Source organism: Streptomyces sp. HUAS MS02 (genome assembly GCF_055702265.1).
Genome location: NZ_CM146747.1, coordinates 1,132,706 through 1,188,977 on the forward strand (window position 1 = coordinate 1,132,706; position 56,272 = coordinate 1,188,977).

Sequence of the window (56,272 nt, forward strand, 5' to 3'; positions counted from 1 at the left end):
TCCGACATCATCGCAGGTCGCCGACGGCGCTCGACGGCGCCTGTGGACAACCGCCGTGACGTCGGCGCAGCGGCCTGTGGACAGCTGCTCGGGGCTCCCGCGCCCGGCTGTGGACAACTCATTGGCGTACGCACCCGTGTCGTATCGTCGAGTGCGCGCCTCGATGCCGAGTGCGCGGCCGTCGGCGCACCGCGCGGACGGCCGGATGGGAGGGAGCCCCAGTGACGCAGCAGATCCCGTCGACCGAGCCCGAGCTGACCGGAGTGCGTAATTTCCGCGACGTGGGTGGCCTGCCGACCGTGGACGGCCGTCGGGTGCGTCACGGGGTGCTGTTCCGCAGCGGCCACCTGGCGCACGCGACCGACGAGGACGCCGCGTTCCTGGCCTCCCTGGGCCTGCACACGATCTTCGACTTCCGCAACGCGGCCGACCAGAAGCTGGAGGGCCCGGACGTCGAGCTGCCCGGCGTCCTCAATGTGAACCTGCCGCTGAGCGACCCGGCGGACGGCGCCGAGTTCTGGAGGATGGTCCGCGACGGCGACCTCGACCAGCTGCGGGAGCTGCTGGACGACGGCAAGGCGGCCGGCCGGATGATCGCCTCCTACCGGCGGATCATCAAGGACCGCACGGCCGAGCACTCCCGGGTGCTGCACGCGCTGGCCGAGGACAGCGTGCCCGCGCTGATGCACTGCGCGGCGGGCAAGGACCGCGCGGGCCTCTCCGTCGCCATCACGCTGCTCGCCCTCGGTGTGGAACGCGAGGCCATCGTCGCCGACTACCTGGAGTCGAACGCCAAGCACCGCCGCTACAAGGTGCACCGCAGCAGCAGCGCGGCGAGCGCCTACTCCCCGGAGGTCATGGAGCTGCTGAGCCCGCTCTTCGACGCCCGCGCCGAGTATCTCCAGGAGGCCTTCGACACCGTCGAGGAGACCTGGGGGGACGTGGACACGTATCTGGAGCAGGGCCTGAAGGTCACCCCGAAAACCCGGGAGCGCCTGCGCGAGCGCCTGCTCGACTAGGGCCTGTTGCGAAAGGGGCGTCGCTCGCACCAGGACCGCCCGACCGGGACCTGTCGCTACTGGTTGGCGCCCACCTCGAACAGCAGATAGATGAAGGCCGCGAAGACATGGCCGACCGCGATGTAGATGATGAGCCGCACCCACAGGGCGCGGGGGAACTTCTCTTCCAGGTCGCTCATGGCGTCTCTCCGATGGTCGGCCCGAGGCACAGCGCGGCGGTCGGGCTCTGCAGAAGGGTGTGGACGAACAGGAGGTCGGCGCCGTCGTGGTCGGCGGCGGCGATGCGGTGCGGGGTCAACGAGTCGAAGTGCGCGCTGTCCCCCGGCTCCAGCAGATGCGCGGTGTCCCCGAGGCGCAGCCGCAGCCGCCCCTTGAGGACGTACAGCCACTCCTCGCCGGGATGCACCCGCACGATGTCGCCCTGCGAGCCGTGCGGCACATGGACGCGCAGCGCCTGCATCCCGCGCCCGGACGCGCCCGCCTGCCAGTACGTCCAGCCACCGGCCCGGGTGGGCTCCATGTCGGACGCCCGCACCACGGCGTCCCGTTCGGCGACGGTCTCGCCGAGCAGTTCGGAGACGGTCGTACCGTAGACGCGGGCCAGCGCGAGCAGCATCGGCAGCGAGGGCTGGCGCTGTCCGGTCTCCAGCCGGGAGAGGTGGGCGGGTGACAGCCCGGCGGCGCGGGCGGCGGCCTCCAGGGTGAGGGCGGCCCGGCGGCGCAGGCCCCGCAGCTGCGGGGCGACGGCGGGCAGTTCCGTGTCGACCGGGGGCTCGGGAGGGTGCGTACCCTCGGAGGGGCTCATGCCCTCCATTCAGCCGCAGCTTTGCCTCAGCGGCAAATTTATTGCCTCAGAGGCAAACCCTGCGGGACCGCACCCCCGACCGCCCCAGCGGTTCAGCGATTCACCGGTTCAGCGGTTGGCGACCGCCTGCTTCACCAGTGTCCTGCCGAAGTCCCACATCAGTCCGCCCCCGTTGTGCGCGTCGTCCATCACCTCCGTGAAGGCCGCGACGAACCGGTCCACCTCCCGTTCCCCGATGATCAGCGGTGGGATCAGCTTGATCACCTCCAGGTGGTCGCCCGAGACCTGGGTGAGAATGCGGTGCCGTCGCAGCAGCGGCACGACGACCATCTGGGCGAAGAGACCCTTGCGGGCCGCCTGGAGCATGGTCCAGCGGCCGCGCAGCTTGAGCGAGCTGGGCCTGCCGAACTCGATGCCGATCATCAGACCGCGACCGCGTACGTCGCTGAGCAGTTCGTACTTGTCGACCAGGGCCGTGAGCCTGCTCTTCAGCAGTTCCCCGGTGGCCCGGGCGTGGGCCACGATCCGCTCGTTCTCCATGACCGAGAGGACGGCGAGCCCGGCGGCCATGGCCTGGGCGTTGGAGCCGAAGCTCGCGGAGTGGACGAGGACCCGGTCCATCGACGAGTAGACCTTCTTGAAGATCCAGTCCTTGCCGAGGGTCGCGCCGACGGGGACATAGCCGCCGGAGAGCGCCTTGGCCACACAGACCAGGTCCGGTTCGACGCCGTCCTCGTGCTGATAGGCGTAGAAGTCCCCGGTGCGGCCGAGCCCGGTCTGCACCTCGTCGACGATCAGCAGCGCCTTGTGCCGGTGCAGCAGTTCCTGGGCGGCGCGCAGATAGCCGGGCGGCGCCTCGTACACACCCTTGCCCTGGATGGGCTCGACGACGAGGGCGGCGACGTCGCCCTTGCGCACCTCCCTCTCCAGCGCGTCGAGATCACCGAGCGGTACGGCCGTGTCGGGGAGCAGCGGTGCGAAGCCGTCCCGGAAGCCGTCCTCGCCGTTGACGGAGAGCGAGCCGGTGGTGAGTCCGTGGAAGGCGTGCTCGCAGTAGAGGACGCGGGGTCTGCCGGTGGCGTACCGGGCGAACTTCAGCGCGGTCTCGACGGCCTCCGTGCCGCTGTTGCCGAAGAACACCCGGTCCAGGTGCGGGCTGTGGGTGAGCAGTCTCTCGGCGAGCAGTCCGGGCAGCGGCTGGCAGTCGAAGCGGGTCAGGTCGGCGAGCCCCGCGTCGAGCACGTCGTGCAGGGCCTTGCGGACCACGGGGTGGTGGCGGCCGAGCCCCATCACCCCGAACCCGGCGAGCATGTCGAGGTGGTCGGCCCCGTCCGTGTCCCAGAAGTACGCGCCCTCGGCCCGCTCGTAGACCTTGTCGAAGCCGATGGTGTGCAGCATGCGCGGGAGTTGGTGGTTGAGGTACCGGGCGTGGAGTTCGTAGCGTTCGGCTCCGCGCTCGGCGAGGAGTGCGCCGAGGTCGAACTGCTCGGTGCCCGGCGCGGGTTCCAGGGTGGTCATCGTGGTTTCTCCTCGGCGGGTTCGGCCTTCGACGGGGCGTGCTCGGCGAAGTCGTCCCGGGCGGCCAGCGACGCGCTGATCCGTCCGGCGATCTCGACCGGCGTCAGCCCTATGTCCGCCAGCACCTCCGCCCGTTTGGCGTGCGCGAGGAACTGCTCCGGGATGCCGAACCGCCGTACGGGTACGTCGACCTCGGCGTCCCCCAGGGCGAGGGCGACGGCCGAACCGACGCCGGCGGCCCGGCTGTTGTCCTCCACGACCGCCACCAGCCGGTGCTCGTCGGCGAGCCAGGGCAGCGCCGGATCCACCGGCTTGACCCAGCGCGGGTCGACGACGGTGCAGCCGATGCCCCGTGTCCGGAGCAGTTCGGCGGTCTGGAGACACACCGACGCCATCACGCCGACGGCGACGAGCAGCACCTGCGGGCGCTCCGAGGGCTCGGCGGTCCCTTCGGACGGCGAGCGGGGCGTCCCGGACGGGGAGCGGTACAGCACGTCCATGCCGCCCACCCGCTCCAGGGACGGGATCTCCGGCCCCACCGACTCCTTGGGGAACCGGATCAGGGTGGGGGCGTCGTCCACGGCCACCGCTTCCCGCAGCTGTGCGCGCAGTTGCTCGGCGTCGCGGGGCGCGGCGATCCGCAGCCCCGGGACGACCTGGAGGACGGACATGTCCCACATGCCGTTGTGCGACGCGCCGTCCACGCCGGTCACCCCGGCCCGGTCCAGGACGAAGGTGACCCCGCACCGGTGCAGGGCCACGTCCATCAGCAGTTGGTCGAAGGCCCGGTTGAGGAAGGTCGCGTAGATCGCCACGACCGGATGCAGCCCGCCCGTCGCCAGTCCGGCCGCCGAGACCGCGGCGTGCTGCTCGGCGATGCCGACGTCCCACACCCGGTCGGGGAACTTCTCCGCGAACCTGCCGAGGCCCACCGGGTGCAGCATGGCGGCCGTGATCGCCACGACGTCCTCGCGCTCGTCCCCGATCCGCACGATCTCGTCGCCGAAGACCGACGTCCAGGACGGTCCCCCCGCGGGGGTGAGCGGTTCGCAGGTCAGCGGGTCCATCACGCCGACGGTGTGGAAGTGGTCCTCCTCGTTCGCGAGGGCGGGCTCGTAGCCGCGGCCCTTCTGCGTCAGGCAGTGCACCAGGACGGGCCCGTGGAAGCGTTTGGCGCGGCGCAGCGCGGACTCGACCGCCCTGGTGTCGTGTCCGTCGATCGGTCCGACGTACTTCAGGCCCAGGTCCTCGAACATGCCCTGCGGCGCGAAGGCGTCCTTGAAGCCCTTCTTCGCCCCGTGCAGCGCCTCGTAGACCTCCCTGCCGACGACCGGGGTGCGCAGCAGGACGTCCTTGCCCCAGGCGAGGAACTGCTCGTAGCCGTCGGTGGTGCGCAGGGTCGCGAGGTGGTTGGCGAGGCCGCCGATGGTGGGTGAGTAGGAGCGTTCGTTGTCGTTGACGACGATGATGAGCGGCCGGTCCTTGGCGGCGGCGATGTTGTTGAGGGCCTCCCAGGCCATACCGCCGGTCAGGGCGCCGTCGCCGATGACCGCGACGACATGGCCCTTCTCCCCCCGCACCTGGCGGGCCTTGGCGAGACCGTCGGCCCAGCCGAGGGCGGTGGAGGCGTGGCTGTTCTCGACGATGTCGTGCTCGGACTCCTCGCGCGAGGGGTAGCCGGACAGGCCGCCCTTGCCGCGCAGCTTCGAGAAGTCCTGACGTCCTGTCAGGAGCTTGTGCACATAGCTCTGGTGACCGGTGTCCCAGACGATCCGGTCCACGGGTGACTCGAAGACCCGGTGGAGCGCGACGGACAGCTCCACCACCCCCAGGTTGGGCCCCAGGTGACCCCCGGTCCTGGCGACCGCGTGCACCAGGAACTCCCGGATCTCTTCGGCCAGTTCCCCGAGTTCCGCCTCGGTCAGCGCCTTCAGGTCGCGCGGTTGCCGGATGCTCTCCAGAATCGTCACGTCGGGCCCCCTCTCGATCCGTGCTCTTCAGCCCGTGTCGTCAACTCACGGTGACCGCCGGTTCCCCCGACGCGACGCCGTCCTTCTCCATCTGCTCGGCGATCTTCATCGCCTCGTCGATGAGGGTCTCCACGATCTTCGACTCGGGCACGGTCTTGATGACCTCGCCCTTGACGAAGATCTGCCCCTTGCCGTTGCCGGAGGCGACCCCCAGGTCCGCCTCCCGCGCCTCCCCGGGTCCGTTGACGACGCAGCCCATGACCGCGACCCGCAACGGGACCTCCATGCCTTCCAGACCGGCGGTCACCTCGTCCGCCAGCCGGTACACATCGACCTGCGCCCGTCCGCACGAGGGGCACGAGACGATCTCCAGCCGTCGCTGCCGCAGGTTCAGCGCCTCCAGGATCTGGATGCCGACCTTGATCTCCTCGACCGGCGGGGCGCTCAGCGAGACCCGGATCGTGTCGCCGATCCCCTCGCTGAGCAGCGCCCCGAAGGCGACGGCGGACTTGACGGTCCCCTGGAAGGCGGGACCGGCCTCGGTGACGCCCAGGTGCAGGGGATAGTCGCACCGGGCGGCCAGCTGCCGGTACGCCTCGATCATCACGACGGGGTCGTTGTGCTTGACCGAGATCTTGATGTCCCGGAAGTCGTGCTCCTCGAAGAGCGACGCCTCCCACAGCGCGGACTCCACCAGCGCCTCGGGGGTGGCCCTGCCGTACTTCTGGAGCAGCCGCCGGTCGAGCGAGCCGGCGTTGACCCCGATCCGGATCGGGGTGTCGTGGTCCTTCGCCGCCCGCGCGATCTCCTTGACCTTGTCGTCGAACTGCTTGATGTTGCCGGGGTTCACCCGTACCGCCGCGCAGCCGGCCTCGATCGCCGCGAAGACGTACTTGGGCTGGAAGTGGATGTCCGCGATCACGGGGATCTGCGACTTGCGGGCGATGGTGGCGAGGGCGTCCGCGTCGTCCTGTGTGGGGCAGGCGACCCGGACGATCTGGCAGCCGGACGCGGTGAGTTCCGCGATCTGCTGCAGGGTGGCGCCGACGTCCGACGTACGGGTCGTCGTCATCGACTGCACCGACACCGGGGCCCCGCCCCCCACCGCCACCGGGCCGACCTGGATGCGCCGCGAGGTGCGGCGCTCAGCGATCGGTCGGACGGGCAGCTCGGGGACGCCCAGCGACACGGCGGTCATCACATCACCCCTGGTTCCCGTGGTTCGAGGAGACGGTCTCGCGCAGGGCGCGCAGGGATTCCTTCAGCGATCCCATGGTCGCGAGGACGGCGGTCGGTTCGTATCCGCAGTGCGCCATGCAGTTGGCACAGCGCGGGTCCTTGCCCCGGCCGTACGCGTCCCAGTCGGTGTCCTCGATCAGCTCCCGGTACGTCGTGACGTACCCGTCGCTCATCAGGTAGCAGGGTCGCTGCCAGCCGAAGAGCGAGTAGTTGGGGATGGCCCACGCCGTGCACGGGAAGTCGACCCTGCCCTCCAGGAAGTCGAGGAACAGGGGTGAGTGGTTGAGCCGCCAGCGCCGCCGGTTGCCGCCGGAGAAGGCCTTCTTGAACAGTTCGCGGGTCTGCTCGACGCCGAGGAAGTGCTCCTGGTCGGGGGCCTTCTCGTAGGCGTAGGCGGGCGAGATCATCATCTCGTCGACCTTGAGGTCGTCGTTGAGGAAGTTCAGCACCTCGATGACGGTCTGCGGGGTGTCGGTGTTGAAGAAGGTGGAGTTGGTGGTCACCCGGAAGCCGCGCCGCTTGGCCTCCTTGATGGCCGCCACGGCCTCGTCGAACACCCCTTCCTTCGCCACGGACTCGTCGTGCCGCTCCCGCAGCCCGTCGATGTGCACCGCGAACGCGAAGTACGGCGAGGGCTTGAACTTGTCCATCTTCTTGCGCAGCAGCAGGGCGTTGGTGCAGAGGAAGACGTACTTCCTGCGGGCCACCAACTGCCGCACGATCTCGTCGATCTTCGGGTGCATCAGGGGCTCGCCGCCGGCGATCGACACCATCGGCGCTCCGGACTCCAGGACGGCTCCCACGGCCTGCGCCACCGGCATGCGCTGCTTCAGCACGCCCGCCGGATGCTGGATCTTGCCGCAGCCCTCACACTTCAGATTGCAGGCGTAGAGCGGTTCCAGCTCGACGATCAGCGGGAACTTGTCCCGCTTGCGGAGCTTCTGTTCGGCGAGATACGTCGCCACCTTGATGGACTGGCGGAGCGGCATGGCCATCTGGCTCACCTCCTGGGGAGCAGCAAGGAACGGTGCCATTCGTAGTAAGCGGGAAGGACGGCACGAAGGACGCGGAAGGCTGATATTCCACCGCGTACCGTGCCGATCCGGACCAGTTCATGTTCTGGAGCGTCCACGACCACCCGGACGGCCGCAACCGGGCGTGCGCCCGAGCGCACGGCGCAGTGGAGCGTGACCGCGGATTCCATGTCGACCGCGATCGCGCCGGTCGCGCACAGGTCCGACCGCTCCTGACCCCGTACGACGTGGTCCGATCCGGTGAGCGGGCCGGTGTGGATCGTGCGCCCCGGTACGGCCCTCGCCAGCTCCTCGACCAGCAGTTCGGTGCCCACACAGGGGGTGACGGCGCCGTCGGGGCCCCGGGTCTCCTCGGCGACGACCAGGTCGCCGGGGTGCATGCCCGGGGCGAGTCCGGCGCAGAACCCGGTGGCCAGAACCGCCGCGTCGCGCAGCTCCGGGCCGGCGAGCAGCCGGGCGACGGACCGCTCGGCGGCCCTGGGCCCCATGCCGGTGCGCAGGACGGTGACCGGGCCCCCGGCGCCGCCCCGGTCGCCGCTGCGCAGGGCGAGATGCTCGATGCCGAGCGCACAGGCGATCAGCAGTGGGACCGGGGCGGCGGGCGTGTCCATCAGCGGCCCTGGGCTGTGAGGACGGCCGGTTCGCCGTGGACGTACCGGCCGAGCGCGGTGAGCGGGAAGACCTGGCGGTAGAGGTGGTAGTTGATCGAGAAGTCCCAGGGGAAGCCGGTGCCGGTGAAGTACGGCTCGTCCCAGGAACCGTCCTCCCTCTGGGTCTGGGCCAGCCACTCGACGCCGCGTTCGGTGGACTTGGCGTCCCGCTCCCCCGCCGCCAGCAGCGCGAGCAGCGCCCACGCGGTCTGTGAGGCGGTGGAGGCGCCCTTGCCGCCCCACTCGGCCGGGTCGGGGTAGGACCGCAGGTCCTCGCCCCAGCCGCCGTCGTCGTTCTGCACGGTCTCCAGCCAGGCCACGGCCCGGCGGATCGCCGGGTGCGCGGCGGGCAGCCCGGCGGTCACCAGCGCGGGGACCACCGAGCCCGTGCCGTAGACGTAGTTGACGCCCCAGCGCCCGAACCACGCGCCGCTCGGCTCCTGTTCGGCGAGCAGCCACTCGATGGCGCGCCGGGTGCGCGGGTCGTGGGACAGGCCCTCGACCGCGAGCATCTCCACCACGTGCGCCGTGACGTCGGCGGACGGCGGGTCGATGACCTCGCCGAAGTCGCAGAACGGCAGCCGGTTGGGGAACGGGCTGGTGTTGTCGACGTCGAAGGCACCCCAGGCCCCGTTGCGCGACTGCATGCCGGCGGTCCAGCGCACCCCCCGCCGGACGGCCTTCTCCACGCGCTCCGGGTCGGGGTGGGCCACCCGGCGCAGCGCGAGGACGACCTCGGCGGTGTCGTCGATGTCGGGGTAGTTGTCGTTGTGGAACTCGAAGGCCCAGCCGCCCGGCGGGAGTTGGGGACGCTTCACCGCCCAGTCACCGGGGCGGACGATCTCCTCCCCGAGCATCCAGTCGGCGGCTTTGACGAGTTGGGGGTGGTCGGCGGGCAGGCCCGCGTCGGCGAGCGCGATGGTGGCAAGGCAGGTGTCCCACACCGGCGACTGGCAGGCCTCGATCATCCGGGCCCCGTCCTCACGCCACACGGCGAACCGGTCGAGCGACTCCAGCCCGGCGCGCATCACGGGGTGGTGGAGGTCGTAGCCGAGCAGGTGCAGCGCGATCAGCGAGTACACGGCCGGGGGCTGGATGCCGCCCCAGCAGCCGTCGTTCTCCTGCCGTTCGACGATCCAGCGGGCCGCGCTGTTCATCGCGGCCTTGCGCAGCCGCTTCAGCGCCACCTTGTGATAGCCGTGCAGCAGCTTGTCGAGCCGCTGGAACGCTCCTTCCCAACTGCCCAGTGGATCAAGGGGCCTGGGCGGGTTCGGACGCCCCGGGTCGGTGTGCAGCTCGTCCAGCGGGAACGGCGCGGGCCGCACCGGACGCTTCGCCGAGACCACCGTCAGAGGCACGATCGTCTGCCTCGCCCAGCAGCCGAAGTCGTAGATGTTGAGCGGCATCCACTTCGGGAACCAGATGATCTCCGGCGGCATCTCCGGCAGGTCGTCCCACTTCCACCAGCCGAACAGCGCCAGCCAGATACGGGTGAAGACCCGGGCGGCGGCGATCCCGCCCCGCTCGCGGATCCACGCGGAGGCCCGCGCCATGTGCGGCGCGCCGGGGTCGTCCCCGGCCAGCCGCAGCGCGACGTACGCCTCGACGGTGGCGGAGAGGTCGGGCGGTCCGCCGTGGAAGGTGGCCCAGGTTCCGTCCGGGCGCTGCTCGCCTCTGATGAACAGGGCGGCCGCGCGGGTGGTCTTCTCGTCGCGGATGCCGAGGAACTGACGGAGCAGCAGGTCCTCGGCGTCCATGGTGACGTTGGTCTCCAGGTCGCCCTTCCACCAGCCCTGTGCGTCCTGCCGGGAGAGGAGGAAGTCGGTGGCGCGTCGTACGGCGAGCGCGGCGGCGTCCCGGACCCCTGCCGCCGGCGGGGTGTCGTGGTCGGTGTCGCTGGCCGAGGGGGCTCGGGGCGGCAGTGCCCCGGTGCTTCCGTCGGTCGTCGCTGTCATGGCTTCCCCTTCGTGCAGTGGACGGATCTCTCTGCGGTGGGTCAGCCGTCGGCCGGTGCGTGCCCGGTGACGGGGCACCGGCCGGCGACTACGCGAGGGCTATGCGACCGATGCCGGTCGGCTCCTGGGGGATGGCGATCATCTCTTCCGTACGACGACGAAGTCCGCGAGGGCCGCGAACTCCTCCCGGACCCGCTCGGGCATCCGGATCGAGTCCAGCGCCTCGATGGCGATGCTGTGCTGGCGGCGTGCCTCCTCGACGGCCCACTCGCGGCCGCCCGCCTCCTCGATGAGGGCGGCGCGGGCGGCGAACTCCGCCTCGGAGAAGTTCTCGAAGTCGCTCGCCTTGGCGTCGGCTGCGAGGAGTTCGCCCAGCTGCTCGGAGGCCGGGCCGCCGGCCGCGAGCGCGGCCACGACGGGCAGGGACTTCTTGCGCTGGCGCAGGTCGCTCCAGGTCTGCTTGCCCGTGGACACCGGGTCGCCCCAGATGCCCAGCAGATCGTCCACGGCCTGGAAGGCGAGGCCGAGGTGGTAGCCGTACCTCTCCAGCGTGTCGGCGGTGCGGTCGTCCGCACCGCCGAGGACCGCGCCGATGGAGCAGGCGCAGGCGAGCAGGGCGCCGGTCTTGTTGCCCTCCATCTCCAGGCACTCCTCGACGGTGACCCGCTCGCGGTGCTCGTAGGAGATGTCCTGGGCCTGTCCGTCGATGAGCGCGCGGGTCGCCGTGGTGACGCGGCGGGTGGCGCGGGCCGCCTCGGCGGTGCCCAGTTCGAGGAGGATCTCGTTGGCCAGGACCATCAGGGCGTCACCGACGAGGATGGCCTGCGCGGGGCCGTGCACCTTCCACACGGTGTCGCGGTGGCGGCGCTGCTCGTCGCCGTCCATCAGGTCGTCGTGCAGCAGCGAGAAGTTGTGCACCAGCTCCACGGCCACCGCGCCGGGGATGCCGACCTCGGGCGCGGCGCCGGTGACCTCGGCGGACATGACGGCGAGCGCGGGGCGTACGGCCTTGCCGCCGTCGCCGTCCGCCGGGTTGCCGTGGGCGTCGATCCAGCCGAAGTGGTAGGCGGCGACGGTGTCCATGGGGGGCGCCAGCCGGTCGACGGCCGCCCGCAGCACGGGGGTGGCCAGGGTCCGCCCGCGCTCCAGGAGCGCGGTCACGTCCACCGCGGTCCTCGCGGCGGCCGTCACGGCCGGGGGCACAGTGGGCACAGTCTCTCCAGAGGTCGATGTGTTCGCGGTACCGAGAGTGCGGTCACCGGTCCGGCGCGCCGCGAGCGTCATGCCGCCTCCTCGTGGTCGAGGAGGCGGTTCCGGGGCCGGCCCGGAGCGGCGAGGGCGGCCTCCGCCGCCGCGATGCCGCTGCGAACCGCACTCTCCATGGTCGCGGGCCACCCGGTGGCGGTCCACGCTCCGGCCAGGTACAGGCCGGGGGCCTTGGTGCGGGCGCCGGGCCTGAGCCGTCCGACGCCAGGGGTGGGAGCGAAGGTCGCGGTGCGCTCCCGGGTCACGAAGAAGTCCTTCACCGCGGCGCCGCGCGTGCCGGGCAGCAGCCGTTCCAGCTCGGGCAGATACCGCTCGCGCAGGACGGCGACCGGTGCGTCGATCTCGTTCTGCGCGGCCGACTGCGACAGCGCCAGGTACTGGCCCTCGCGCAGTCCCGAGGCCTCGGTCCGGTCGAAGACCCACTGGACGGGGGAGCCGAGCGCCGCGAAGAACGGCCTGCGGAGCACCGTGCGGTCGTACACCACATGGACGTTGAGGATCGGGGCGGTGCCGATCTCCAGCAGCCGTGCGGGCTCGTCGAGGGCTCCCTCGGGCAGCAGGTCGTACGTCTCGCGCTGGGGCACGGCGAGCACGACGGCGTCCGCGTCGAGCGTCTCGCCGGGCACCTCGACCCGCCAGTTCCCGTTCTCCGTACGGGAGACGGAGGTGGCGCGGGCGCGCAGCACGGTGCGCACGCCCGCCGAGTCGAGCGCCTTGCGGGCCTTCCGGTCGTGCAGCTCGCCGAGCGGCACTCGGGCCCAGCCGATGTCGGCGGCGCCCGGCTCGGACAGCAGGCCCGTCTTGAACACCATCGCGGCGAGCGCGAGGGAGGCGTCACCGGCCACCGCGTTGAGGGTGGCGACCCCGACGAGGTCCCACAGCGCCTCGACGGCCCGCGCCGACTGCCCGTGTGCGGTGAGCCAGCCGCCGAAGTCCTGTTCGTCCAGGGCCGGATCGGCGAGGTCGAGCGCCTTCAGCGCCAGCGCGGCCCGCCCCACCCCGGCGCGCTCGGCGAGCGAGAGATGGGTGTACGTGGCGAGGCTGCGCCCCAGGTGCAGCGGTACGGGCAGCGCGTCGCGGCGCAGTCTGCCGAGCCGCCTGCCCGGCCGTCCCTCGGCGTCGAGAACGGGCACGTCGAGACGATCCTGCACGGGCGCGAGCGCGGCGGCGTCGACGCGGTCGAGGAACCAGCGGTAGGCGGTGCAGCACCGCAGGTACACATGCTGTCCGTTGTCGACGGTCAGGTCGCCGCGCTGGAAGGAGAAGGCGAGTCCACCGAGACGGGGCCGTCCTTCCAGGAGCGTGACCCGCACACCGGCGTCGGCGAGCGAGAGCGCGGCGGTGACGCCCGCGAGCCCGCCGCCGATCACCACGGCCGTGCTCCGGGGCCGGCCCTCACGGTCCGTTCCCCTCGGTTGCCGGGACTGTGTGCCATCGGTCATCGTGCACCCTCCCCTGCGGGTACGCCGGGGTGCCGGAGCGGTTCCCGGCGGACCGTCGCAGTCTGGGACGCCCCACCGGTGCGGAGGGTTGCGTACCACTTTTCGCCGATGGGTTCTCCTTGGACCGGATTGTCCATCAGACGCGCCTCCTGACGGTACGGCGTGACACTTGGCGGGCGTCCAGACCCGAGAGCCCGCGCACGGCGACGTACGCCTTCTCCCGGCCGGGCAGCGAGACTCGCCCGCGCAGCACCGCCTCCGGCTCGCGCTCGATGCGGTCGAGCAGTCGGCGGTAGATGCCGGCCATGGCGGCGACACAGGCGCCGCTGCGGCGGTCGAGCATCGGCAGCAGCCGGTACCCCTCGGCGAACAGGGCGCGGGCCCGGCGCACCTCGAAGTGCACCAGACCCGCGAAGTCGGAGTCCGCGGGTGGCAGCGGCCCGGCGAACCCGGCCGAGCAGCCGAACTTCGCGAGGTCGTCGGAGGGCAGATAGGTTCGTCCGCCCTGCGCGTCCTCACGAACGTCCCTGAGGATGTTGGTCAGTTGGAGGGCGAGGCCGAGGGTGTCGGCGTACTCCGGCGCGCGTTCCGCGCCGCGCGCCCCGGGTTCGGTGCCGAAGACGCCGAGCGAGAGCCTGCCGATGGCTCCCGCGACGCAGCGGCAGTAGACCTTGAGGTCCTCCCAGGTCTCGTAGTGCTCTCCGTGCACGTCCATGAGGACGCCGTCGATGAGTTCGTCGAGGGCGTCGAGCGGGATCGGGAAGGCGGCCGCCGCGTGGGCGAGGGCGACCGCGACGGGGTCCGTGTCGTCCTCGTCGACGGAGCCGCCCCTGACCCGGGTCAGCAGCGCCCTGGTCTCCTCCAGCCTGTCCGCCTTGACCTCGATCGCGAGGGCGCCGTCACCGATGTCGTCGACGCGCCGGGAGAACGCGTACAGCGCGGACATCGCGCGGCGCTTGGGCGTCGGCAGCAGCCTGATGCCGTAGGCGAAGTTGCGGGCCTGCTGTCCGGTGACGGCCTCGCAGTAGCTGTAGGCGGCGAGTACCGGCGCGGACGCGTGTGGTTCCGACTCCACGGTCCGGATCACCCCTCTCCTCGCAGTGTCGCGCCCACCTCGCGCAGCAGCCTGAGCTTGCCGGGCTTGGGCGGGCCGGGAAGTACGTCGAATGCGGCGGCGGCGATCGCGTGGACGGCCGCCCTGCCCCCCGCCACGAACCCCGCGAGGAGCAGCCTCAGCCGGCCGTGGACGCTGCCCACCAGGGGGGCGCCCTCGTCGAGGAGAAGGCGGGCGCGTTCCGCCTCGTACGCGATCAACGCGCGCACCGAGGCGCCCGCGGTGGGCGCGGCGAGGTCCTTCTCCTGGACGTGGAAGCGCTTCATGTCCGCGGCGGGCAGATAGACCCGGTCACGGCCCAGGTCCTCGGCGACGTCCTGGAGGTGTTCGACGATCTGCAGCGCGGTGCAGATCGCGTCCGAGTGCCGGACCCGCTCAGGGGTGCTCGCGCCGGTGACGGCGAGGACCAGGTGGCCGACGGGGTTGGCGGACAGGGCGCAGTAGGCGAGCAGGTCGTCGTAGGTCTCGTACCGCTTGACCAGCTGGTCCTGGCGGTTGGCGGCGATCAGCGCGAGGAACGGTTCGGGGGTGAGACGGTGACGGCGGACGGTGCGCCGCAGCCCGCGCAGCAGGGGGTGGTGGGGGGTGCCGTCGAAGACCTTGCCGAGGTCGGCCTCGAAGGCGTCCAGGAGGAGCAGCCGGTCGTCGGCGTCCTGCGGGGCGAGGCCGAGGAGGCGGGCGTCGGCGCCGCCGGGGGCGAGATCGCCGTCGCCGATGTCGTCGACGAGGCGGGCGAAGCCGTAGACGGCCATGAGGTCGTCGCGCCAGGACCGGGGCAGGAAGAACGGGGCGACGGGAAAGTTCTCGGCCCCGGCCTTGTCGAGGGTGTCGCGCTCCGGGTTCCCGGCGCGCGCCGTCCCGGTTTCGGTCACCGCTCGTCACCCGGCGCGGGAACGGCAGAAGCGTGGTTGCGCTGGGGAGTCTCCGTAGCCATGGCCGTCACATCTCCCGTTCTACACTGCCGACCCAATACGCACTATTTCGGACACGCCGCCCAGTGGGCGGCGTCTGCGGCGGATGCCGGGTGTCGCGCATTATGGACCCACTTGCCGCGATTCGGCACCGGTACAGCTTACGTTGTACAACGCACCATGCTTCGTGGGGGTGTCCTGCACATCACAAGAACGCACCGATTGCCCCCAAGATTCGCATGGGCGGCCGGAGTTGACACTTCCTTGCCGAAGTTGGCGTTTCCTTTGCGAATGCCGCCCCCGGTCTGCCGGACGAGCGCCCCGCCCCGGTCTCCTTTGCAGACGCCGGGCCCCGCCGGAGCAGTTCCGGCGGGGCCCGGGTCGTGCGGGACTACTTGCCCGTGAACTTCTCGTACTCCTTGAGCACCTCGTCGGTCGGGCCGTCCATGCGGAGTTCGCCGCGCTCCAGCCAGAGGACGCGGTCGCAGGTGTCGCGGATGGACTTGTTGTTGTGGCTGACCAGGAAGACCGTGCCGGCCTCCTTGCGCAGCTCGCGGATGCGGGCCTCGGAGCGCTTCTGGAAGGCGCGGTCACCGGTGGCGAGGGCCTCGTCGATCATCAGCACGTCGTGGTCCTTCGCGGCCGCGATGGAGAAGCGCAGGCGGGCCGCCATGCCGGAGGAGTACGTGCGCATCGGCAGGGTGATGAAGTCGCCCTTCTCGTTGATGCCGGAGAAGTCGACGATCCCCTGGTAGCGCTCCTTGATCTGGTCGCGGGACATGCCCATCGCCAGGCCGCCCAATATGACGTTGCGCTCGCCCGTGAGGTCGTTCATCAGGGCTGCGTTCACGCCGAGCAGCGAGGGCTGGCCGTCGGTGTAGACCTTGCCCTTCTCCGCGGGGAGCAGACCGGCGATGGCCCGCAGCAGGGTGGACTTGCCGGAGCCGTTGGAGCCGATCAGGCCGATGGCCTCGCCCCGGTAGGCGACGAAGGAGACGCCCTTCACCGCGTGCACCTTGCGCACGCCGCGTTCCTCGCCGCGCTTGAGGATGCGGCTGAGGGCGGCGGTCGCGCTGCCCTTGCCGGTCTTGGCGCCGTTGACGCGGTAGACGATGTGCAGCTCGTCCGCGATGACGGTGGGGATGAGTGACTCAGCCACGGCCGTACCTCTCCTCCGCCTTCCAGAAGTACACGAAGCCGCCGAGCGCGATCAGCACGGCCCAGCCGAGTGCGACCGCCCACACGTGCGGGGGCAGATTCTCGCGGCCGTAGCCGTCGATCAGCGCGAAGCGCATCAGGTCCATGTAGATCGCCGCCGGGTTCCACTGGAGGACGTCCGCGATCCACTTGGGGTGGCCCTCCAGCATCACCGGGATGGAGAACATGACGCCGGAGGCGTACATCCAGGTCCGCATCACGAACGGCATCAGCTGCGCGAGGTCCGGGGTCTTGGCGCCCATCCGGGCCATGATCAGCGCGAGCCCGGTGTTGAAGAGGAACTGCAGCACCAGCACGGGGAGGATCAGCAGCCAGGACAGGCGCGGGTAACTGCCGAAGCCGACCGCGACGCAGAACAGCACGATCATCGAGAACATCAGCTGCTGGAGCTGCTGGAGCGCGAAGGAGATGGGCAGCGAGGCGCGCGGGAAGTGCAGGGCGCGCACCAGGCCCAGGTTTCCGGAGATCGCGCGGACGCCGGCCATCACCGAACTCTGGGTGAAGGTGAAGACGAACACACCCGTGACCAGGAACGGGATGTACACCTCGCGGGGCATGCCGCGATCGGCACCCAGGATGAGGCCGAAGATCAGGAAGTACACCAGCGCGTTGAGCAGCGGGGTGGCCACCTGCCACAGCTGGCCGAGCTTGGCCTGGCTGTACTGCGCGGTGAGCTTCGCCTGGGAGAAGGCGAGGATGAAGTGGCGCCGCCCCCACATCTGGCGGACGTACTCCACGAGTCCGGGCCGGGCGCCGCTCACGGCGAGCCCGTACTTGGCGGCCAGTTCCGTCGCGGAGAGCCCGTCGTCGGGCGACGGACGGTCGCTCACCACAACCCTGCCGTCATGCGTTGTCTCACTCACAAATGGAAACTTTCGTCCTCAAAGTGCGCAGCCTGGTCGGGCCGAGGCGGAAACCTGGACCGGGTACGGCCGCATGCTCTCAGATTTCGAGCTTGTCAGATGACGGGAGGTCGTCCCAGCCGGGTCAGCCGCCACACCGTACGCCACTTCATGGGCCGACGGGGACCACAGGGGCTCGTCCAGCCCTCCTTGAAGCCGCCGAACCAGGCCTTCAGGGCAGGTCCGGAGGGCTTGCGGAGCAGGGTCAGCAGCAGCCAGACGCCCAGGTAGACCGGGACGAGCGGCGCGGGGAGGTTACGGCGCGCGAGCCAGACGCGGTTGCGCGCGACCATGCGGTGGTAGACCGCGTGCCGGGAGGGCGCGGTCGTGGGGTGGTACAGCACCATGTCGGACCGGTAGTCGATCATCCAGCCCGCGTCGAGGGCCCGCCATGCCAGGTCGGTTTCCTCGTGCGCGTAGAAGAATTCGTCCGGGAGGCCGCCGACTTCGGCGAAGACCTGGGTGCGTACGGCGTTGGCGCCGCCGAGGAAGGTGGTGACCCGGGAGGAACGCATCGGGTCGGCGGCCCGCAGCCGGGGGACATGGCGCCGCTGGGTGCTACCGGTGTCGGGGTCGGCGATGCGGAAGCTGACGATGCCGAGCCTCGGGTCGTCCTCGAATGCCTTGCGGCAGAGTTCGGCGGTGTCGTGGTGCGCGAGCAGACCGTCGTCGTCGAGGAAGAGCAGCACGTCGACGTCCCGGCCGCTGGGGCCGAACGCCTCTATGCCTACGTTGCGGCCGCCGGGGATGCCGAGGTTCTCGGGCAGCTCGACCGTCCGGACGCCCTCGGGGACGTCCGGGACGGGCGAGCCGTTGCCGACGACGACCGCCTCGACCCGGTCGCCCTCCTGCTTGGCGACCGAGTCGAGGAGGGCGCGGAGTTCGTCGGGGCGGTTGCCCATGGTGATGATCACCGCACCGACCTTCATGCCGCCGCTCACTTCAGCCTGCTGGAGACGAGGATCGACACCAGGTGCAGCAGGGTCTGGAGCAGGGCGATGCCGGCCAGGACGGCGACGCCCACCCGGGAGAAGAAGAGGTCGCCCCGGATCTGGTCCACGACCGCGAGCGCGAGGATCAGCAGGGATGCCTCGACGCCGAGGATCAGCCGGTGGAACTTCAGGGCGGCGGCGGCCCTGCGGGCCAGCGCCATGCCGGAGGAGCGCGGCTCGGCGGCCGACTCCTGGACCGGCGGCTTGCCCTGCTGGTGCCGGGCGACCCCCACGAGGTCCGTCTCGGCCTTGATCAGGATGGCGCCGAGCGCGGCCAGGGTGCCGAGGAAGGCCCACAGCCAGTCGATCCGGCCGGTGCCCCACAGGTCGGCCGCGCGCAGCCCGAAGCCGACGAGGACGGCGGCGTCGCACAGGTAGGCGCCGACCCGGTCGACGTAGACGCCGGTCATCGAGTACTGCTTGCGCCAGCGGGCGATCTCGCCGTCGACGCAGTCGAACAGCAGGTACAGCTGGACCATCAGCACACCGAGGACGGCGCCCGGGATGCCCGGCACCAGCAGGGCCGGGGCGGCGAGGACGCCGAAGACGGTCATCAGATAGGTCAGCTGGTTGGGCGTGACCCGGGTGTTCACCAGGTGCCGGTCTATCCGCAGCGAGATCTCGCGCATGTAGAGCCGGCCGGCCCAGTGCTCACCGCTGCGCCGGTCCTTCACACCCGGGGGGTGAACGACCGGGCGCAGCTCAGCTACTGATGGCTTTGGCATAGTCGGCGTAGGCGTCCTTGATCTGGTCGGTGCTCAGTTCGAGGTGTTCCAGGATGGTGTAGCGGCCCGGCCGGGTCTGCGGGGCGAACTCCACGACCTGGACGAACTCGTCGACCGTGAAGCCGATCTCGTCCGGGAGGACGGGCAGTCCGTGGTGGCGCAGCACCTCGGTCATCTGGCCCGCGATCTCGTGGTGGCCGCGCAGGAAGGTGGCGAACGCTCCGCCGAGACCGCACTGTTCGCCGTGCAGGGCGTTCCGCTTGGGGAACGTGAGGTCGAACGCGTGGCTGATCTCGTGGCAGGCGCCCGAGGCGGGGCGGCTGTCGCCGGCCACCGACATGGAGATCCCGCACAGGACGAGGGACTCGGAGAGCGTGGTCAGGAAGTCGTCGTCGCCGACCCCGCCGGGGTGACGCAGCACGGCCTCGGCGGCCTGGCGGGCCATGGCGGCGGCCAGTCCGTCGACCTTCTCGCCGGTCTCCCGGCTGGACAGCTCCCAGTCGGCCACGGCGGAGATCTTGCAGATCACGTCGCCGATGCCGGCCCGCACGAAGCGCACCGGGGCCTCCCGGATGACGTCCAGGTCGATGACGATGCCGATCGGGTTCGGCACACCGTAGGAGCCGCGGCCCGCGTCGTTGTCGAGGGTGGCCACCGGGGAGCACAGTCCGTCGTTGGCGAGGTTGGTGGCGACGGCGACCAGCGGCAGGCCCACCCGGGCGGCCGCGTACTTGGCGCAGTCGATGACCTTGCCGCCGCCGAGCCCGACCACGGCGTCGTAGTGACCGCCCTTCTTGATCGAGTCGGCGAGCCGTACCGCTCCGTCGATGGTGCCGTCGGCGTCGCAGAACCAGTCCGCCTCCGGGAACGCCGGGGCGAACCGGTCGCGCAGCGCCGCGCCGGAGCCGGCGCTGATCGCGAAGGCCAGCCGGCCCGACGGCGCGATGCGCTGGTCCGACAGGATCGTCGCCAGATCATCGAGCGCGCCGGGACGGATGTCCACGACGACCGGCGAGGGGATGAGCCTCGTCAGTACTGGCACGCGATCTCACGTCCCTTGGCGAGGTCGTCGTGGTTGTCGATCTCGACCCACTTGACGTCACCGATGGGCGCGACGTCGATACGGAAGCCGCGGTTCACGAGCTCCTGGTAGCCGTGCTCGTAGAACTGCTGCGGGTCCGTCTCGAAGACCGTCTTCAGGGCGTCGGCCAGCTCGTCGGCGGCCTCGCCCTCGATGAGGGTGACGCCGATGTACTCACCGGTCGCCTCGGCCGGGTCCATCAGCTTGGTGATCTTGGTCATGCCGCCCTCGGGGCCGACGACGACCTTCATCTCCTCGTCGGCGAGGGACTTCACCGTGTCGAGGGCGAGGATGATCTTCTTGCCGTCACCGCGGGCGGCGAGCAGGGTCTTCTCGACGGAGACCGGGTGCACGGTGTCGCCGTTGGCGAGGATCACCGAGTGCTTGATGGCGTCACGGCCGCACCACAGGGAGTAGGCGTTGTTCCACTCCTCGGCCTTGTCGTTGTCGATCAGGGTGATCTTGAGCCCGTACTTGGCCTCCAGCGCCTCGCGGCGCTCGTAGACGGCCTCCTTGCGGTACCCGACGATGATCGCGACCTCGGTCAGGCCGATCTCGGCGAAGTTGCCGAGGGTGAGGTCGAGAACGGTGAGGCTGTCCTCGGCGCCCTCGGGGCCGACCGGCACCAGAGCCTTGGGAAGCGTGTCGGTGTAGGGGCGAAGACGCCGTCCGGCGCCGGCCGCCAGCACGAGGCCGATCATGCGGGTTCTCCTTCATCGTGTACGGCGGGTGCGCCGGTTTTGTGGGCGGTCACCCAGAAGCGGATGCTCTCGAAGAGCACCAGCAGTGCCACGGCCACGGCGAGAGCCGTGAGCGCGACTGTGAAATCTGTGGGCGCGAGCAGCGCGGCCAGGACGGTGACCAGCAGGGTCCTGCCTTCGTGACCGCCGATCGCCCGCACCAGCCACCGCGGCGGCGCGCCGGCGTCGCCGCGGATGCGGTACACCGTGTCGTAGTGATGGTAGGCGACGGCCGCCACCAGCCCGAAAGCCGCGGGAAGGGCGCCGTTCACGTCGGCCTTGGCCGCCAGCAGCAGGACGACGCCGTATTCGGCGGCGCGGAAGAGCGGCGGGATCAGCCAGTCGAGGGGGCCCTTGAGGGAGCGCTCGACGGCCTCCGCCGACAGCCCGGCGTACAGGGCGGCCACGGCGACGACCTGCCAGGAAGCGCCCCAGAGCCAGGCGGCGGTCACCACGGCCGCGGCTGCGAATGCCGCGCTGAGCAGTGCAGTCTTGCGCGGCGGGCCCGGCAGGAGCCGCGCCAGTCCTTCGGCGAGCGGGCCGGTGTCCGCGAGGTCCGCCAGTGCCCGGGCCGCGCGGTCCGTCCGCTGGGCCTTGCGCGTCAGGGAGCGCAGGACGCGGCCCGCCGTCGTGTAGGTCGCGGCGAAGGCGCAGCCGACGAGCAGCGCGTAGAAGGTGATACGGGGTGTGGTGAGGGCCGTGAGGACGGCGATCATGGCCCAGCGCTCGCCGATCGGCAGGACGATCATGCGGCGGACCCAGACCGTCCAGCCGACGCTGTCGAGCTTGCCGGACAGGGCGGCGGTGGGGCTGGTGTTGGCGGTGGCGGCAGGATCCCCGACGTTTGCCTCGTTGAAGGAGAAGTCGACGACGTGGCGGCAGGTCTGCAGGACCATCGCGCCGAGCGCGAGGGCCCATACGTCGTCCCCACCCCGGGCGGCCCCGAGGGCGAGGCCCGCGTAGTAGGCGTACTCCTTGGCTCGGTCGAAGGTGGCGTCGAGCCAGGCGCCGAGCGTCGAGTACTGCAGCGAGTAGCGGGCCAGCTGGCCGTCGGTGCAGTCGAGGACGAAGGAGAAGAGCAGCAGGAGGCCGGCCGCGACGAAGCCGCCGCGGGTGCCGGTGGCCGCGCAGCCCGCCGCGATCAGGGCGGTGATCAGCGAGGCCGTGGTGACCTGGTTCGGGGTCAGGCCCCGGCGGGCGCACCAGCGGGCGATGTAGCGGGAGTACGGGCTGATGCAGTAGGTGGTGAAGAAGCCGTCACGGGACTTCACCGCCGTGCGCAGCCGTACGGCCTCGTCGTCGACGTCGGCGACCGCCCGGCGGGCCTCGTCGCGGGCCTCGGGGTCGGCGGGGACGGCGGCGACCAGGGTGCCGAGCTCGGGCCGGTACAGGGCGACACCCTCGGCGTCGAGGGCGGTGACGATCCGGTCGGCGACGCCGACACTGTCGACGGCGACGGCCGCGGTGCCGCCCTCGGCCGAGTTCTCGCGGGCCAGCGCCCGGGTCAGCGCCTGACGGGCGGCGGGCCGCACGGTCACGGCGCCCGGGAGGGCGGCGGCGTCGAAGCGGGGGTCGGTCAGTCCCAGGCGCAGCGCGTGCACATGGCCGACGAAGCGGGCGTCGACGACCGCGACCCGCTGGTCCGCGGGCACCGTCGCCAGGAGCGTCTCGGCGTCACCGGCGTCGGAGGCGGTCCGCACGTCGAAGCCGAGCGACCGCAGATCGCCCTCCAGCGACGACCCGGGGACCGGCTGACCGGTGAGGATGGCGGTCGACAGACGAACTCACTCCCTGGGTGCCGACGCGACCGCGCCGGACATGTACGTGGTGGGGGCGCCCCGGCCCGCTGCGACCCGGCGGCGTGTCGGCAGAGGTTATCGGATGAAGAGAAGCGGGCGTTCACCGCCCGTTCACGGCCTGATCAGTTCGGCCTGCTCAAGCCGTCGGCCCTCCGCCGCGATCATCATCGTGGATGTGGGGGTTGCGCCACAAACTCCGGTGCGGATATCGGTTGATAGGGGACGAAGGGATGGGTGCGCTCCTCGACGAGCGGCGGCGTTCCGCGCCCCTTCAGAGGCGTGGGGAACTGCGCGACCGGCCACGACGAACGCCGCACGCGCCAATCCCCCACACCCCCTACGGCGAACCGGCACAACACACCCCCCGCATAAGGTGAGCGCATGACATGGCTGATCACAGGCGGGGCGGGCTACATCGGCGCACACGTGGCGAGGGTCATGAGCGGGGCCGGCGAGCAGGTCGTCGCACTGGATGACCTCTCCGCGGGGGTCCGGGGCCGCCTCCCCGAAGACATCCCGTTGATCCACGGCTCCGCCCTCGACGGCGCCCTCCTCAAGCGCGCCCTCACCGAGCATGCCGTGACCGGTGTGGTCCACCTCGCGGCCCGCAAGCAGGTGGGCGAGTCCGTCGCCCAGCCCACCCGCTACTACCAGGAGAACGTCGGCGGACTCGCCACGCTCCTGGAGGCGGTGGCCGCCGCCGGCGTCGAGCGCTTCCTCTTCTCCTCCTCCGCCGCCGTCTACGGCAACCCGGACACGGACCTCATCACGGAGGACACCCCGTGCGCCCCGATGAGCCCGTACGGCGAGACCAAGCTGGCCGGGGAATGGCTGGTCCGGGCGGCGGGGAAGGCGCACGGCATCGCGACCGCGTGTCTGCGCTACTTCAACGTGGCCGGCGCCGCCGAACCCGCCCTGGCCGACACGGGCATCTTCAACGTCGTCCCGATGGTCTTCGACCGCCTCACCCGTGACGAGGCCCCGAGGATCTTCGGCGACGACTACCCCACCCCGGACGGCACCTGTGTCCGGGACTACATCCATGTCGCCGATCTCGCCGAGGCGCACCTCGCGGCGGCCCGCCGTCTCACCGCCGGGGACGTCTCGGGCGACCTGACCGTGAACATCGGCCGGGGCGAGGGCGTTTCGGTCCGCGAACTCGTCGACCTCATCGGCGAGGTGACCGGGGACCGCCGTCCCGCACTCGTCGAACCCCGCCGCCCCGGTGACGCGCCGCGCGCTGTCGCCTCGGCCGAGCGGGCCCGGCGCGAACTCGGCTGGACGGCCCGGCGCGAGGTGCGCGAGATGGTCGAGTCGGCCTGGGCGGGCTGGCGGCTGCACCACGGTCTCTGACCCTCCCCGGTCCCCGCCCCGATCATGGCAACGCTCTGACCTGCGGGTCGTTTCCGCAGGTCAGAGGATATGACAACGGTGTTCAGTGCCGCGTTGCCGGATACCCCCCACCCGTAGTTGACTGTGATCCGGAGCCGAACACACGGACGCAACACGGACGCTTGAGAGAGGCGGATCCATGGGGGCCGGTCACGACCACGGGCACGCGCATCACGCGCCGACCAGCGGTACGGCGGCAGCCGCGTACCGCGGGCGGCTGCGGATCGCGCTGGCGATCACGCTCACCGTCATGGTGGTCGAGATCGTCGGCGGCGTGCTCGCCGATTCGCTGGCGCTCATCGCCGACGCGGCGCACATGGCGACGGACGCGGTGGGCCTCGGCATGGCACTCCTCGCGATCCACTTCGCCAACCGCCCGCCGAGCGGCAACCGCACCTTCGGCTACGCCCGCGCCGAGATACTCGCGGCGCTCGCCAACTGTCTGCTGCTGCTCGGTGTCGGCGGGTATGTGCTGTTCGAGGCGATCCAGCGGTTCATCACGCCGGTCGGGACCCAGGGCGGACTGACCGTCGTCTTCGGCGCGATCGGTCTGGTCGCGAACATGGTCTCGCTGAGCCTGCTGATGCGGGGGCAGAAGGAGAGCCTGAACGTCCGGGGCGCCTTCCTGGAGGTGGCAGCGGACGCGCTCGGTTCCCTGGCGGTGATCGTCTCCGCAGCGGTCATCCTGCTCACCGGCTGGCAGGCCGCCGACCCGATCGCCTCGCTCGTCATCGGTGTGATGATCGTCCCGCGTACGGTGAAGCTGCTGCGCGAGACCCTCGACGTGCTGTTGGAGGCGGCGCCGAAGAACGTCGACATGGCCGAGGTACGGGCCCACATACTGGCCCTGCCCGGTGTGGAGGACGTCCACGATCTGCACGCCTGGACCATCACCTCCGGCATGCCCGTGCTCTCCGCCCATGTCGTGGTGAGCTCCGACACCCTGGACTCCATCGGCCACGAGAAGATGCTGCACGACCTCCAGGGCTGCATCGGCGACCACTTCGACGTCGAGCACTGCACCTTCCAGCTGGAGCCGGGCGGCCACGCGGAGCACGAGGCGAAACTGTGTCACTGACCACCGGCTGGGCCACGCGGCCGGAGACGGCCGCCGACCGCGCGGGGGTGTACGGCGTCAACGCCGCCGCCTTCGAGACCGACGCGGAGGCCAGGCTGGTCGACGCGCTGCGCGAGGACCCCGGCGCCTGGCTGCCGGACCTGTCGTACGTCGCCGAGGCCCCGGACGGCACGCTCGCGGCGTACGCGCTGATCACCCGGTGCCATGTCGACGAGGTGCCCGCGCTGGCGCTGGCCCCCGTCGCGGTCCTGCCGGACCACCAGCGGCAGGGGGCGGGCGCGGCCGTCGTACGCGCGGTGCTGGAGGCGGCACGCGCGCGTGGGGAGCGGCTCGTCCTCGTCCTGGGGCATCCCGGGTACTACCCGCGCTTCGGCTTCGTCCGTGCGTCCGAGTACGGCATCCGGCCGGGATTCGAGGTGCCGGACGAGGCGATGATGGCGCTGGTCCTCGACGGTTCCGCCCCGGCCCCATCCGGCACCATCCGGTATCCGGCGGCTTTCGGGGTCTGATCCACGGGCCCAGGTGTCTTCGGCGGGGGTCTGAGGGTAGGACATGCGGGTCGACCGCGAAGTGCCGGGAGCGCCGGTTTGTTGCGGCAGACTTGAAGCTCGAAGAACGAGGCGAAGGATGGGCATGCCGATCACACCTGCCACCGCGATGCACAGTCCCGAGAGCGGCACCACGGAAGCGATCCTGCTGGAGCTGGTCGACGAGGACGGCACCACGATCGGCACCGCGGAGAAGCTGGCCGCTCATCAGCCGCCCGGTCAACTGCACCGGGCGTTCTCCGTCTTCCTCTTCGACGAGCGGGGCCGGCTGCTGCTGCAGCAGCGGGCCCTCGGCAAGTACCACTCCCCCGGCGTCTGGTCGAACACCTGCTGCGGCCACCCCTACCCGGGTGAGTCCCCGTTCGCGGCGGCCGCCCGGCGGACGCACGAGGAGCTGGGGGTCTCCCCGGCGCTGCTCGGCGAGGCGGGCACGGTCCGCTACAACCACCCGGACCCGGAGTCGGGCCTGGTGGAGCAGGAGTTCAACCACCTGTTCGTCGGGCTGCTCCAGGCTCCGCTCCGACCGGACCCGGAGGAGGTCGGGGACACCGCGTTCGTCACCCCGGCCGAGCTCGCGGAGCGGCATGCCAAGGACCCCTTCTCGGCCTGGTTCATGACGGTCCTGGACGCGGCGCGGCCGGCGGTCAGGGAGCTGACGGGGCCGGCCGCGGGCTGGTGACCGCGGGCTCCGGCCCTCACCCCTGGATCAGATGTGCGGGTTCGAGCGGCAGGGCGACCCAGACCACCTTGCCGCCGCTCGCGGTGTGCTCCACGTCGCAGACGCCGCCCGCCTCCAGCGTGATCTCCCGCACCAGGAGCAGACCACGGCCGCCGAGCCGGCCGTGGTCGGTCTCCAGGGCGGTCGGGCGGTAGGGGTGGTTGTCCTCCACCGAGACCCGCACCCACTGGGCTCCGACGGCGACCTCGACGGCGAGCGTGGGCGACAGGAGCGCCGCGTGTTTCACGGCGTTCGTCACCAGCTCGGAGACGATCAGCAGGAGCCCCTGGACGAGGTCGTCCGAGATCGGCACGCCCTGGCGGGCGAGCAGTTCTCGGACGGCGCGCCGCGCCTGCGGCACCGAGGCGTCGACGGCGGCAGCGGTGAACCGCCAGACCCCTTCGTAAGGCAGTGGCGCCGGCGGCCTCGGGTCGTCGGGTCCGTGCCCGCCGCCGTCAGGGCGTGGGTCGCTCCCGCGCCCTTGGTCGTCCATGGTCAGGTCGCCACCCTTGCGCTCGATTGTCACCACATGTCGAGTGTTGGTAACTCGACGCCACGCACGGAGAACTGAACAGAAGTCAGCGTGTATCGGCGACTTTCAGATCATTTGCGAGCGAGTTAGTCGGTGGCATGACAGCGGATTTTCGAGCTGTGTCGTTTTTGGAACTATTCGGGTTGTACGGGTTCGAAGCCGGTCGCGAAGCCGGGCTCGACGCCGGTGGCTAGCATCCGGGGCATGGAGCCTCAGCTGCTGGACACCGTCGCCGACGGGATCGCGACCGTCGTCATCCACCACCCCGCCAAGCGCAACGCCATGACGGCCGGGATGTGGCGGGCGCTGCCGCCGCTGCTCGACCGGCTGGCCGCCGACCCGGAGGTCCGGGCACTGGTGCTCACCGGGGAGGGCGGGACGTTCTGCGCGGGGGCCGACATCTCCACGCTGCGGGGGTCCCCGGACGAGGCCCAGAGGCTGGCGGGCCTCGCCGAGGAGGCCCTCGCCGCCTTCCCGAAGCCGACCCTCGCGGCGATCCGGGGGCACTGCGTGGGCGGCGGGGCCCAGTTGGCGGCGGCCTGCGATCTGCGGTTCGCGCAGGAGGGAGCGCTGTTCGGGATCACCCCGGCGAAGCTGGGGCTCGTCTATCCCGCCTCCTCCACCCGGAGGCTGGTGGCGCTGGTCGGGCCGAGCACGGCCAAGTACCTGCTGTTCTCGGGCGAGTTGATCGACGCGGAGCGGGCGCTGCGCACGGGCTTGGTGGACGAGGTGCTCCGTGAAGGTGAACTCGCCGACCGGGTCGAGCAGTTCACCCGGGTCCTGGTCTCGCGCTCGCGGCTGACGCAGGCGGCGGCCAAGGAGTTCGCGAACGGCCGCACCGACCGCGACGCCCACTGGGCCGAACAGGCACGCGGCAGCGGCGACGCCGCGGAGGGTGTCGCCGCGTTCCTGGAGCGCAGACCGCCCCGCTTCACCTGGTCGGTGTGAGGGCCGCCGCGACGGCGGTCACATCAGGGCGAAGCGGCTGTTGGTCCGGAACTCCTCCACCAGGTGCGCCGGCGCCTTGTGCGGGGCACCGGCGTCGTAGGGCGGCTGCGGGTCGTACTCGATCATCAGCTGGACGGCCTGGGCGTGCTCGTCGCCCGCGATCCGGCCGACCAGGGTCAGGCCCATGTCGATGCCGGAGGACACCCCGGCCGCGGTGACGTACTTGCCGTCGATGACGACCCGCTCCCCCGTCGGCTCGGCGCCGTACTGCTTCAGGAAGTCCAGCGCCAGCCAGTGCGAGGTGGCCCGGCGGCCTTCGAGGAGCCCGGCGCCGGCCAGGAGCAGGGACCCGGTGCACACGGAGGTCGTCCAGGTGCTCGTACGGTCGGCCGTGCGCAGCCAGTCGAAGAGGGCCTCGTTCTCCATCTGCGCGAACTGGCCGGGGCCGCCCGGCACCACGACGACGTCCGGACTCGGGACCTCGGCGAGCGACCTGTCGGCGGTGAGCGCGAGGGCGCCGGTGTCGGAGCGGACGGGGCCCGTCTCCTCGGCGACGAAGACGAGTTCGGCGTCGGGCAGACGGCCGAGGGTCTCGTAGGGCCCTACGGCGTCGAGGGCGGTGAAGCGGTCGAAGAGGACGATGGCGATCTGCATCGGGTTTCCTTTCAGCGGGTGGGGTCGGTGGCGGTGGCCGGGCGGAAGCGGCGGCGGTACTCCGCCGGGGAGGTGGCGAGGGCCTTCACGAAGGCGCGGCGCATGGCCTCGGCGGTGCCGTAGCCACAGGTGCGGGAGATCTCCTCCACTCCGTCGGAGGTGTCCTCCAGGAGGCGGCGGGCGTGTTCGAGGCGGACACGGTCGACGTACCGGCCCGGGGTCGTGCCCGTCTCGGTCCGGAAGGCGCGGGCGAAGTGGCGGGGCGAGAGCCGGGCACGGGCGGCCAGCTGTTCGACGCTCAGGTCGTCGCCGGGGTGCTCGGTGATCCACCGCTGGACCTCGCGGAGCGGTTCCCGCTGCGCGGTCTGGGCGGCGAGCTGGGCACTGAACTGGGCCTGGTTCCCCGGGCGGCGCAGGAAGACCACGAGATGGCGGGCGATGACGAGGGCGGCCTCGCGGCCGATGTCCTCCTCGACGAGCGCGAGGGCGAGGTCGATGCCGGAGGTGACACCGGCGGAGGTGGCGATGTGCCCGTCGCGGACGTAGATGGGGTCCGGGTCGACCTCGACCGCCGGGTGGTGGCGGGCGAGGGTGTCGCAGTACGCCCAGTGGGTGGTTGCCCGGCGGCCGTCCAGGAAGCCGGCCTCGGCGAGGAGGATGGCGCCGGTGCAGACCGAGACCAGGCGCTCCGCGCGCGGACCGTGCTCGCGCAGCCAGTCCACGATCTCGGGAGCCGGGCTCCGGGTGCCCTGGCCGCCCGGGACGAGCAGGGTGTGCGGAGCGGCGGGGGCGGCGGCGAGGCTGTGGTCCGGGACGAGGGTGAGGCCGCTGGAGGTGCGCACGGGTGTGCCCTCCAGGGAGGCCGTGCTGATGCGGTAGGTCCCCGGTGTGTGCTGTTCCGCGCCGGCGAAGACCTCCAGCGGGCCCGTGACGTCGAGGCTCTGCACGCCGTCGAAGAGGACGACCAGGACTGTTCGCATGCCTTCGATTCTTGGGCGGCCGGACCATGACCGCAATGACGAGCACCCCACCTTTCCTGCCATCGGGGGTGGACGGGCGGGACCGCCCCGCACTCACGTACCAACCAGTCGGTAACCTGCCGCCATGACCTCTTCCCTGCCGGAGCGCGCCGGGCGGCGCTGCCACAGCCTCCTCAATCCGTTCCACTCCGCGCACTACTTCTCGCCGGACCTCGGGCGGGAGCTGGCCGCCGTGGGGGTCGAGGACCCGCGGGCGGCGTACTTCGCCGTCCGGGCCGCCGCCCTCGGCCGCGTCGGAGCGGGCGTCGTGACGGCGACGTTCTTCAACTTCCGTCACGAGCTGGTGGCGGAACACGTGCCCGCCGTGTGGGAGACGGCGTCGCCGTCCGCGGTGCTGGCGGCGCGTGAGCGCGCCGTCGACGCCACGCTGCGCCGGCTGCTCGGCGAGGAGCTGCTCGCCTCCGCGGAGGTCGCCGAGGCGGCGGAGCTGGCGCTGCGCGCCACCGAGGCGTGTGTGCGGACCGCACGCCCCCTGTACGCCGCGCACGCCGACCTGCCCGTACCCGAGCGCCCTCACCTCGCGCTCTGGCACGCGACCACCCTGCTGCGCGAGCACCGGGGCGACGGACATCTCGCGGTGCTCCTCGACGCCGGTCTCGACCCGGTCGAGGCGCTGGCCAGCCACACCGCGACCGGGAAGGGCATGTCCCCGAAGTGGGCCGTCGCCACGCGCGGCTGGACGCGGGACGACTGGGACGCCGCGAACGCCCGGCTGCGCGAGCGCGGGCTGCTCGACGCCGACGGCGGACTGACGGAGGCGGGCGTGGCGCTCCGCAGGGACATCGAGGACGCGACCGACCGCCTGGACCTGGCCCCCTACGGGCATCTGGGCGCGGCCGGGGTGGAGCGGCTCACCGAGCTGATGACCGGCCTGGTGACGACGATGCTCGGCGCGGGGGCGTTCCCGGCGGGGATGATCGGCAAGGGCTGAGCACGCGGCGCGCAGGCATGAACGGCGCCAGGCGCGGTACTCGATCGTTCCTGGCCCAGTCAGCCGGGAGACGAAAGGGGAAGTACGTGTTCCGTGCGATCGCAGACGTGTTGCGGCAGATCGGTGGGGCCATCGCGACGGTGGTCACGCTGCCGTTCCGGGCCGTGGCCCGGCTCTTCGGGGGCGCGTCGAGCTCGACGCGCCGCACCGGGCGGGCCCGCCGGGCCTGAGGACGGCCAGGCCGTACAGACCTGGGAGCCGGACGCGGGATCGCGTCCGGCTCCTCCGCTGTCCGGCTCCCCCGCTGCGGGACTACTCCGCTGTGGGCTCCCCAGCTGTCCCGGACCCGCGCGTTTCCCTCCCTGAGCCCCCGCTGTCCGTGCCACCTGCCACAATTGCCGCGCAACCTCAGTGGAGAAGGCGGTACGGGAACGTGACGACACCCGGGTCCATCGAAGTACGGTCCATCGAAGGCAGGATCGCCGAGGAGCTCGGCGTACGGGAGCGGCAGGTCAAGGCCGCGGTGGAGCTGCTCGACGGGGGTTCGACCGTGCCCTTCGTCGCCCGCTACCGCAAGGAAGCGACCGAGATGCTCGACGACGCGCAGCTGCGCACGATCGAGGAGCGGCTGCGCTATCTGCGGGAGCTGGAGGAGCGCCGGAGCGCGATCCTCGACTCCGTGCGCGAGCAGGGCAAGTTGACGCCCGAGGTCGAGGCGCAGATCCGCGCCGCCGAGACCAAGGCCCGTCTGGAGGACATCTACCTCCCCTTCAAGCCGAAGCGGCGCACCAAGGCGCAGATCGCCCGCGAGGCCGGTCTCGAACCGCTGGCCGAGGGCCTGCTCGAAGACCCGACCGTCGAGCCGCTGGCCGCCGCCGCGGCGTTCGTGGACGCCGAGAAGGGTGTGGCCGACCCGCAGGCCGCCCTGGACGGCGCGCGGGCGATCCTCACCGAGCGGTTCTCCGAGGACGCCGACCTGATCGGCGAGCTGCGCGAGCGCATGTGGGTACGGGGGCGGCTCACCGCCAAGGTGAAGGACGGCAAGGAGGACGCGGGCGCCAAGTTCGCCGACTACTTCGACTTCTCCGAGCCGTTCACCGAGCTGCCCTCCCACCGCATCCTGGCGATGCTGCGCGGCGAGAAGGAGGACGTCCTCGATCTCGTCCTGGAGCCGGAGGAGCCCTCCGAGCAGCCCGGCCCCTCCTCCTACGAGGGGATCGTCGCGCATCGCTTCCAGATCGCCGACCGGGGCCGGCCCGCCGACAAGTGGCTCACGGACACGGTCCGCTGGGCCTGGCGGACGCGCATCCTCGTCCACCTCGGCATCGACCTCAGGCTGCGGCTGCGGACGGCCGCCGAGGACGAGGCGGTGAACGTGTTCGCGGCGAACCTGCGCGACCTGCTCCTCGCCGCCCCGGCCGGGACGCGCGCGACGCTGGGCCTGGACCCCGGCTTCCGTACGGGTGTGAAGGTCGCCGTGGTGGACGCCACCGGCAAGGTCGTCGCCACCGACGTCATCTATCCGCACGTCCCGGCCAACAAGTGGGACGAGGCCATCGCCAAGCTGGCGCGTCTGGCCAAGGAGCACGCGGTCGAGCTGGTCGCGATCGGCAACGGCACGGCGTCCCGGGAGACCGACAAGCTCGCCGGTGAACTGATCACCAAACACCCGGAGTTGAAGCTCACCAAGGTGATGGTGTCCGAGGCGGGCGCCTCCGTGTACTCGGCGTCGGCGTTCGCCTCGCAGGAGCTGCCCGGGATGGACGTCTCCCTGCGGGGCGCCGTGTCGATCGCGCGGCGGCTGCAGGACCCGCTGGCCGAGCTGGTCAAGATCGACCCCAAGTCGATCGGTGTCGGGCAGTACCAGCACGACCTGTCCGAGGTGAAGCTCTCTCGTTCCCTGGACGCGGTGGTCGAGGATTGTGTGAACGGCGTGGGCGTGGACGTGAACACCGCCTCCGCGCCGTTGCTGGCCCGGGTCTCCGGCATCTCCTCCGGGCTCGCCGAGAACATCGTGGCCCACCGCGACGCCAACGGCCCCTTCATCTCGCGTTCCGAGCTCAAGGGCGTGGCACGGCTCGGCCCCAAGGCGTACGAGCAGTGCGCGGGCTTCCTGCGGATCCGGGGCGGCTCGGACCCGCTGGACGCGTCCAGCGTGCACCCGGAGGCGTACCCCGTGGTCCGGCGGATGGTGAAGAGCTCCGGGCAGGAGGTGGCGGCGCTCATCGGCAACACGGGGGTCCTGCGGTCGCTGAGGCCGGCGGACTTCGTGGACGAGACCTTCGGTCTGCCGACCGTGTCGGACATCCTCAAGGAGTTGGAGAAGCCGGGGCGGGATCCTCGGCCCGCCTTCAAGACCGCCACCTTCAAGGAAGGCGTCGAGAAGATCTCCGACCTGGAGGCCGGAATGGTCCTCGAAGGGGTCGTGACGAACGTCGCGGCGTTCGGGGCGTTCATCGACATCGGCGTCCACCAGGACGGGCTGGCGCATGTCTCCGCGCTGTCCCGGACGTTCGTGAAGGACCCGCGCGATGTGGTCAAGCCCGGGGACATCGTGAAGGTGAAGGTGCTCGACGTCGATGTTCCGCGCAAGCGGATCTCGTTGACGCTGCGGTTGGACGACGAGGCGGCGCCGAAGGGTTCGGCCGGGCAGTCCGGTGGGGGTGCTCGGCAGCAGCGGGGTGGCCGTGGGGGGCAGCCGCCTCGGCAGCAGGGGCGTGGGGGTGGGGGCCGGCAGGGGGGTGCGGCGCCGCCGCCTGCCAACAGTGCGATGGCTGACGCTTTGCGGCGGGCAGGGTTGGTGGACAAGAAGCGGGGCTGAGGTGTCGGTGGGGGTTTTCCCGCCCCCGCCTCCCCTACCCGTCCCGTCCTCACGGGGCGGTGCCCCTTTGACCCCCGGGCGTCCGTCCGGTGGGGGCTGGTCGCGCAGTTCTCCGCGCCCCTGAAGGGGCGCGGAGACTGACTGCGCCAGAAGCCCCCTCAGTGCTCCCTGACCTTGCCCGCCTCCACCTCGAAGCGCCTGGTCACCCTTACCGCCTCCAGCATGCGACGGTCGTGTGTCACCAGGAGCAGCGTGCCCTCGTAGGAGTCCAGGGCCCCCTCCAGTTGCTCGATGGCCGGGAGGTCCAGGTGGTTCGTGGGCTCGTCGAGGATCAGGAGGTTGACTCCTCGGCCCTGGAGCAGGGCCAGGGCCGCACGGGTGCGTTCGCCCGGGGAGAGGGTGATCGCCGGGCGTAGGACGTGGTGGGACTTCAGGCCGAACTTGGCCAGCAGGGTGCGCACTTCGGCCGGCTCGGTGTCGGGGACCGCCGCGCAGAAGGCGTCGAGGAGGGACTCGGGGCCGTGGAAGAGGGCACGGGCCTGGTCGACCTCGCCGACCAGGACCCCGGAGCCCAGGGCGGCGTGGCCCGAGTCCAGGGGGACCCGGCCGAGGAGCGCCCCGAGGAGCGTCGACTTGCCCGCGCCGTTCGCACCGGTGATGGCGACGCGGTCCGCCCAGTCGATCTGCAGGGAGACCGGTCCGAAGGCGAAGTCGCCGCGCCGCACCTCCGCGTCGCGCATCGTGGCGACCACGGCGCCGGAGCGCGGGCCCGCCGCGATCTCCATGCGCAGCTCCCACTCCTTGCGCGGCTCCTCCACCACATCGAGCCGTTCGATCATGCGCTGGGTCTGCCGGGCCTTCGCGGCCTGCTTCTCGCTCGCCTCGCTGCGGAACTTGCGGCCGATCTTGTCGTTGTCGTTGCTCGCCTTGCGCCGCGCGTTCTTGACGCCCTTGTCCATCCACGAGCGCTGCATCTGGGCCCGGTCCTGGAGGGCGGACTTCTTGTCGGCGTACTCCTCGTAGTCGTCGCGGGCGTGCCGGCGGGCCGTCTCGCGCTCCTCCAGGTAGGCCTCGTATCCGCCGCCGTAGAGGTTGATCCGGTTCTGGGCGAGGTCGAGTTCGAGGACCTTGGTGACCGTGCGGGTGAGGAACTCGCGGTCGTGGCTGACGACGACCGTGCCCGCGCGCAGGCCGGAGACGAAGCGTTCGAGTCGTTCCAGGCCGTCCAGGTCGAGGTCGTTGGTGGGCTCGTCGAGGAGGAAGACGTCGTAGCGGGAGAGGAGGAGGGAGGCCAGGCCGGCGCGGGCGGCCTGGCCGCCGGAGAGGCCGGTCATGGGCTGGTCCAGGTCCACGCCGAGCCCCAGGGTGTCGGCGACCTCCTCCGCCCGCTCGTCGAGGTCGGCGCCGCCCAGGTCGAGCCAGCGCTCCAGGCTCACCGAGTAGGCGTCGTCGGCGCCCGGCGCGCCCTCCACCAGCGCCTGCGTGGCCTCGTCCATCACTCGCTGGGCCTCGGCCACCCCCGTGCGCCGGGCCAGGAACTCCCGTACGGTCTCGCCCTCCCGCCGCTCCGGTTCCTGCGGCAGGTGTCCCACGGTCGCCGAGGGCGGGGACAGCCGCAGCTCGCCCTCCTCCGGCGGGAGCAGGCCGGCGAGCAGGCGCAGCAGCGTGGACTTGCCGGCGCCGTTGGCTCCGACCAGACCGATCACGTCGCCGGGGGCGACGACGAGGTCCAGCCCGGAGAAGAGCGAGCGGTCGCCATGTCCGGCGGCGAGGTTCTTGACGACGAGGGTGGCGGTCACAGGGGGTGATTTTACGGCCCCTGTGACCTCGGGGTCCTGCCCCGGGCCCCGTTCGCGCTGTTCCCCGCGCCTCTACCGGGCCATCGGTTCCACCAGCACCGTCCCGGAGGTGCGGGCCACGATGAACGATTCTCCCTTCGCCGCCTTCGGGTCCAGACCGATGCGGTGCCGGCCCGCCGGGAGGATGCCGTCGAAGAAACGGTAGGTGTGGGGTCGGTAGAGACGGTCGAGGCGGTAGGCGGTGAGCTCCACCCGGCAGGTGGAGGTGATCTCGATGCCGGCCTGCCCGTCGGCGGCGACGAGACGGGTGAGGCGGCGCTGTTCGGCCGGGCTGCGGTCGAGGGCGTGTTCGATCTGGGCGACGAGGAGCGGGATGATCGGGGCGAGTCCGTCGACGTACGCGACCTGGACCCCCGCGCGGTCGAAGGCCAGCCGCACGGCGTCGCGGTCCGCCTTGCCGACGGCCCTGCCGAAGGCCACGGCGCCGTAGGCGCGCAGCTCCTCCGGGGGTACGCCGGTGGCGTCCTGCGCTATGTCGGCGCCGATGCCGATGGCGCGCAGGGCGGCGGCCAGTCTGGCGAGCACGGCGACGCGGGCGCCGATGAGGAGGACCCGGCGGGCCGACGGCTCGGGGCCCGACTCGCACAGCAGCGACCGCAGGGCGTCGCGGTACTCGGCGCCCTGGAAGCGGAAGGGGCCGATGCCGGTGTAGCCGTTGAGTCTGAGGTCGGCCTCCTCCTCCGTCTGCCAGGCGAAGTCCCGCCACACGAAGTCGTCGCCGTCCCGCTCTATGACCGCGGTCACCGCTCCGCAGGCGAGGTCGGCGCATTCGGGGCAGCCGTAGATGACGTAACGGCCGCTTCTCAGGGGTGCCTCGGCCTCCAGGAGCAGACTGCGCACCTGGGCGGTGAAGATCGAGGGCGGGACGTCGGAGGCGAGGGGGGAGACGGCGTCGAGGTCGGAGAGCTGGAACAGCAGCGGGCGTCCGTCGACGATGAAGTCCACGAAATCCCGGTGCACTTGGTAATCACCGTTGGCGAGGACGCCACCGGCTCGCATCGCCGGTGCCAGGCCGAAGGTCGCGTACTCGGCAGACATGATGCGAGTATCCCCACAAAGGCAGACTTGTGAGCACGGCATGACATATTCCGTTAACGTCCCCGGGTGACCAATGAATCGAACAGTGATGTGATCGTGGTCGGTGGCGGCGTCGTCGGTCTCACGACGGCCGTCGTGCTGGCGGAGAGCGGCAGTCGGGTCCGCGTGTGGGCACGGGAGCCCGGGGAGCGCGCGACGTCCGGCGTCGCGGGTGGGCTGTGGTGGCCCTACCGGATCGAGCCGGAGGAACTGGTCGGCGCGTGGGCGCTCGACACCCTCGACGTGTACGAGGGGCTGGCGGCCCGGCCGGACGAGACGGGCGTACGCATGGTCGAAGGCGTACACGGTGGGACCACGCTGGACGGGCTCGGCGCATGGGCCTCGCGGGTGGCCGGGCTGCGGGTGGCGACGGCCGGGGAGTACGGGGGTGTCGGGCTGTGGGCGCGGCTGCCGGTGGTCGACATGCCGGTCCATCTGCGGTGGCTGCGCGAGCGGTTCGTCGCGGCGGGCGGTGTCGTGGAGGAGCGCACGGTGACCGACCTCGCGGCGCTCGACGCGCCCGTGGTCGTCAACTGCACGGGGATCGGCGCGCGGGAGCTGGTGCCGGACCTCTCCGTGCGGCCGGTGCGGGGGCAGTTGGTCGTCGTGGAGAACCCGGGGATCACCACCTGGCTCACCTCGGTGGACCACTCCGGTTCCGAGAGCACGTACTTCATCCCGCAGCCGGGCGGTCTGATCCTGGGCGGTACGGCGGAGGAGGACGCCTGGTCCCTCACGCCGGACCCGGTGATCGCGGAGGCGATCGTGAAGCGGTGTGCGGCAGTTCGGCCCGAGATCGCCGGGGCGCTGATCGTCGAGCACCGGGTAGGGCTGCGGCCCTCCCGGCCGGCGGTCCGCCTGGAGCGGGAACTCCTGCCGGGCGGGAGGGTGTTGGTGCACAACTACGGGCACGGCGGGGCGGGGGTGACGGTGGCCTGGGGCTGCGCGCGGGTCGCTGCGCGGCTGGCCACGGGTTGAGCGGGTGTCGGGAAAGAGGGGTCGTCGGTCGGGTGCCGGTCGTGGGGGGCTGTCACGCAGTTCCCCGCGCCCCTGACAGGGCGCGGGGCGCCTGCCCCGGCGGGTGTCTACTCCGCGCGATGGCCGATCGGGTCCCCCTCGGTCTCCGTGCCCTGGCCCGGACCGACCCTGATCTCGAACTCGCCGTCATAGCGCTTGTGGCCCTCGATGACGGCCAGTTCGACCGCTTCGGAGGCCATCTCCTCGCGCACCATCACGGGGTCCCGCCGCAGGTCGCGCATCATCGCGACGCACATGCCGATCATCACCAGGACGAACGGCGCGGCGGCCAGGATCGTGAGGTTCTGCAGGCCGGTCAGGGCGTCTCCCTGGCCGCTGCCCACGAGGAGCATGATCGCGGCGACGGCCCCGGTGACCATGCCCCAGAAGACGACGACGAAGCGGCCGGGTTCGAGCGCGCCACGCTGCGAGAGTGTGCCCATGACGATGGAGGCGGCGTCGGCGCCGGAGACGAAGAAGATGCCGACGAGGATCATCACGAGCAGGCTGGAGACCGTGGCCAGGGGGAACTCGTGCAGGACGGCGAAGAGTTGGCCCTCGGGCGTGGCCTCCTCACCGAGCCGGCCCTGTCCCTGAAGGTGCATCGCCGTGCCGCCGAAGACCGCGAACCAGACGAGGCTGACCGTGCTGGGCACGAGGATGACACCGCCGATGAACTGACGGATGGTGCGGCCGCGGCTGATGCGGGCGATGAACATGCCGACGAAGGGCGTCCAGGAGATCCACCACGCCCAGTAGAAGACGGTCCAGCTGCCGAGCCAGTCGGCCACACCCTCGCCGCCGGACGCCTCGGTGCGGCCCGCGAGCTGGGGCAGGTCGCCGAGGTAGGAGAAGATCGAGGTCGGCAGGAGGTCGAGGACCAGGATGGTGGGTCCGGCGACGAAGACGAAGACCGCCAGCAGCAGGGCCAGCACCATGTTGGTGTTGGACAGCCACTGGATGCCCTTCTCCACCCCGCTGACGGCGGAGGCCACGAAGGCCAGGGTCAGGACGGCGATGATCGCGACGAGCAGGCCGGTGCCGGCCTTGTCCATCCAGTCCAGTTCACGGAAGCCCGAGCCGATCTGGAGGGCGCCGAGGCCCAGGGAAGCCGCCGACCCGAAGATCGTGGCGATGATCGCCAGGATGTCGATGGCCCGGCCGACGCCGCCGCCCGCGTGCTTCTCGCCGATCAGCGGGGTGAAGACGGCGCTGATGGTCTGGCGGCGCTGCTTGCGGAAGGTGCTGTAGGCGATGCCGAGGCCGACCACCGCGTAGATCGCCCAGGGGTGCAGCGTCCAGTGGAACAGGGTGGTCGCCATCGCCGTTTCCATGCGTTCGCCGGAGCCCTGGGGGCCGGTGCCCGGCGGGGGCGAGGTGTAGTGGGCGAGGGGCTCGCTGACGCCGTAGAACATCAGGCCGATGCCCATGCCGGCGCTGAACATCATGGCGACCCAGGAGACCGTGCGGAACTCGGGTTTCTCGCCCTCGACGCCGAGGTGGATACGGCCGTAGCGGCTGACCGCGAGCCACAGGGCGAAGACGACGAAGCAGGAGGCGGCCAGCATGAACGCCCAGCCACCGTTGTGGATGAGGCCGTTCAGCATCTTGCCGGAGACGGTTTCGAGCGCGTCGGTCCAGATGGCGCCCCAGAGCACGAAGGCCAGGGTGAGCGCCGCCGTCACACCGAACACTACGCGGTCCGTCCGGGGCCGCCCGCCGCCGGGGAGACCCGCCTCCGAGCCTGGAAGCGCGCCTCCCCCGTGGTGGGCGGTGCGATGATCGTGTGTCACAGGTGGAACCTTTCCGCGAATGGCTGGAACTGACCCTCTCCTGCCCAGGAACCAGTACCACATGTGACCTCGATGCTTTCTCGTTCAACAGTCGGTGTCGGGCACCCCTTCCGTCAGGCGGTACGGGGCCCGCGCGTCGAACAGCAGCGGGACCAGCGCGCGCAGCTGCTGGCGCAGCGGTACGAGGACGCCGTCACCGTCGGTTTCCGGCCGTACGCGGACGCCGTGCAGCGCCAGCTCGTCGGCGAACTCCTCGTACTGCTGTGGGGTGAGCCGGTAGCCGCAGGGCGGGTCCTGGATCACCTCGGCGGGTTCGGCGGGGTCGTTGTCGGCGCCGCCGACATAGACCGGGCCCGTGTCACGGAGGCCCGCCAGACGGGCCGCGCCGGTCACCCGGTCGACCTGTCGGCCACGTTCGACGGCGAAGCCGAACAGACCTTCCAGGGCGGCGAGTTGGGAGTTCACCCGGCGCAGGTTGTTGACCGGTTCCGGGGTGTCCGCCGTCAGGGGTTCCACCCTGCTCTCGATCAGCAGCCCGACCGAGTGCTTGATTCCGGACATGTTGCGCAAAATGCGCTCCTGGCCGTCTCCGGCGACCTGGCGGATCGGGTCGCCGGTGACCGGGTCGGTCCAGATGCCGTAGGTGCCGGTCGAGTGGCCCGCGGCCGCGGCGGCCGGGCGTACGTGGCCGAGGGAGAGCGTGCGCGCCTCGGCATGGACGGCCGGGGCGGTGTTGAGGTTGCGCGGCCAGAGGTCGAAGAGGTCCTTGTCGTAGTACTGCGGGGTGGCGCCGTATTCGTGCAGGTCGTAGACGATATCGGGACGGTGGTCGCGCACGACGGCGGCGAGGGCGCGTGCCTCGGCGGTCCGCAGGGCGAGGTGGTCGCGGTTGATGTCGACGCCGTCGCCGTTGCCCCGGGTGTCGGCGGCCCGGCCGTCGGGGTTGGCGGTCGGGACGACGAGCACCGTGGTGGATCTCAGCAGCCGTTCGGTCCGCTCGTCCCTGGCGAAGGCGAGGTCGCGCAGGTTGGTGAGGCAGGCCTCGCGGCCGGAGGGCTCGTCGCCGTGCTGGCTGCAGATGAGCAGGACCGTGCGCGAGGTGGGGCGGGTGCCGATCCGGACGAGCTGGAGCGGGCGGCCCTGCGCGGTGGTGCCGATCCGGGTCGTCGACACCCGGTCGCTCGCCCGGTCCACGGCGGCCAGGAACGCCTGCTCCTCGGGCTGGCCGGTCCAGCGGGCGCCGCCCGACCGCTCGAATCCGGTGCGCGGCAGCGTGGTGTCCGTCGCGTGCGCGGGCGTCGCCAGCAGGGGCACCGCGAGGGCGGTGGCGAGCAGTGCCGCGATGCGGGCCCTCACGCGCCACCGCCCGGAACGCGGGCGGCCCGGCCCGGGTCGCGTACGCCGTCGAGGACCGAGGCCTCCGGGCGGGCGGTGGTGCCCGAGGTGGCCTTCGCGAAGGCCACGCCGCCGCCGACCAGCGGGACCTGCGCGAAGGTGCGCCTGAGGTCGATAGTCAGGGTGGGCGTGCTCGACGGCGGGTCGATGAGGTCCTCGTCGGTGCCCGCGATGATCAGTGCGAGGCGGTGCCCCGCCGGGACGACGTGATCGCTCGCGTGCAGGTCGAGGGTGATCGTGTACGGGGTCCCGGGGGTGAGCGGGGCGCCCGTGGCGGAGGAGTGGTTGCCGAGGTCGGCCCAGCCGCGACTGAAGATCGTGTAGTCGACGTCCGCGGTCTTGGCCTTCGTCTCCCGGAAGCAGGAGCTGTCACCGGTGGTGCTCGGGCCCCAGCAGGTGCGTTCGGTGAGCGTGGTGATGCCCTCGCCCGCGGTGGAGTAGTCGCGGATGGTGTCCGGGCCGAGGTCCACGAGGACCGCCGAGAGGTGGGCACTGGAGGTGGTGGGCATGGCGGTCACGGTCACCTTGGAGGAGCCGGACAGACGCAGGTCCTCGGTGAGGGGCACGGTGACGAAGCCCGCCTTCTCCGGGGTGGACCGGTCGACGTGGGCGGCCCAGTCGGTCTCGTTCAGCGCGGGGTCGTCGGTGAAGGTCTCGGTGCCGGACCGCTTGCGCAGGCCGAGGGTGCCGACACCGGGCTCGGTGCCCTCGGCGGGGCGCAGGGTCGTGGCCTTGGTGGCGCGCGGCGGCCAGACCTTCGACGTCTTCCACTGGTTCGGGTGGCGTTCGATGTCAGCCATCGGCTCGTCGTCGATGCCGTTGTCGTAGCCGAGGAGTTCGTGGTCGAACCAGCGGTGCAGGGTGTCGACCCAGGCGGCGCGGCGGAAGTCGAAGGGGTCGACGTGGCCGACCTCGGAGAGCCAGATCTTGCGCTCGACGCCGTGCTTCGCGAGCGCGTCCCACCACTGGCCGAAGTGCTTGGGGCGGACGTTGAGGTCCTGCTGACCATGGACGACGAAGACGCTGGCGTCGATCTTCCGGACGTCCTTGACGTAGTCCCGCTCGGTCCACAGCGGGGTCCAGTCGCCGGTGCGCGGGGCGCCGTCGACGAGTCGCTGCTGGACATGGCCGCACTTGGCGCGGGCGTCGGGGCTCTCGACGTAGTCGGAGAGCCACTCGGGGCCCGAGTTGTAGAGGGGGGCGCCCTTGGCGAAGTAGTAGTCGTACCAGGAGGAGATCGCGCCGATCGGCACGATGGTCTCCAGGCCCTCGACGCCGGTGGCGGCCACCCCGTTGGCGATCGTGCCGTCGTAGCTCTTGCCGATCATGCCGGTCCGGCCGTTGGTCCAGCCGGCCCCGGCCTTGGCGCTTCCCGTACGGGTGGTGTACGCCCGGCCGCGGCCGTTGAGCCAGTCGACGACCGCCTTGGCCGACTGGATGTCGGAGCGGCCGCCGACGTCCACACAGCCGTCGGAGCGGTTGGTTCCCGCGAGGTCGACGGCGACGAACGCGTAGCCGCGGGGCACGAAGTAGTTGTCGTAGAACAGCGGCATCTGGACGACGTTCCCGTTCGCGTCGTACGTCTTGCGCTGACTCTCGTTGCCGCGTCCACAGCAGGAGTAGTAGGGGCTGGCGTCCATGATCACCGGGATCTTCCGGCCTCGCAGGGCGGGTTCACTCGGGCGGACGATGTCGACGGCGACCCGGTCCGGCTTCCCGTCCCGGTCGCCGTCGAGCCCGGTGTCCACCCAGACGGATTCACGGACGGCGTTCTCGTACGAGTAGACCGGCTCACTCTTGCGGGGCGTCGGGGTGCCGGCGGCCGCCGGGGTGAGGAACGTGGCGGTGAGGGCGGCGGCCGTGGCGGCCGTCGCGAGCGATCTCCAGGTCGTGAAGCGTGCACGTCGCACAGGTATCGGCATGCGCGGACGGTACTGCGGTCAACTCCCGTGCGACAGAGGGACTTTTGGATACTCGTGGGACTTCGGCCACGGTGTGGCCGGAAAGGAGCGTGGGGTCCGGGTCGCTCGTGACGACCGAATGGCGATCGTGTGACAGGGGCGGCCACGGGGAGTCGCTGGAGGGCCTGTTCGACGCGTGGCTGTATCAGCCGTGAAGCCGGGGGCCGCGGCGGCCGATGAGGTGGGGGTGGCCGCGGCCGAGGGTGCTGCCAAGGCGCCGAGTCGTGGAAGAAGCTCGCGGCGACGAACTCCGTTCATGGGCGGGAGAGTGAGGGCCGGCACGGGCAGGGGATCGGGAACGGGGACGGGGAGGGGGACGGGGAGGGGGCTAGGAGCTCGGGGATACGGACAGGTTGTGGCCGCGGGTCCGTCGTGGGTTGTCGCGCAGTTCCCCGCGCCCCCGAAAGGTGGGCTTCGCCCTCTTTCAAGGGCGCGGGTGGACCTTCGCCTCGATCTGCTCTCCGACGATTCTGGACGCCAGGTTCGCGGCCAGTTCGGTTACGTGGTCGTGGAGTTCGGCCTCGGCCGTGGCTCGGTCCGCGGCCAGGCGGGCGTGGCCCTCGGTGAGGAGGGTGGTGTACTCGCGTCGGCCGTCGGCACGGGCCTGCGCGATCAGGGCGGTGCCCTCCTCGACGGCGCGCTGCCGGATGCGGGCGGCCTCGTGCCGGGCTTCGGCCAGGGTCTGCGCCACCTCCGCCCGCTTGATCCGGGCCTGTTCCCGCAGGGCTTCGGCCTCGGCCTCGGTCCCCTTCGTCACGGCCTCCCGTTCGTCCAGGACGCGCTGGATCCGGGGCACGGACCGGACGAAGAAGAGGAAGACGAGCGCGAACAGCACGGCCGCGACGACGAGTTCCCCCACGACGGGGTTCAACGGGCCGATGTCCATCGGGAGGAGATCCATACCGGTGCCCTACCCGTTCCCTGGATCGCGGTACCGCGCCGGCCCCGGATCAGTCCCCGTGGTCGTACACCGTCACCGCTATTCCGCGCCGGACCAGTCGGTCGAGGATCAGGGGCTCGACCCGGGACCACTTGCCGCCGGCGAGTCCGCAGCCGATGCGGGGCATGTGGACCGACGCGTCCAGTTCCAGGGTCTTGTCGGCGAGCAGGCCGAGGGCCGTGTCGATGGCCTCGTAGCGCACGGGCACCCCCTTGCTGCCGGTGCGGGTGCCGTGCTGGCCTATCAGGTTCGCCACCCAGGTGTAGCGGCCGACCTGGACGAACTGGGCGGCACCGAGCCCGAAGTCGTTGCTCGCGCGGTCGCGGTGCCATGCGCGGTAGGCGGCCTCCGGCTCCGGCCAGCGGCGGGACAGGGCGAGGACGAATCCCTTGCCCCAGCCGCCCAGGTCGTTGCTGACATGGGCGATGACCTTGACCCCCTTGCCCAGCGGCACGGTCGCGTCGCCCCGGACGTATGTGATCCCCGACATGACGCCACCGTACGGGGCGCCACTGACAGTCGGTGCCGTCCGAGGTGTCCCGGACAGTCGGTGCCGTCCGAGGTGTCACGGCACTGGTGGGACAGCGATACTGCTGTGCATGACGACCGACATCGGGGAGAGCTCCGGCTCCGGCTCCGGCTCCGGCTCCGGCTCCGGCTCCGAGGAGATCGTTCTCACCGTCGACGAGCTGGCCGCGCGGGCGGGGGTCACGGTGCGTACGGTCCGCTTCTACGGCACCCGGGGCCTGCTGCCACCGCCGGAGATCGGGCCCCGCCGGGTCGGTCACTACGGCCGGGAGCACCTGGCACGGCTCGCGCTGATCGAGGAGCTGCAGCGGCAGGGCATGACGCTGGCGGCCATCGAGGGGTATCTGCGCAGGCTGCCGCCGGACCTCACCCCGCGCGACCTCGCGCTCCAGCGCGCGGTGGTGGCCTCCTGGGCGCCGGACGCGGTGGCGACGGTCACCCGGGAGGAGCTCGACCGGCGGGCAGGGCGGGCCCTGGGCGAGGAGGACGTCGAACGGCTCGTGGCGATGGGCGTGGTCGAGCGGGACGGCGACGAACTCCGCGTGGACCCAGGGCTGCTGCGGCTGGGCGTGGAACTGCTCGGCGTACCCCTGTCGGAGGAGTCGATCCGAGCCGCGCGGACCGTGCTGATCGAGCATTCGCGCGCGGCGGCCCAGGAGTTGTCGCGGCTCTTCCGCGACGCAGTGGCGGAACGCGATCCGCAGGCCGTGAAGTCCCTGTCGGCCCATATGCAACCGCTGGTCGTTCAGGCGCTGTTGACGACCTTTCAGCGATCGTTGAAGGACGAGCTGAGCCAGTGGGCGTCCGGGTCCTGAACCGCGGCGTTCACCGCACGGACCGGTCCAGGTGGGCGATGACGGCGGGCACGTCGTCGCTCTCGGTGCTCCGGATCAGTTGCAGGGCGGGACGCACGAGGCCGCTGGGGCGGGCGATCAGCCGGGCGAGGACGGCGGCCCGGATGTCGAGCCGCTCGACGGTGGCCGCGCGCTCCTCCTCGTCCTGGCCGGCCAGCAGCACCGCGTTGAACCAGGCCTCCTCCCTGGACCGGCGGACGCTGAAGTCGAGGATCCGCTCGTCGGTGCGGGCTCCGACCTGATCCAGCAGCGACATCAGGGGCGACAGGGCGCCGAGCGAGTCCTGCACGGCCAGCACCACCCGCCCGAGGATGTCGTTGATCAGCAGGAAGTCGCGGCGCAGGGCGTGGATGTCCTCCCCCGGGCTGGTCCGGGCGGCGGCGACGGCCAGGTCCAGGTTGATGTGCGCGTTCACGCCGAGGAGCAGATGCTGGACGATGACGGTGTCGGTGTCGTCGAGCAGCCCGAACGTCTCGCGCCAGCAGCGCGGCCCGCTCCGGTCGCGGCGCCAGGCGTCGTACGCCTCGAAGTAGCGGTTGCCGAAGAGGGTGTCGAAGTGGTCCATCCGGGCGCCGTCGTCGAACAGCCCCTGGTGAATGGCCGTGCGGACCTCGACGGTCACCTGTCGGTACAGCGCGGCGAAGTACCCCACCCGGTCACCGTCCCGGCGCGCCTCCCGCACCACCTGGGCGAGCCCGTCCACGACCTCGTCGATGTTCCCGGCCACCACCATGCCCAACGCCCTCCCCCGGCCGCGCAGTTCGGCCTACCCCGCAATTAAATCCCCGCCCCGCCAGGGGCGCGGGGAACTGCGCGAGAAGCCCCACCCAGCCGCGGACGAAGAACGCACCGACGGGGGTCGAAGGGGCACAGCCCCTGGGGACGGGACGGGATGGGGAGGGGCGGCGGGGGCGAGAGGAACACCCCGGCCACCCCCCACCTCACGCGTCCCCGAACCGCTCCCCCTTCTCGGCCTTCTCCACCAGCAGCGCCGGCGGCTCGAACCGCTCCCCGTACCGCCCGGCCAGCTCACGCGCCCGCGCGACGAACCCGGGGAGCCCGCCCTCGTAGCCGTTGATGTACTGCAGCACCCCGCCGGTCCACCCGGGGAACCCGATCCCGAAGATCGACCCGATGTTGGCGTCGGCGACGGACGTGAGAACGCCTTCCTCCAGCAGCCGCACGGTGTCCAGCGCCTCCGAGAAGAGCATCCGCTCCTGCATGTCCCGGAAGGGAATCCGGTGCCCCGGTTTCGTGAAGTGCTCGCGCAGTCCGGGCCAGAGCCTGGCGCGGCGGCCGTCGGGCCCGTAGTCGTAGAACCCGGCGCCACCGCTGCGGCCGGGGCGGCCGAACTCGTCGACCATGCGGTCGATCACGGCCTCCGCCGGATGGACGGTCCAGGTGCCGCCCGCCTCCTCCACGGCCCGCCGGGACTCGGCGCGGATCTTGCGGGGCAGGGTGAGGGTCAGCTCGTCCATGAGGGAGAGGACCTTGGCGGGGTAGCCCGCCTGGGCCGCCGCCTGTTCGACGGACGCGGGCTCGATGCCCTCGCCGACCATCGCGACACCCTCGTCGATGAAGTGGCCGATGACCCGGGAGGTGAAGAAGCCCCGCGAGTCGTTGACAACGATCGGGGTCTTCTTGATCTGCCGGACCAGGTCGAAGGCGCGGGCCAGGGCCTCGTCGCCGGTCTGCTCACCCTTGATGATCTCGACGAGCGGCATCTTGTCGACAGGTGAGAAGAAGTGCAGGCCGATGAAGTCGGAGCGGCGGACGACGCCCTCGGCCAGCTCGGTGATGGGGAGGGTGGAGGTGTTGGAGCAGAGCAGGGCGTCCGGTGCCACGACGCCCTCGATCTCCTGGAACACCTTGTGCTTGAGCTCGGTGTTCTCGAACACGGCCTCGATGACGGCGTCGCAGCCCGCGAGGTCGGCCGGGTCGGCGGTGGGGGTGATCAGGGCGAGGAGGGCGTCGGCCTTCTCCTGGGTGGTGCGGCCCTTGGCGACCGCCTTGGCGCAGAGCTTCTCCGAGTACCCCTTGCCCTTCGCGGCCGCTTCGGGCGTCACGTCCTTCAGGACGACCTCGATGCCCGCGCGGGCGCAGGAGTACGCGATGCCGGCCCCCATCATCCCGGCGCCGAGCACGGCGACCCTGCGGACCTGGCGGGGCTCGATGCCCCGGGGGCGGTTCGCACCGGAGTTCACGGCCTGGAGGTCGAAGAAGAACGCCTGGATCATGTTCTTGGAGGTCTGGCCGGCGGCCAGTTCCGTGAAGTAGCGGGCCTCGATGACCTGGGCGGTGTCGAAGTCGACCTGGGCGCCCTCGACTGCGGCGGCGAGGATCCTGCGCGGCGCCGGGTAGGGCGCGCCGCCCGTCTGCTTGCGCAGGGTGGCGGGGAAGGCGGGCAGGTTCGCCGCGAACTTCGGGTGGGAGGGGGTGCCGCCGGGGATGCGGTAGCCGGGCTTGTCCCAGGGCTGCTGCGACTCGGGGTTGGCGTCGATGAAGGCGCGGGCCTTGTCCATCAGCTCCTCCCGGGTGGCGGCCACTTCATGGATCAGGCCGTTGTCCAGGGCTCGTCGCGGGGTGTACTGGGTGCCCTGGAGCAGCACCTTCAGCAGGGCGTCGGTGATGCCCAGCAGCCGGACGGTGCGGACGACGCCGCCGCCTCCGGGGAGGAGGCCGAGGGTGACCTCGGGGCAGCCGATCTTGGAGCCGGGGGCGTCGAGGGCGACGCGGTGGTGGCAGGCGAGGGCCAGCTCGTAGCCGCCGCCGAGGGCGGCGCCGTTGATCGCCGCGACGACCGGCTTGCCGAGGGTCTCGATGCGGCGCAGGTTGCGCTTGATCTCCAGGCCGCCGTCGAACAGCTGCTGTGCGGTGTCGGGGGTGACCTCGATGAGGTCGCGGAGGTCGCCGCCGGCGAAGAAGGTCTTCTTGGCGGAGGTGATGATGACACCGCGGATGGTGTCCTTCTCGGCCTCCAGGCGGTCGGTGATCACCGCGAGGGAGTCGCGGAACGCCTGGTTCATGGTGTTCGCGGACTGGTCGGGGTCGTCGATGACGAGGGTGACGAGGCCCGTGCGGTCCTGTTCCCAGCGGATGGTGGTGCTCTCGGTCATAGCGGGGGTCTCCGTAGAAGTCTCTTGGTTCCGCCGGGGTTTCAGACGCGTTCGACGATCGTCGCGATGCCCATGCCGCCGCCCACGCAGAGCGTGGCCAGTCCGTACCGCTTGTCCTGGCGCTCCAGTTCGTCGACGAGCGTGCCGAGGATCATCGCCCCCGTCGCGCCGAGCGGGTGGCCGAGCGCGATCGCGCCGCCGTTGACATTGACCTTGTCGAGGGAGAGGCCCATGTCCTTGACGAAGCGGAGCACGACGGCGGCGAACGCCTCGTTGATCTCGACGAGGTCGATGTCGTCGATGGTCAGCCCGGCCCGGGCGAGGGCCTTGCGGGTCGCGGGCGCGGGGCCGGTGAGCATGATGGTGGGCTCGGAGCCGGAGACGGCCGCGGAGACGATCCGGGCGCGCGGGCGCAGGCCGTAGCGCTCGCCGATCTCCTTGGTGCCGATGGCGACGAGGGCCGCGCCGTCCACGATGCCGGAGGAGTTGCCCGCGTGGTGGACGTGGTCGATCTCCTCGACCCAGTGGTACTCCTGCAGCGCCACCGCGTCGAAGCCGCCCAGTTCGCCGATGTCCGCGAAGGAGGGCTTCAGCTTGGCGAGGGAGTCGGCGGTGGTGCCGGGGCGCAGGTGCTCGTCGTGGTCGAGGACGACCAGTCCGGAGCGGTCCTTGACGGGGACGACGGACCGGTCGAACCGGCCGTCCTTCCAGGCGGCCGCCGCCCGCTCCTGGGAGAGTGCCGCGTACTCGTCCACGTCGCGCCGGGAGAATCCCTCGATCGTGGCGATGAGGTCGGCGCCGATGCCCTGGGGCACGAAGTTGACCGCCAGGTTGGTCATCGGGTCGTTGAACCAGGCGCCGCCGTCGGAGGCCATCGGCACCCGGGACATCGATTCGACGCCGCCCGCGAGCACCAGGTCCTCCCAGCCCGAACGGATCTTCGCAGCGGCCAGGTTGACGGCCTCCAGGCCCGAGGCACAGAAGCGGTTCTCCTGGACGCCGGCCACGGTGTCGGGCAGGCCGGCGGCGATCGCGGCGGTCCGGGCGATGTCGGAGCCCTGGTCGCCGACCGGGCCGACGACGCCGAGCACGACGTCGTCGACGGCTGCCGGGTCGAGCCCGGGGAAGCGGTGCTGCACCTCGTGCATCAGTCCGACGACGAGGTCGATCGGCTTGGTGCCGTGCAGGGAGCCGTTCGCCTTGCCGCGGCCGCGCGGGGTGCGGATCGCGTCGTACACGTACGCTTCGGTGCTCACGAATCTGGCCTTTCGGTGGCGGGAGGGTGCGGCCCGGGGGCCGGTGTCAGTCGGTGTCCTTCGCGACGACGGCCTCGGCGGACGCGTCGGGCAGGAGGCCCGCTATGCCCCAGTCGTGGGCCACGTCCGCCGTGTCGGCGCCCGGCTGGGCGGGTCCGGTGCGCACCGAGGTGTGGGTGGCGGAGAAGCGGGGCGCCGGGGCCGGCTGGGTGATGCCGCCGAAGTCGGTGAAGGTGCCCCGGGCCGCGAGATGCGCGTGGTGCGGCGCCTCGCGCAGGGACAGGACGGGGGCCACACAGGCGTCGGAGCCCTCGAACACGGCCGTCCACTCGTCCCTCGTACGGGTCTTGAAGCGGGCCGCGATCGTCTCGCGCAGGTCGCCCCAGGCGGCCGTGTCCTTGCGGGCCGGGGCCCGGTCCCCGATGCCCAGGAGGTCGACGAACTCCTCGTAGAACTGCTGCTCCAGGGCGCCCACGGCGACGTACTGGCCGTCGGCGGTCTCGTAGGTGCCGTAGAAGGGGCAGCCGCCGTCCAGGAGGTTGGCGGCGCGGCGGTCCTGCCAGCCGCCCGCGGCGAGCATGCCGTGGAGCATCGCGGACAGGTGCGAGGCACCGTCGACGATGGCCGCGTCCACGACCTGCCCGGCGCCGGTCGCGCGGGCGTGGTGGAGGGCGGCGAGGACGCCGACGACGAGGTAGAGGGAGCCGCCCGCGTAGTCGCCGAGGAGGTTGGCGGGGGCGACGGGCGGTGTGCCGGGGGCTCCGGTCATGCCGAGGGTGCCGGTCAGGGCGATGTAGGCGATGTCGTGGCCGGCGCGCTGGGCGAGCGGGCCCTGCTGGCCCCAGCCGGTCATCCGGCCGTAGACCAGCCCCGGGTTGCGGGTGTGGCAGGTCTCGGGGCCGACGCCGAGGCGTTCGGCGACGCCCGGCCGGTAGCCCTCGATCAGGATGTCGGCGCGTTCGGCGAGGTCGAGGACGGTGTCCGGGCCGGCCGGGGACTTCAGGTCGACGATCACCGAGCGCTTGTTGCGGTTGGTGACGTCGTACAGCGGGTTCACCGCGAGGCCCGCGCCGCCCGGTCGGTCGACGCGGACGACGTCGGCGCCGAGATCACCGAGGAGCATCGCGGCGAACGGTCCCGGGCCGATGCCCGCGAGTTCGACCACGCGCACACCGGCGAGCGGACCGTGCCCGGGCGTCTTCGCCACTGACATCGAGCCCCCAGCTCTGTGACACAAACGATGTAACACCAGTGATGTTAAGAACGTGTTCCACTCCGCACAAGCCCCGAATGAGCAAACGCTTAGTCATTGTGCCCCCCGTCGTGGCGGGTGTCAGCACCCCGCCGGTCGGGTGCCGGGGCAGGTCAAGGTCAGGGCGTGGACGTGGGAACTCCTCGACCGTGCCGGGCGTCCCGAGGGCGAACTCGTGCACCTTCTCCCGTTTTTTCAGGGCGTTCTTCGGTACGGTCACGGCCACCTCCGGATCCCGCGCACGCCGTTGCTCGTCCCTCACGCTAGCCTCAGCGACCGACAACGGCGCGTGGACGGGCCGTGGGCGAGTGCTGAGGGGTTCCATGAGCAACGGGCAGGGCAGGGCGGAACGGGCGTACGACATCGTGCTCTACGGGGCCACGGGGTTCGTCGGCGAGCTCACCGCGGAGTATCTCGCCGCGAACGCGCCCGACGGGCTGCGCTGGGCGATCGCCGGGCGCAACGCGGAGAAGCTCGCCGCACTGCGTGAGCGGCTGCCCGGCGGCGCGGGGATCGGTGTGCTCCGGGCGGACGGGTCCGATCCGGACGCCGTGCGCGAACTCGCCCGCCAGGCACGGGTGGTGGCCACGACCGTCGGTCCGTACATCACGCACGGCGAGGAGTTGGTGGCCGCCTGCGCGGACGAGGGAACCGACTATCTGGATCTCACCGGTGAACCCGAGTTCGTCGATCTGACGTTCGTCCGGCACGACGCCCGCGCGCGGGAGACCGGCGCCCGCCTCGTGCACGCCGCCGGCTTCGACTCGATACCGCACGACCTGGGCGCGTACTTCACGGTGCGTCAGCTCCCGGAGGACGTGCCGATCACCGTGGACGGTTTCGTGCGCGCCGAGGGCATGTTCTCGGGCGGCACGTTCAACTCCGCGCTCACCGGGTTCTCCCGCGGCCGGGAGACGCTGGCCGCCGCGCGGGACCGCAAACGGCACGAGCCGCGGCTCGTGGGGCGCCGGGCGTACGCGCCGGTGAGCGCGCCCCGGTTCGCCAAGGAGGTCGGGGCCTGGGCGCTGCCGCTGCCGACCATCGACGCACAGGTGGTGCAGCGCTCGGCGCGCGCCCTGCGGCGCTACGGGCCGGACTTCCGCTACCGCCACTACGCGGCCGTCAGGACGCTCCCCTTCGCGGTGGGCGGCGTCGCGTTCGTCGGCGCGGTCGCCGCCGCCGCCCAGGTGCCGCCGGTACGGCGCTGGCTGGGCGACCGGCTCAAGCCGGGCGAGGGCCCGAGCGCGGAGAAGCGGGCGAAGAGCTGGTTCTCGGTGCGGTTCGTCGGTGAGGGTGGCGGGCGCCGGGTCTTCACGGAGGTCGCGGGCGGCGACCCCGGCTACGGCGAGACGGCGAAGATGTTCGCCGAGTCGGCCCTGTGCCTGGCCTTCGACGACCTCCCGGCCACGGCGGGGCAGGTCACGACGGCGGTCGCGATGGGCGACGCGCTGATCGAGCGGCTGCGCGCGGCGGGGATCACGTTCCGGGTGGCGGCGACCCGGTGAAAGGGTGAGGCGCCGCCCGGTCTACTGCGCCCACCCGGTCAGCGTGTAGACCATCCCGGCGATCCAGGCCAGTCCGGCGAACACGGCGAGGAGCAGGCCGGTCGTCACGGCACGCTCGACCGTCTGGGTGGGGCCGGCGGCGGGCTTCGGGGCTCGGTGCGTCGTCATACGGCACAGCCTGCCGATCATGACGACGCACCGGCATCCGTACAGGTACTCAGTTCTTACTCAGGTACTACAGGTACTCCGGGTACTCAGTTCTAGGTTCAGGCCGTCGTATCCAGGAGGGCCCGGCGGCACAGGGAGTCGGCCCGGCGGGTGGTCTCCGGGAGGCGGTAGGCCGGGGTGAGGGCGAGGGTGTGGGCGCAGGCGTTGTCCAGGTCGACGCGGTGGCCGACGGAGACGAAGACCGGCTTGACGGCGTCGCGGGTGCGCAGCGCGCGGCCCACCTCCTCGGTGCCGGCGAGGAGCGGGGACGCGCTGCCGCGCGCGGCGCCCGGGTCGTCGTAAGTGAAGGTGAAGGGGTTCTTGGCGACGCCGATCGTGGGGTGGCCGGTGAGGACGCCGAGGTGCGCGGCGAGGCCGAAGCGGCGCGGATGCGCGAGGCCGTAGCCGTCGCAGACGACGAGGCCGGGGTCGCACGGCAGCGCGTCGAGCGCGGCCAGCACCGTCGGGATCTCGCGGAAGGCCAGCAGACCGGGGACGTAGGGGAAGGAGACCTGCCCGATCGCCGTGGCCTCGGCGACCACGTCGAGCGTGGCCGCGTCCAGCACCACGGCCGCCGCCGCGACCACGTTCCGCTCGTCGTCGTACGCCACGTCGACGCCGGTGACCCGGCCGGTGCCCGGCGGTGGTCCGGTCTCGTCGAGCACCACCCTCCCCCGCAACTCGTCCTGCACGGCGAGGGCTTGCTCTTCGGTGGCGGGCCAGCCCGCCGGGATGCGTACGGTCGTCATGGTGCCGACGAGCGTACGCATCCCGTCACGGGTGTGCCGCCCCGGGCTACTTGTCACCCAGGGCGCGCTTGAGCTGGCTCTTGTTCATGTCCGAACGGCCCTGGATGTTGCGCCGCTTCGCCTCGGCGTAGAGCTGGTCGTACGTGGGCCCTTCGGACCCCTTGTGCGAACGCTGCCCGCCGCGCTTGCCCGACGACATGTCCTGGGTGGAGCTGCGGCTCGCGGTCCTGGACTCGCCGGAGCGGGCGCGTTCCTTGTTAACGGTCCGGGCGGCGATCTCCTTGGCGCGCGACTCGCTCTCACCGCGGTCCTCGGCGCTCTCCTTGATGTGCTCGTACTGGCGTTCCCTCTTCGGGCTCGAACCGCGTGGCATGCCGATCACTCCTTTCGTGATTCGAACACGCCACAAGTACCCCGCTGGGCCGGAACAACCCCGTACCGCCCACCCGCCGTGACGCCGCCGCGCGGGTCAGCTCTCCAGGCGGGCCACCCGTCCCCGCTCCCCCGCCGCCCAGCAGCCCCGGTCCGGTGTGCAGTCCACCGTGTCGTACGACCCGGTGTCGACCGTGCGCCAGGTGCGGCCGCCGTCGGTGGTGAGATCGGTGCCCGTGGGTCCGACGGCGAGGGCGGTCGTACGGCTGTACGGGAGCCAGGCGACGCCGGAGCGGTAGGCGGGCGGGGGCTGCGCGGCGGGCGTCCAGGTGCGGCCCGCGTCGCCGGTGGTGGCCGCGGCCCGCGGGGACGGCTGGTCGGCGCGGTAGTCGCCGCCGACGGCGATGCCGTGCGCCCGGTCGCGGAAGGCCAGCGCGAAGACGCCCCGGGCCGGGTCGCCGGCCGGCACGGGGGTGTCGGCGACCGTCCAGGTGCGCCCCCGGTCGGCGGAGTGCAGCACGCGCGCGCGGGCCGCCCCTCCGGTCGCCAGCCACACATCGCGCGGCCCGGAGCTGACCAGACACTGGCCGCTCGCCGCGAAGCCCGCCTCGCCCTCCAGGGCCGGGGGCATGCCCTCGTTCGGCAGGACCTCCCAGGAGCGGCCGCCGTCCTCGGTGGACAGGATCCGGAACCTGCCGTCCACCGGGTCGCTCATGGCCAGCCCGTGGCGGGGGTCGAAGAAGGTGAGGCAGTCGTAGAAGGCGCGCGGGTCGGTGTTGCGGAAGGACTCGGTCCAGGTCTCGCCGCCGTCGTCCGTGCGGTACACGCGGGAGGCCTCGCCCTCGCCGATGGCCAGGACGACCGCCCGGCGTGCGTCGAATGCCTCGATGTCCCGGAACTGCACGTCCTGTGCGCCGGGCGGTGAGACATTGCGCCAGGTCCTGCCCCCGTCGCCGGTGCGGAGCACGGTGCCGGCGGAACCCGCCAGCCACGCGCTGTTCCGGCTGACCGCGGCCAGCCCGCGAAAGCGCACGTCGGTGCCGGTCTCCTTCAGTTCCCAGTGCGGGGGACGGCCGTCCCCGTGTGCCTGCGCGGGCACCGCCAGGGCGGCGGCGAGTGCCGCCGCGGCCAGTCCCGTCGTCATCGTCCGACTCGTCCGACTCGTCCTTCTCGACTGCCCCATGCCCCTCATGGCGGGCGAAGCTAGTGCAGCGACGAGGTGTCGTCCAGATGGCCTCGGCCGGGAACCACCGGGCGGCGTCCGGTGTCCTCTCCCATATCCCGGGACACGGGATGAGAAATGGATCACCCCAGTGATTGGGCCCGGTGACAGAGGTCACTCGAACCTCATGTGCACGGATCGGCCCGATCCGGCGTCTTTGCATATGCCCGGCCGCAGTAACCGGAATCCGTCCACCCGTCACAAGGGAGCAAGGCGTTGTCCACCGTCATCGAGCAGCCCGTAGAGGCCCGTCTCGTCGCCGCCGCGCCGCGGATGCCGAGCATTCCCGCCACGCTCCACTACGACCGCAGCGACCCGTTCGCCGTCCGTATGACCTTCCCCGCCCCGGCCACGCTGGAGGGTGTCGAGGTCTGCTGGACCTTCGCCCGCGAACTGCTGGTCACCGGCATGGAGGACCCGGTCGGCTACGGCGACGTACGGGTCCGCCCGTACGGCTACGACCGGCTGGTCATGGAGTTCCACGCCCCGGAGGGCACGGCCGTGGTGCACGTGCACGCCGACGAGGTACGGCGCTTCCTGGAGCGTTCGATGGATCTGGTGCCGCTCGGCCTGGAACACCACCAGGTGGACCTGGACCACGACCTGGCCGAGCTGATGCGTGACGCCTGCTGAGGCCCCGGACCTCTGAGGCCCCGACCCGCTGAGGGCCCGACCCGCCGAGGGCCCACCCCCAGACGCCGCCCCGCTCCGCCGGGGGCGGCCGATCCGGGTGCCGCTTAATTGCGTTGACACCCCCACGGCCCCTCCGTACGTTGTTCCACGGTCCTGTTGCCGTCGATTGGAGAAGGACGTTGCTCGTCTGAGGTCCTGAGACACCGCGTCACACACCTCGCCGTATCCCGGCGCCCCTGTGTGCGTAGCGTGCGACCTCGGCGTACAGCCGTCCCTTCGACAGCGGGCCCTTCTCTCACCCCCGTCGTATGTCGCCCTCGCGGTGTTTCGAACGCGTCGCCCCTGGCCGCTTCCCTCACCCGCGAGGTTCCTCATGTCTACTCCCCTTTCCCTCACCTGCGCCTCCCTGTCCTTCGCCTGGCCCGACGGCACCCCCGTCTTCGAGGATCTGCAGATCGCGTTCGGCCCCGGCCGGACCGGACTCGTCGGCGTCAACGGGTCGGGAAAATCAACCCTGTTGAAGCTGATCGCCGGTGAACTCACCCCGTCCGACGGCACCGTGCGGGTGGCCGGCGAGGTCGGCTACCTGCCGCAGAACGTCACGCTCGACACCGGCCTGAAGGTCGACGAGGCGCTCGGCATCGCCGCCGCCCGCGCCGCGCTGCACGCCATCGAGGCCGGTGACGTGGCCGAGGAGCACTTCGCGGCGATCGGCGACGACTGGGACGTCGAGGAGCGCGCACTGGCGACCCTCGGCGGGCTCGGCCTGGGCCACGTCGACCTGGACCGCACCATCGGCGAGGTCTCGGGCGGCGAGTCGGTGCTGCTGCGGCTGGCGGCGCTGCTGCTGCGCCGCCCCGACGTCCTCCTCCTGGACGAGCCGACCAACAACCTCGACCTGTACGCGCGACGCAGGCTGTACGACGCGGTCGAGGCATGGTCCGGGGTGCTGGTCGTGGTCAGCCACGACCGTGAACTCCTGGACCTGGTCGACCAGATCGCCGATCTGCACTCCGGCGAGGTCACCTGGTACGGCGGCAACTTCTCCGCGTACGAGGAGGCGCTCGCCACCGAACAGGAGGCGGCCGAACGGATGGTGCGGGTCGCCGAGTCCGACCTGAAGAAGCAGAAGCGCGAACTCGTCGACGCACAGGTCAAGTTGGCCCGGCGCAAGCGGTTCGGGCAGAAGATGCAGGACCAGAAGCGGGTGCCGAAGATCGTCGCGCACGCGCGCAAGCGGGCTGCCCAGGAGTCCGCCGGCAAGCACCGCATCCTGCACGAGGAGCGGCTCGCCGGGGCGAAGGAACGCCTCGACGAGGCGGTGGAGGCCGTACGGGACGAGGACGAGATCCGCGTCGAGCTGCCGTACACGGCCGTACCGCCGGGCCGTACCGTCCTCACCCTGCTGGACCTGGAACTGAGGTACGGATCCCGGGTCAAGGGCGGCCTCGACCTGCGCGGCCCGGAACGGATCGCGTTGGTCGGCCGCAACGG

Annotated in this window: 52 protein-coding genes (1 of these 52 only partly in view); 14 read left to right on the forward strand and 38 right to left on the reverse strand. The window is 71.5% G+C overall.

From position 1 onward, the window contains the following. The first annotated feature begins 221 nt into the window (after positions 1–221). Positions 222–1,019 carry a tyrosine-protein phosphatase gene (locus tag ACZ9QC_RS04790; RefSeq protein WP_472918977.1) on the forward strand — a complete coding sequence of 266 codons (798 nt, stop codon included), beginning with the start codon at positions 222–224 and terminating at the stop codon, positions 1,017–1,019. Between the two features lie 56 nt (positions 1,020–1,075). Here the strand turns inward: ACZ9QC_RS04790 and ACZ9QC_RS04795 are convergent, their stop codons facing one another. From ACZ9QC_RS04795 to ACZ9QC_RS04890, 20 genes are all read right to left on the reverse strand, one after another. Beyond that, positions 1,076–1,198, reverse strand: a complete 123-nt coding sequence (locus ACZ9QC_RS04795) for a DUF6126 family protein (RefSeq protein WP_184902031.1) — start codon at positions 1,196–1,198, stop codon at positions 1,076–1,078. Continuing rightward, entirely contained in the window at positions 1,195–1,824 is a 630-nt protein-coding gene (locus tag ACZ9QC_RS04800; protein WP_472918978.1) for a helix-turn-helix domain-containing protein, read from the reverse strand. Before ACZ9QC_RS04800 ends, ACZ9QC_RS04795 begins: the two co-directional genes overlap by 4 nt. Positions 1,825–1,932: 108 nt before the next feature. Then, the gene (locus ACZ9QC_RS04805; protein ID WP_472918979.1) at positions 1,933–3,342 is read right to left on the reverse strand and encodes an aspartate aminotransferase family protein; all 1,410 of its coding nucleotides are present in this window, start codon (positions 3,340–3,342) and stop codon (positions 1,933–1,935) included. Continuing rightward, the gene (gene dxs, locus ACZ9QC_RS04810; protein WP_472918980.1) at positions 3,339–5,312 is read right to left on the reverse strand and encodes a 1-deoxy-D-xylulose-5-phosphate synthase; all 1,974 of its coding nucleotides are present in this window, start codon (positions 5,310–5,312) and stop codon (positions 3,339–3,341) included. Before dxs ends, ACZ9QC_RS04805 begins: the two co-directional genes overlap by 4 nt. A gap of 40 nt (positions 5,313–5,352) precedes the next feature. Continuing rightward, on the reverse strand, positions 5,353–6,510 hold the full coding sequence (gene ispG / locus ACZ9QC_RS04815; protein ID WP_472918981.1) for a flavodoxin-dependent (E)-4-hydroxy-3-methylbut-2-enyl-diphosphate synthase: 1,158 nt from the start codon (positions 6,508–6,510) through the stop codon (positions 5,353–5,355). A 4-nt stretch (positions 6,511–6,514) separates the two neighbouring features. Next, positions 6,515–7,546: an adenosyl-hopene transferase HpnH gene (hpnH, locus tag ACZ9QC_RS04820; RefSeq protein WP_472918982.1), complete on the reverse strand. Its 1,032-nt coding sequence runs from the start codon at positions 7,544–7,546 to the stop codon at positions 6,515–6,517. 5 nt (positions 7,547–7,551) lie between these two features. After that, positions 7,552–8,196, reverse strand: coding sequence for a phosphorylase family protein (locus tag ACZ9QC_RS04825; protein WP_472918983.1), 645 nt, complete (start codon positions 8,194–8,196; stop codon positions 7,552–7,554). Beyond that, on the reverse strand, positions 8,196–10,190 hold the full coding sequence (gene shc, locus ACZ9QC_RS04830; protein WP_472918984.1) for a squalene--hopene cyclase: 1,995 nt from the start codon (positions 10,188–10,190) through the stop codon (positions 8,196–8,198). Before shc ends, ACZ9QC_RS04825 begins: the two co-directional genes overlap by 1 nt. A 138-nt stretch (positions 10,191–10,328) precedes the next feature. Then, on the reverse strand, positions 10,329–11,474 hold the full coding sequence (locus ACZ9QC_RS04835) for a polyprenyl synthetase family protein (RefSeq protein ID WP_472918985.1): 1,146 nt from the start codon (positions 11,472–11,474) through the stop codon (positions 10,329–10,331). Next, the gene (gene hpnE / locus ACZ9QC_RS04840) at positions 11,471–12,898 is read right to left on the reverse strand and encodes a hydroxysqualene dehydroxylase HpnE (RefSeq protein ID WP_472918986.1); all 1,428 of its coding nucleotides are present in this window, start codon (positions 12,896–12,898) and stop codon (positions 11,471–11,473) included. The genes ACZ9QC_RS04835 and hpnE overlap by 4 nt, the downstream gene beginning before the upstream one ends. Continuing rightward, positions 12,895–13,035, reverse strand: a complete 141-nt coding sequence (locus ACZ9QC_RS04845) for a DUF6380 family protein (RefSeq protein ID WP_472918987.1) — start codon at positions 13,033–13,035, stop codon at positions 12,895–12,897. The genes hpnE and ACZ9QC_RS04845 overlap by 4 nt, the downstream gene beginning before the upstream one ends. Further along, the gene (gene hpnD, locus ACZ9QC_RS04850; RefSeq protein ID WP_472918988.1) at positions 13,035–13,985 is read right to left on the reverse strand and encodes a presqualene diphosphate synthase HpnD; all 951 of its coding nucleotides are present in this window, start codon (positions 13,983–13,985) and stop codon (positions 13,035–13,037) included. The genes ACZ9QC_RS04845 and hpnD overlap by 1 nt, the downstream gene beginning before the upstream one ends. After that, the gene (gene hpnC, locus ACZ9QC_RS04855) at positions 13,982–14,884 is read right to left on the reverse strand and encodes a squalene synthase HpnC (RefSeq protein WP_472918989.1); all 903 of its coding nucleotides are present in this window, start codon (positions 14,882–14,884) and stop codon (positions 13,982–13,984) included. Before hpnC ends, hpnD begins: the two co-directional genes overlap by 4 nt. Before the next feature lie 430 nt (positions 14,885–15,314). Then, the gene (locus tag ACZ9QC_RS04860) at positions 15,315–16,082 is read right to left on the reverse strand and encodes an ABC transporter ATP-binding protein (RefSeq protein ID WP_045556817.1); all 768 of its coding nucleotides are present in this window, start codon (positions 16,080–16,082) and stop codon (positions 15,315–15,317) included. Beyond that, on the reverse strand, positions 16,075–17,004 hold the full coding sequence (locus ACZ9QC_RS04865; protein WP_472918990.1) for an ABC transporter permease: 930 nt from the start codon (positions 17,002–17,004) through the stop codon (positions 16,075–16,077). Before ACZ9QC_RS04865 ends, ACZ9QC_RS04860 begins: the two co-directional genes overlap by 8 nt. Positions 17,005–17,099: 95 nt before the next feature. Next, entirely contained in the window at positions 17,100–17,972 is an 873-nt protein-coding gene (locus ACZ9QC_RS04870) for a glycosyltransferase family 2 protein (protein ID WP_472918991.1), read from the reverse strand. A gap of 8 nt (positions 17,973–17,980) precedes the next feature. Continuing rightward, the gene (locus ACZ9QC_RS04875) at positions 17,981–18,709 is read right to left on the reverse strand and encodes a CDP-alcohol phosphatidyltransferase family protein (RefSeq protein WP_472918992.1); all 729 of its coding nucleotides are present in this window, start codon (positions 18,707–18,709) and stop codon (positions 17,981–17,983) included. Positions 18,710–18,737: 28 nt separating this feature from the next. Next, positions 18,738–19,802 (reverse strand): iron-containing alcohol dehydrogenase family protein, encoded by a 1,065-nt coding sequence (locus tag ACZ9QC_RS04880; RefSeq protein ID WP_472918993.1) that lies wholly within the window; start codon positions 19,800–19,802, stop codon positions 18,738–18,740. Further along, positions 19,790–20,542, reverse strand: coding sequence for a phosphocholine cytidylyltransferase family protein (locus tag ACZ9QC_RS04885; protein WP_184902007.1), 753 nt, complete (start codon positions 20,540–20,542; stop codon positions 19,790–19,792). Before ACZ9QC_RS04885 ends, ACZ9QC_RS04880 begins: the two co-directional genes overlap by 13 nt. Continuing rightward, entirely contained in the window at positions 20,539–22,359 is a 1,821-nt protein-coding gene (locus tag ACZ9QC_RS04890; protein ID WP_472921600.1) for a DUF5941 domain-containing protein, read from the reverse strand. The genes ACZ9QC_RS04885 and ACZ9QC_RS04890 overlap by 4 nt, the downstream gene beginning before the upstream one ends. A gap of 402 nt (positions 22,360–22,761) precedes the next feature. Here ACZ9QC_RS04890 and galE point away from each other — a divergent pair, with 402 nt between their 5' ends. From galE to idi, 4 genes are all read left to right on the forward strand, one after another. Beyond that, positions 22,762–23,733 (forward strand): UDP-glucose 4-epimerase GalE, encoded by a 972-nt coding sequence (gene galE, locus ACZ9QC_RS04895; RefSeq protein ID WP_472918994.1) that lies wholly within the window; start codon positions 22,762–22,764, stop codon positions 23,731–23,733. A gap of 178 nt (positions 23,734–23,911) precedes the next feature. Then, positions 23,912–24,850 carry a cation diffusion facilitator family transporter gene (locus ACZ9QC_RS04900; protein WP_472918995.1) on the forward strand — a complete coding sequence of 313 codons (939 nt, stop codon included), beginning with the start codon at positions 23,912–23,914 and terminating at the stop codon, positions 24,848–24,850. Beyond that, a complete protein-coding gene (locus ACZ9QC_RS04905; protein ID WP_472918996.1) occupies positions 24,841–25,359 on the forward strand; it encodes a GNAT family N-acetyltransferase in 519 nt (172 codons plus the stop codon). The genes ACZ9QC_RS04900 and ACZ9QC_RS04905 overlap by 10 nt, the downstream gene beginning before the upstream one ends. A gap of 124 nt (positions 25,360–25,483) precedes the next feature. Further along, positions 25,484–26,077 (forward strand): isopentenyl-diphosphate Delta-isomerase, encoded by a 594-nt coding sequence (gene idi, locus ACZ9QC_RS04910; RefSeq protein WP_472918997.1) that lies wholly within the window; start codon positions 25,484–25,486, stop codon positions 26,075–26,077. 16 nt (positions 26,078–26,093) lie between these two features. Here the strand turns inward: idi and ACZ9QC_RS04915 are convergent, their stop codons facing one another. Further along, on the reverse strand, positions 26,094–26,609 hold the full coding sequence (locus ACZ9QC_RS04915) for an ATP-binding protein (protein WP_472921601.1): 516 nt from the start codon (positions 26,607–26,609) through the stop codon (positions 26,094–26,096). 243 nt (positions 26,610–26,852) lie between these two features. Here ACZ9QC_RS04915 and ACZ9QC_RS04920 point away from each other — a divergent pair, with 243 nt between their 5' ends. Then, positions 26,853–27,596 carry an enoyl-CoA hydratase/isomerase family protein gene (locus ACZ9QC_RS04920; protein WP_472918998.1) on the forward strand — a complete coding sequence of 248 codons (744 nt, stop codon included), beginning with the start codon at positions 26,853–26,855 and terminating at the stop codon, positions 27,594–27,596. Positions 27,597–27,614: 18 nt separating this feature from the next. On the opposite strand, the gene ACZ9QC_RS04925 is transcribed toward ACZ9QC_RS04920, so the two are convergent. Together ACZ9QC_RS04925 and ACZ9QC_RS04930 are read right to left on the reverse strand one after the other, a co-directional pair. Next, positions 27,615–28,250, reverse strand: coding sequence for a DJ-1/PfpI family protein (locus ACZ9QC_RS04925; RefSeq protein ID WP_472918999.1), 636 nt, complete (start codon positions 28,248–28,250; stop codon positions 27,615–27,617). 11 nt (positions 28,251–28,261) lie between these two features. Further along, on the reverse strand, positions 28,262–29,230 hold the full coding sequence (locus tag ACZ9QC_RS04930; RefSeq protein ID WP_472919000.1) for a GlxA family transcriptional regulator: 969 nt from the start codon (positions 29,228–29,230) through the stop codon (positions 28,262–28,264). A gap of 124 nt (positions 29,231–29,354) precedes the next feature. On the opposite strand from ACZ9QC_RS04930, the gene ACZ9QC_RS04935 reads away from it, so the two are divergent. The 3 genes from ACZ9QC_RS04935 (at position 29,355) to ACZ9QC_RS04945 (ending at position 33,042) form a co-directional block, all read left to right on the forward strand. Continuing rightward, positions 29,355–30,221, forward strand: a complete 867-nt coding sequence (locus ACZ9QC_RS04935) for an SCO6745 family protein (protein WP_472919001.1) — start codon at positions 29,355–29,357, stop codon at positions 30,219–30,221. Positions 30,222–30,307: 86 nt separating this feature from the next. Beyond that, on the forward strand, positions 30,308–30,451 hold the full coding sequence (locus ACZ9QC_RS04940; protein ID WP_169797823.1) for an LPFR motif small protein: 144 nt from the start codon (positions 30,308–30,310) through the stop codon (positions 30,449–30,451). Between the two features lie 203 nt (positions 30,452–30,654). Next, complete coding sequence (locus ACZ9QC_RS04945; RefSeq protein ID WP_472919002.1) at positions 30,655–33,042, forward strand: Tex family protein; 2,388 nt, start codon at positions 30,655–30,657, stop codon at positions 33,040–33,042. Between the two features lie 158 nt (positions 33,043–33,200). Here ACZ9QC_RS04945 and ACZ9QC_RS04950 read toward each other — a convergent pair whose 3' ends face one another. Both ACZ9QC_RS04950 and ACZ9QC_RS04955 read right to left on the reverse strand, forming a co-directional pair. Further along, the gene (locus tag ACZ9QC_RS04950) at positions 33,201–34,841 is read right to left on the reverse strand and encodes an ABC-F family ATP-binding cassette domain-containing protein (RefSeq protein ID WP_472919003.1); all 1,641 of its coding nucleotides are present in this window, start codon (positions 34,839–34,841) and stop codon (positions 33,201–33,203) included. Positions 34,842–34,913: 72 nt separating this feature from the next. Then, the gene (locus ACZ9QC_RS04955; RefSeq protein ID WP_472919004.1) at positions 34,914–35,939 is read right to left on the reverse strand and encodes an oxidoreductase; all 1,026 of its coding nucleotides are present in this window, start codon (positions 35,937–35,939) and stop codon (positions 34,914–34,916) included. A 66-nt stretch (positions 35,940–36,005) separates the two neighbouring features. Between ACZ9QC_RS04955 and ACZ9QC_RS04960 the strand changes: the two genes are divergently transcribed. After that, positions 36,006–36,956: an FAD-dependent oxidoreductase gene (locus tag ACZ9QC_RS04960; protein WP_472919005.1), complete on the forward strand. Its 951-nt coding sequence runs from the start codon at positions 36,006–36,008 to the stop codon at positions 36,954–36,956. 107 nt (positions 36,957–37,063) lie between these two features. Here the strand turns inward: ACZ9QC_RS04960 and ACZ9QC_RS04965 are convergent, their stop codons facing one another. From ACZ9QC_RS04965 to ACZ9QC_RS04985, 5 genes are all read right to left on the reverse strand, one after another. Beyond that, entirely contained in the window at positions 37,064–38,788 is a 1,725-nt protein-coding gene (locus ACZ9QC_RS04965; protein WP_472919006.1) for a BCCT family transporter, read from the reverse strand. Between the two features lie 84 nt (positions 38,789–38,872). Continuing rightward, positions 38,873–40,144 (reverse strand): M14 family metallopeptidase, encoded by a 1,272-nt coding sequence (locus ACZ9QC_RS04970; protein ID WP_472919007.1) that lies wholly within the window; start codon positions 40,142–40,144, stop codon positions 38,873–38,875. Continuing rightward, positions 40,141–42,105, reverse strand: a complete 1,965-nt coding sequence (locus tag ACZ9QC_RS04975; RefSeq protein ID WP_472919008.1) for a Xaa-Pro dipeptidyl-peptidase — start codon at positions 42,103–42,105, stop codon at positions 40,141–40,143. Before ACZ9QC_RS04975 ends, ACZ9QC_RS04970 begins: the two co-directional genes overlap by 4 nt. Positions 42,106–42,568: 463 nt before the next feature. Beyond that, positions 42,569–43,045, reverse strand: coding sequence for a F0F1 ATP synthase subunit B family protein (locus ACZ9QC_RS04980; RefSeq protein WP_472919009.1), 477 nt, complete (start codon positions 43,043–43,045; stop codon positions 42,569–42,571). 49 nt (positions 43,046–43,094) lie between these two features. Continuing rightward, positions 43,095–43,574 carry a macro domain-containing protein gene (locus ACZ9QC_RS04985; protein WP_472919010.1) on the reverse strand — a complete coding sequence of 160 codons (480 nt, stop codon included), beginning with the start codon at positions 43,572–43,574 and terminating at the stop codon, positions 43,095–43,097. 109 nt (positions 43,575–43,683) lie between these two features. Between ACZ9QC_RS04985 and ACZ9QC_RS04990 the strand changes: the two genes are divergently transcribed. Next, positions 43,684–44,427: a MerR family transcriptional regulator gene (locus tag ACZ9QC_RS04990; RefSeq protein WP_472919011.1), complete on the forward strand. Its 744-nt coding sequence runs from the start codon at positions 43,684–43,686 to the stop codon at positions 44,425–44,427. A 10-nt stretch (positions 44,428–44,437) separates the two neighbouring features. On the opposite strand, the gene ACZ9QC_RS04995 is transcribed toward ACZ9QC_RS04990, so the two are convergent. From ACZ9QC_RS04995 to ACZ9QC_RS05010, 4 genes are all read right to left on the reverse strand, one after another. Next, positions 44,438–45,199 carry a DUF5995 family protein gene (locus ACZ9QC_RS04995; RefSeq protein ID WP_472919012.1) on the reverse strand — a complete coding sequence of 254 codons (762 nt, stop codon included), beginning with the start codon at positions 45,197–45,199 and terminating at the stop codon, positions 44,438–44,440. A gap of 208 nt (positions 45,200–45,407) precedes the next feature. Beyond that, positions 45,408–47,582, reverse strand: a complete 2,175-nt coding sequence (locus ACZ9QC_RS05000; RefSeq protein ID WP_472919013.1) for a 3-hydroxyacyl-CoA dehydrogenase NAD-binding domain-containing protein — start codon at positions 47,580–47,582, stop codon at positions 45,408–45,410. Positions 47,583–47,623: 41 nt separating this feature from the next. Further along, a complete protein-coding gene (locus tag ACZ9QC_RS05005) occupies positions 47,624–48,838 on the reverse strand; it encodes an acetyl-CoA C-acetyltransferase (RefSeq protein ID WP_472919014.1) in 1,215 nt (404 codons plus the stop codon). A 46-nt stretch (positions 48,839–48,884) separates the two neighbouring features. Beyond that, positions 48,885–50,051 (reverse strand): CaiB/BaiF CoA transferase family protein, encoded by a 1,167-nt coding sequence (locus ACZ9QC_RS05010; RefSeq protein WP_472919015.1) that lies wholly within the window; start codon positions 50,049–50,051, stop codon positions 48,885–48,887. Positions 50,052–50,413: 362 nt separating this feature from the next. Here ACZ9QC_RS05010 and ACZ9QC_RS05015 point away from each other — a divergent pair, with 362 nt between their 5' ends. After that, positions 50,414–51,595, forward strand: coding sequence for a saccharopine dehydrogenase family protein (locus tag ACZ9QC_RS05015; RefSeq protein WP_472919016.1), 1,182 nt, complete (start codon positions 50,414–50,416; stop codon positions 51,593–51,595). Positions 51,596–51,616: 21 nt separating this feature from the next. Here ACZ9QC_RS05015 and mmpA read toward each other — a convergent pair whose 3' ends face one another. The 4 genes from mmpA to ACZ9QC_RS05035 all read right to left on the reverse strand — a co-directional run bounded on the left by mmpA (position 51,617) and on the right by ACZ9QC_RS05035 (position 54,067). After that, positions 51,617–51,763 (reverse strand): morphogenic membrane protein MmpA, encoded by a 147-nt coding sequence (gene mmpA, locus ACZ9QC_RS05020; protein ID WP_472919017.1) that lies wholly within the window; start codon positions 51,761–51,763, stop codon positions 51,617–51,619. A 98-nt stretch (positions 51,764–51,861) separates the two neighbouring features. Next, a complete protein-coding gene (locus ACZ9QC_RS05025) occupies positions 51,862–52,551 on the reverse strand; it encodes an endonuclease V (protein ID WP_472919018.1) in 690 nt (229 codons plus the stop codon). A gap of 46 nt (positions 52,552–52,597) precedes the next feature. Continuing rightward, the gene (locus ACZ9QC_RS05030) at positions 52,598–52,924 is read right to left on the reverse strand and encodes a plasmid stabilization protein (protein ID WP_472919019.1); all 327 of its coding nucleotides are present in this window, start codon (positions 52,922–52,924) and stop codon (positions 52,598–52,600) included. Between the two features lie 96 nt (positions 52,925–53,020). Continuing rightward, a complete protein-coding gene (locus tag ACZ9QC_RS05035; RefSeq protein ID WP_472919020.1) occupies positions 53,021–54,067 on the reverse strand; it encodes a WD40/YVTN/BNR-like repeat-containing protein in 1,047 nt (348 codons plus the stop codon). A gap of 294 nt (positions 54,068–54,361) precedes the next feature. Here ACZ9QC_RS05035 and ssgD point away from each other — a divergent pair, with 294 nt between their 5' ends. Further along, complete coding sequence (gene ssgD, locus ACZ9QC_RS05040; RefSeq protein ID WP_472919021.1) at positions 54,362–54,778, forward strand: spore wall synthesis regulator SsgD; 417 nt, start codon at positions 54,362–54,364, stop codon at positions 54,776–54,778. Between the two features lie 373 nt (positions 54,779–55,151). Continuing rightward, positions 55,152–56,272, forward strand: the 5' portion of a protein-coding gene (locus ACZ9QC_RS05045; RefSeq protein WP_472919022.1) for an ABC-F family ATP-binding cassette domain-containing protein. It continues 511 nt past the right edge of the window; 1,121 of the gene's 1,632 nt are visible here — the first part of the coding sequence; it begins with the start codon at positions 55,152–55,154; its stop codon lies off the right edge, out of view.

Excerpts from the sequence above, each read along its gene's own strand:
- ACZ9QC_RS04795 (WP_184902031.1), bottom strand. The coding sequence starts at position 1,198 with ATGAGCGACCTGGAAGAGAAGTTCCCCCGCGCCCTGTGGGTGCGGCTC.
- ACZ9QC_RS04800 (WP_472918978.1), bottom strand. The coding sequence starts at position 1,824 with ATGAGCCCCTCCGAGGGTACGCACCCTCCCGAGCCCCCGGTCGACACG.
- ACZ9QC_RS04805 (WP_472918979.1), bottom strand. The coding sequence starts at position 3,342 with ATGACCACCCTGGAACCCGCGCCGGGCACCGAGCAGTTCGACCTCGGC.
- ispG (WP_472918981.1), bottom strand. The coding sequence starts at position 6,510 with ATGACCGCCGTGTCGCTGGGCGTCCCCGAGCTGCCCGTCCGACCGATC.
- hpnH (WP_472918982.1), bottom strand. The coding sequence starts at position 7,546 with ATGGCCATGCCGCTCCGCCAGTCCATCAAGGTGGCGACGTATCTCGCC.
- ACZ9QC_RS04825 (WP_472918983.1), bottom strand. The coding sequence starts at position 8,196 with ATGGACACGCCCGCCGCCCCGGTCCCACTGCTGATCGCCTGTGCGCTC.
- shc (WP_472918984.1), bottom strand. The coding sequence starts at position 10,190 with ATGACAGCGACGACCGACGGAAGCACCGGGGCACTGCCGCCCCGAGCC.
- ACZ9QC_RS04835 (WP_472918985.1), bottom strand. The coding sequence starts at position 11,474 with ATGACGCTCGCGGCGCGCCGGACCGGTGACCGCACTCTCGGTACCGCG.
- hpnE (WP_472918986.1), bottom strand. The coding sequence starts at position 12,898 with ATGACCGATGGCACACAGTCCCGGCAACCGAGGGGAACGGACCGTGAG.
- ACZ9QC_RS04845 (WP_472918987.1), bottom strand. The coding sequence starts at position 13,035 with ATGGACAATCCGGTCCAAGGAGAACCCATCGGCGAAAAGTGGTACGCA.
- ACZ9QC_RS04870 (WP_472918991.1), bottom strand. The coding sequence starts at position 17,972 with ATGAAGGTCGGTGCGGTGATCATCACCATGGGCAACCGCCCCGACGAA.
- ACZ9QC_RS04885 (WP_184902007.1), bottom strand. The coding sequence starts at position 20,542 with ATGATCGGCCTCGTGCTGGCGGCCGGCGCCGGACGGCGTCTTCGCCCC.
- galE (WP_472918994.1), top strand. The coding sequence starts at position 22,762 with ATGACATGGCTGATCACAGGCGGGGCGGGCTACATCGGCGCACACGTG.
- ACZ9QC_RS04900 (WP_472918995.1), top strand. The coding sequence starts at position 23,912 with ATGGGGGCCGGTCACGACCACGGGCACGCGCATCACGCGCCGACCAGC.
- idi (WP_472918997.1), top strand. The coding sequence starts at position 25,484 with ATGCCGATCACACCTGCCACCGCGATGCACAGTCCCGAGAGCGGCACC.
- ACZ9QC_RS04915 (WP_472921601.1), bottom strand. The coding sequence starts at position 26,609 with ATGGACGACCAAGGGCGCGGGAGCGACCCACGCCCTGACGGCGGCGGG.
- ACZ9QC_RS04920 (WP_472918998.1), top strand. The coding sequence starts at position 26,853 with ATGGAGCCTCAGCTGCTGGACACCGTCGCCGACGGGATCGCGACCGTC.
- ACZ9QC_RS04925 (WP_472918999.1), bottom strand. The coding sequence starts at position 28,250 with ATGCAGATCGCCATCGTCCTCTTCGACCGCTTCACCGCCCTCGACGCC.
- ACZ9QC_RS04930 (WP_472919000.1), bottom strand. The coding sequence starts at position 29,230 with ATGCGAACAGTCCTGGTCGTCCTCTTCGACGGCGTGCAGAGCCTCGAC.
- ACZ9QC_RS04935 (WP_472919001.1), top strand. The coding sequence starts at position 29,355 with ATGACCTCTTCCCTGCCGGAGCGCGCCGGGCGGCGCTGCCACAGCCTC.
- ACZ9QC_RS04955 (WP_472919004.1), bottom strand. The coding sequence starts at position 35,939 with ATGTCTGCCGAGTACGCGACCTTCGGCCTGGCACCGGCGATGCGAGCC.
- ACZ9QC_RS04975 (WP_472919008.1), bottom strand. The coding sequence starts at position 42,105 with ATGCCGATACCTGTGCGACGTGCACGCTTCACGACCTGGAGATCGCTC.
- ACZ9QC_RS04980 (WP_472919009.1), bottom strand. The coding sequence starts at position 43,045 with ATGGATCTCCTCCCGATGGACATCGGCCCGTTGAACCCCGTCGTGGGG.
- ACZ9QC_RS04985 (WP_472919010.1), bottom strand. The coding sequence starts at position 43,574 with ATGTCGGGGATCACATACGTCCGGGGCGACGCGACCGTGCCGCTGGGC.
- ACZ9QC_RS04990 (WP_472919011.1), top strand. The coding sequence starts at position 43,684 with ATGACGACCGACATCGGGGAGAGCTCCGGCTCCGGCTCCGGCTCCGGC.
- ACZ9QC_RS04995 (WP_472919012.1), bottom strand. The coding sequence starts at position 45,199 with ATGGTGGTGGCCGGGAACATCGACGAGGTCGTGGACGGGCTCGCCCAG.
- ACZ9QC_RS05000 (WP_472919013.1), bottom strand. The coding sequence starts at position 47,582 with ATGACCGAGAGCACCACCATCCGCTGGGAACAGGACCGCACGGGCCTC.
- ACZ9QC_RS05010 (WP_472919015.1), bottom strand. The coding sequence starts at position 50,051 with ATGTCAGTGGCGAAGACGCCCGGGCACGGTCCGCTCGCCGGTGTGCGC.
- ACZ9QC_RS05015 (WP_472919016.1), top strand. The coding sequence starts at position 50,414 with ATGAGCAACGGGCAGGGCAGGGCGGAACGGGCGTACGACATCGTGCTC.
- mmpA (WP_472919017.1), bottom strand. The coding sequence starts at position 51,763 with ATGACGACGCACCGAGCCCCGAAGCCCGCCGCCGGCCCCACCCAGACG.
- ACZ9QC_RS05025 (WP_472919018.1), bottom strand. The coding sequence starts at position 52,551 with ATGACGACCGTACGCATCCCGGCGGGCTGGCCCGCCACCGAAGAGCAA.
- ACZ9QC_RS05030 (WP_472919019.1), bottom strand. The coding sequence starts at position 52,924 with ATGCCACGCGGTTCGAGCCCGAAGAGGGAACGCCAGTACGAGCACATC.
- ACZ9QC_RS05035 (WP_472919020.1), bottom strand. The coding sequence starts at position 54,067 with ATGACGACGGGACTGGCCGCGGCGGCACTCGCCGCCGCCCTGGCGGTG.